Source organism: Enterococcus sp. E5-162 (assembly GCF_035725965.1).
Lineage (GTDB): Bacteria > Bacillota > Bacilli > Lactobacillales > Enterococcaceae > Enterococcus_B > Enterococcus_B lactis.
The window spans coordinates 1-56,470 of record NZ_JAPRFV010000015.1; the positions used below are offsets into that span (position 1 = coordinate 1).

A 56,470-nucleotide genomic window follows, 5' to 3' on the forward strand; every position below is an offset into this window, starting at 1 on the left:
GTGGCAAGTGATTGTCAACTCTTTTTTAAAAGTTTTTTTCGATTTCATTTTTTTGAAATCTTTCAGCAACTCATTTATCATAACTTGTCGTTTGTTATTTGTCAAGAACTTTTTTGAAGTTTTTTTCGATAGAATCAAGCTTCACAAGCTGTTCTTTTTTAACGACTCAGTTATCTTATCACGTCTAAAAACATGTGTCAACTCTTTTTTTGGAAATTTCACAAAATGTTTCAATCAGATGCGACAACGTTGTTTAATATATCATTAAAAAAAATAAAGGTCAAGCTAAAATAATATTTTAGCTTGACCTTATTATAATTTCAACGATTGTCAAAAGTATTGTTTGCAACTGTGTTCCCTGTTTCTATTGATAGAATACAGCTTTCGAAACATAAGTTTTGAACTGCTTCGATTCGTCCAAATTCTTTTGCAGTTATTGTACAATGAGTAAAGCAGACATCTTCTATAGTTTTTTCAGGAAATGCTACCAAGTCAAAAGCCCGGGAAGGAAGTGGATAGCCTGGAGAAAGACTTGCCTGTACATTTTTGACATGTATGTTTCTGACTTTTGTCATTTGTTTTGATTCAGGTATTTCTTCAGCCACTGCTTGCCAGCTTTCTGGCATTCGTTCAAGATCATTGCTATTTTTTCTATTATATTCATTATGCCAGTCCATTATCCAAGAAAACGGAAATTGTACATCCATCATATTCAGGTTTTCTACCCTGATATTTTCAATCACTCCCCCTCTTTCTCTTGAAGATTTCATTCGAATACCACAGTCTGACTGAAAAAAATCGATATCGTGAATATACACATCACTAACTCCAGCACTAACTTCGCTACCAATAGTTACACCGTAACCTGAACGAATGTTACATCTCGCAATCTCGATTCTTGATGATTTTCGATTGACTCTTGCACCGTTACCGTCCCTGCCAGATTTAATAGCGATACAATCATCACCACAGGCCAAATCACATTCATAGATACGCACATCTGTTGAAGAATCAATATCAATCCCATCTGTACTTGGCCCATCATTATGACGGATGATTATTTTTTCTACTAATACATCGTTAGAATAAGTGATTTGCAGGTTCCAAAAACCTGATTTTTGAAAAATCAAATCACGAATGACAACATGTTCTGCATGATACAGTAAACACGCCCGCGGACGCTTAATAGCATAATCTGCAATCCAACGCAGTCCCTTTCGATCATATTCAGCTCTTGTTCCGCTTTTTTGGTCTTTCCCCCAATATAGTTCCCACCAATGCTCTCCTTGACCGTCGATTATTCCTTTTCCTTCTATAAGAATATCTTTTGCTGAGAGAACATTCAAAATCGCTGCTGGCCATTTCATTTCTACTCCAGCAACTCGTGTATCAATCTCTGGAAATGCTTCGATCTCTGTTTTTCCCTTGAGAACAGCCCCTTCTTCGAAAATGAGATGGCTCTTATCTTTTAAAAAAAGTGCGCCGACTAAATAAATACCTTTTGGAATAAATACGGGCGAGTGTTCTTTTGCACCTTGATTGATTGCCTTTTGCAGCATTACTGTATCATCTTGTTGAATGTCGTTTGTTTTAAAGTCTAAAGCATTGATGAACTCTTTTTTTGTCTGCAATACTTTTCTCCTTATCTTTCATTGATTTTTTTTAATTCTTCACCAATAAACACAGTTTTCGAACGATTCAGCGGATACCCTACTAATAAAATGATTGCGGATACAAATAAACAGAATGCTGGTAGCAAGTTTGCCATCGTATAAATTCTTTCTTGTACTAAAACTGATTGGATGGCTCCACCTGTTGTAGACGATTGGTAACCAATGAGTGCTAGCATAAATCCTCCGACTGCTCCTGCGCATGCTTGTCCTACTTTTCTCGCAAAAGAATTCACTCCGTATACTGTTCCATCTTCTCTTAAGCCTGTCTTATATTGATGATAGTCAATCACGTCAGTAATGAATGCCCAGACCATCAAATTGAATAAACCAGATCCTAAAGTAGCAATAAATAAAAGAATCAGATATACCCATGCATTTGTTATATGAAGGAAATACATCAGCAAGTACATACATGAAGAAGCGAGTAACGCAAATACGCTTGCTTCCTTTTTACCAAATAATTTTGTCAGCTTTGTAGCAAATGGTGCTAAAACTACTACTGTTCCGTAAGTAAATAAAAGAGCGACAGACATTGCTTGTTTATTATGGAAGTAATCATTAAATAAATAAGTCATATTCGTCCCAGCTAAAATCTGATTGATCACAATGAAAATGTCAACAATGACTAAAATAATCAGTGCTCGGTTAGCTAACAAACCTTTTACCAACTGAGAAGCAGACACTTTTTCGTTTTTGACAACTCTTACTCGTTCAGTAGTCAATTTACAAGTCAGCATGTATGCGACAAATGCAATTGCCGCACATCCGATGGAAATCCAAAAGAAATGATTCCCCGAAACGACTTGCTGCCCACTCTTGTTATGGGTGTACATCAAAATCGGGATAAAGAACCCTGTAGTTGACCCGCCAATCGCAGAGCCAATGCTTCGGAATGTGGATAACGAGGTGCGGTCATTAGGATTTGAACTAATGGCTGCTGCCATTGCTCCGTAAGGGATATTGATTGTTGACAGAAAAATACCATAAACAATATATGAAACAAAAATATATGCAACCTTCACCGTCATTGGAAGATGTTGGACGAATGGCAAAAACAAAATGACTGTCACTAAGCAAAATGGATATTTCATTTTTCTGATCCAAGGAATAAATCGACCATTTTCTGTTAACTCTGAGACATCGCATAATCTTCCAACCATCACATCAGCAAACGCATCCAAAATTCTTGAAATCAAGAATAACGTACCTACGATTGCTCCTGAAACACCAAGAACATTCGTATAATAAATCATCAAGAAACTATTGACCAAACCTAAAATAAAACAGTTACCTAAATCACCGAACATGTAGCCTATCTTATCGGAAATCCCAAATTCCTTTTTTTCTTTTTTTACTGTATTTGCTGTAACAGCATTTTGTGAAAGCATTTGAATTCCTCCTACCTCTTCTAGTAAACGTTTTCAAAATTATAACTCTTTTTTTCTTGTTTTGATATTCACAATATTGACATTTTATTGCATTATCTTGACAGAGAAAAAACAAAAATAAGTTTAAAAATATTGGCAGAAAAAGGCATTAATATTATTTTCATAATATCATAGATAAACAAAAAGATTCACTAACTAGCAAAAACGAGTTAGTGAATCTCTATTTATTAGAGAGATAGATCATTCATGATCTTTTCCATCATACTTAAAAAATTCAAAGTCAGCATAACTTCCTCTTTTTCTATTTAAATCATGTACGACTATCCCGATAAAATTCCCCGTAAATCCACCTGAGAGTATACACATGTTTTTTTGTAGACCTACTTCCTTCCATTCTTCAGATGGTGTGTCTTTCAAATAAAACTGTGCTGTCTCTTTCTTTACGGCTACTTTCAAGAAAGTCTTCTTTTCTGTGAGTGGAATCCTCCACTCTTCTATTTGTGCAACTCCGTTTTCTGATTCTAACATACGAAGACATTTTCCCTTGTTTTCATCCCAAGTAACATAGCAATAAATATAATTGGATTCGTTTAGGTACAATACCAGTCCAGCCATCTGATTAAAATTATTAGGTGTATATTCAAATGCTGTCTCCGCATCAAAAGTAAAATCCGTTTGCCGAATAGCTAATAAGTGATGGTCAAAGGTAGATTGAAGAGATTCACCGGCAATCAGTCGTAAAAAACCAGGTCTAGTTTTTGTATCACACCAATCAGCCCTTGGCAAAATACGTCTGGCATTCCAGTTCTTTTTTAGCTCTCCTTCGAATGTATCCATAAACTGATACGCTCTTTCTTGTTGTACCTCTTCATTCGTCTCAATCATTATTTCTTCCATCGGAGCTGTCTGGCTATCTTTTAGTCTTAACCAATCGTCGGACGTCCAATACACTTCTTGGATAGCGGTTTCTCTTCCCAAAATAGCCGCACCGTTTAATGGTCTGGTACAAAGATATGTCATGTACCATTTTTCTGACGGGGTTTGTACTAAGCTCCCATGTCCTGTACACTGCAATGTAGAAGCAGGTTTGTCACTAGCTGTCAGCATAGGAAAACCAGGATCAAGCTCGTAAGGACCAATAATATTCTTTGCTCGGCAGACTGTGACTGAATGTCCTCTTCCTGTACCTCCTTCTGCCGTCATCAAATAATAATACCCGTTACGAAAATACAAATGCGGTGCCTCCGTTTTCGCTAATTCTGTACCTGCAAATATTTTATAGATGGGACCATCAAGCTTCTTCTTCTCTGCATCATACTCTTGCAATACGATACCGCTGGACTTATTCGGTGTGTCCAGACGATAATCCCATAATTCATTGACAAGCCATTTTTTTCCTGTTTCCAAATCATGAAACAAAGAAGGATCAAAGCCGTTACTATTTAAATAAATCGGTTCGGACCAAGGTCCTGTGATCTCAGATGCAGTAATCAAGTAATTGTGGACATCTTTAAACGGACGGCCTGCACTTTTGACATCTGTGTAAACAAGATAGAACAATCCATCAGCATAACTGATTTGCGGTGCCCATATGCTTCCGTTTGTAGGATTTCCTTGCAAAGATACTTGAGTGGTCAAAATATCCGATGTATGTGACCAATTGACTAAATTTTTCGACTCATATACTCGAATTCCTGGAAGCCATTCAAAAGAGGAGACAATAATGTAATATCGGTCTTTCGCTCTTAAAATATTAGGATCTGGATTGAACCCTCTCAAAATAGGATTTTTCACTTTGATAGTCTGCATGATTCAGGCTTCCTTTCTTATTCTTACTCGATACAAACTGAATGCCCCAGCGGCAAAATAAAAAAACGCAAAAGGAAACGCAATAAACTGAGTGCCGACCAACAATATAACCCCTGTTATAAAATACAAGCCAGTGGCAGTTGTTAAGTATTTTCCTTTAGCCGTCAAAAATAGTGCTACTGCTAAAAAAGCAAGTGAAATAAACAATACAACGGCAAACAGACCAGTCATGTCCTGTAATAGCTCAAATGTATTTTCTAAAGACAAAGCTGGATGATCGACAGCAAGCGACTGATAACTTTTTTTAAACTCTGACGCAGACATATTACTTAAAGTAACTGCTAACCCGCCAAAGAAAATCAGAGATAGGCTGCCACCGATCATTCCTAGCAATAGTTCCCATTTTCTTTTCATTTCAGAACCCCCTGCTTTTCTAAATGGATCCATTCAGGTCTTTTGATTGGTGTTTCATAATTGTTATTTCGTTCAGAGAATTTGGCAGTCTGTTCATTTTTCTTGTCATCCCAATTATCCCAACCAGTTGGGTGAACATGCCCACCTATCTTACATGCTTCAAACACGACATTTGCATACGGACGCCACGGTCTTCCTAAATAGACGTTTCTAGTATCAGGCTCTGCAGTCAAGGTACAGCTTTCAAAACGATACCCTGATTTTTGTTTTTTTGGCGTAGATGCTGCTGTGATATATCCAGGATTTTTACTGGCTAAGCTATGGATACGGCACTGGCGAAAAATTGCATCTGCCCCACCAAATATGAAATCCACCGTTCCTTCAATCCAGCAATATTCATAGGTCTGACGACAATAATCAGGATTGACAGAAGCCGGTGTACAAAAGGGTGTACCATCTTTTTGCAAGTCAGGCAACGGACCCGTGCATAAAGTATCCTGATAACCAGTTAGTCGACAGTTTTTTAACAACACGCGATCTCCTGAATTGAATAAAGCAACAGCTTGACCTACTTTTTCTCCTGGACCTGCTGTATTTTCGATGTGAAGATTTTCTAATACGACATTCGATCCTTCTAAGAAGAAAGTAGCACTTCGGAAAGTCCCTAACTGGCTACCGTCAAGATACTCCTGTTTTGCAAAACGATTACCGGAGATCACTACTGTTCCTGTTCCCACAAGTTTAAAATTGGATAATCTGCTTTCTATATATTCATCATATCTTCCTTCTTTTACTATCAAGACCTTTGGATGGCTATCCGGCAGGTCTGCCAAATAATCGATTCCTTCTTGGATAGTTTCAAAATCCGTCGGGGTATCTATAGAATTTTTTCCAATTATCAGTTTGTCTTTCATCCTCATAAATGCTCCTTTATGAATTGTTTCCAAATGTTTCTCATTTCTTGTGTTTCCATATGACCGCCTGTTAAAGAAAAAGAAGAAAAGTTTTCTGGACTACCCATTGATTGATACTTTTTGTCCAGCCCTTTTCTCAGCTTCAGTACGCCTTCGTCCAAGCACATCGTATCGTTTTTTCCAACTAAGCTAAGACGAGGGCGCGGAGCGATTTTTTCTTGGATTGCTAACGTTGTATAAGCTGTCAGTAGGTTTGGCACATAGTAATAAAACCCATGATGATCTAGGCGACGATGTAGCAAAAGTGTTTCGATGTCCACCTGTGCTGCTAGATCAATACAAACTTTGACACGAGAATCCAATGCCGCCACCCACCAGCTTAATAAGCCTCCCATAGAAAGACCAATCGTTGCAATCCGTTGAGTATCTGTGTCTTCCCTTGTCTCCAAATAATCGATCAAGCTGATCACATCATAAATACGCATTCCCCATAACGTTTTTCCTGTTAATAAAAATTGTTTGAACAACTCACTTTCGGAAATACCTCCGCGTTCTTCAAATCCCCAAGCATCAATCGACCAAACAGCATATCCCATTCCCGTCAGTACTTCTGCAAAAGATGGAGAAGCTAAGTAAGGAGCACCATGGATCAATTCACTTTTCCCGACTGAAAAATCTCCGCCGTGAGAATGCAGGTAAAGGACCGTCGGAAACGGTCCTTCTTTCTCCGGATAAGCATAAAGTGCTGGTACTGTTTCCAATTCATTTAAGTACAGTTGATAATATTCAAGCATAAACCCATTTTGTTTTTCTCTGTATAATCGCTTTCCACTAGGAGTAAGTCTGCTAGATGGATCACCTAAAAAGTCATTCAACTGCATAAGCAAAGTTTTTACGAACAACCAGCTCATCCATATTTTCCGATTGAGTTGACCGGAATTTCTCAATACTTATTTCTTTCGTATTTTCTAATAGAAATGCTGGTCCTTCATGATTCTCAATCGTCATTTGATTAAAGGTAACCTTATCCGCAAAACCAATGTAAAATCCTTGCTTGCTCATTTCCTCTATCCCTGTCATCATAGCAGGGACACCGGGAACTGCATCTTGGGCCATTGAAACATCAATATTATCAAATGTGATTTCTTGTATAAACTGTTCTGCTAATCCATAAATAAATCCTGCAGAAGCATGGACATTCCTTGCCGTGATATTCGAAAAATGGATCCTTCTGAATGCTGGTGTCCGCTCATCTATCGGATAAGCCGTTTTTTCCCATACATATGGTTCTTTTCCTCGCGGACCGCAGAAATAATAAAGATTCATTATAAATGGACACATAACATTATCCATGACTATATTGGATACTCGAATGTCTTCAACGATCCCGCCTCGACCTCGTCTAGATTTCAATCGTATTCCTCGATCAGTTTCTTGGAAGATACAATTTGAAATGGTAATATTACGTATACTACCACTCATTTCACTTCCTAACACGACCCCTCCGTGTCCATGGACCATCGTACAATTTGTGATCGTGATATTTTCACAAGCAATCCTTTCGTACGTATCTTCAGTCCCTGCTTTGATTGCGATACAGTCATCTCCCACGTCAATATGGCAATTACTAATACGCACATTTTTGCAGGATTCTGGATCGATTCCGTCTGTATTTGGTGAATCTGCTGGGTTCAAAATCGTCAAGTTGTCAAACGTCGCGTTGCTACAAAGAATTGGGTTGATCGTCCAGCTTGGTGACTGGATCAGTTTGATATCTTTCACAGTGATTCGATGGCAGTTATGGAAACTCATCAATTTAGGACGAGGATAAGCCAGATTATCTGGTTCGTTTCGGAAAGTATGCCACCATTTTTTTCCATTTCCATCTAATGTACCAAAACCAGTGACAGAGATGTTCTCTACATTTTGAGCATAGATACAGGAAGCATAGACTTTTCGATGGACTCCTTCCCAACGTGAATGAACAATAGGATAATCTTTTGGATCGTCAGAGAATTTCAAAACCGCCCCTGCGCTCAAATGAAGTTCTACATTGCTTTTTAAAAATAAAGCCCCTGTTAAAAATTCACCTGCTGGCACAACTACGGTCCCGCCTCCTGCGCTTGCTGCTGCATCAATCGCTTGTTGTATTGCTTCAGTATTCAATTCATCAATTGATGCGCCAAATGTCAAAATATCATACATATTTATAATGCCTCCACTTCGATTAATGCTTGCAAGAATGCACCGACACCTTTTTGATCATTACAAATAATCGGCTCACTGATGTAGTAAGCATATGAACCATCTCGTTGTTCTGCTCCGCCTAACCCTGCTACTTGACAGTTTTTGTTCAAGTTCAACCAGCCTTCTTTTGTTTCAAGAACAAATTCATCGAGTAGTCCTTGATGAGATTTTTTCACTTGCGGCAGCCACTCTTCTTTGTTCAGCAAGCCTAAGCATATCCCTTTAGCCATTGCGTAAACAAACATACTGCTGCCAGAAGCTTCCAGATAATTTCCTTTCCGTTTTGTTTCTGTTGTTACTTGATACCATGTCCCACTGTTTTCTTCTTGATACGGAAGTAGTGCGGTCAATGTCTTTTCTAAAATTTCCTTCAGCAAAGAACAATCCGTTTCCGCATGAAGCAATTCATAGGTATCTGCCGCAGCCATCAGATACCAGCCAATCGATCGACTCCAGAAATGATGAGATAAACCTGTTTCTGGGTCAGCCCATGGTTGGACTTTCTTTTCATCCCATGCATGGATTAATAAATTTGTTTTTGGATCGAATAAATGTTTATAGCTGATTTCAAACTGTCTCAAGACATCTTGGTAATCTTTTTCTTCACTAAAATTCTGGATAAATTCAGCATAAAATGGTGAGCCCATATATAATCCATCTAACCAAATTTGATAAGGATAAATTTCTTTATGCCAAAAAGCCCCTTCGGATGTACGCGGATGGTTTGCCAACTGCTGGGAAAGGAGTTCTGCTGCTTTTTTATATTTTTCTTCGCCTGTTTCTTTGTACAATAAAAAGAAAAGCTTTCCGGTATTTACATGGTCGATATTGTATTCTTCAACGCTGTAGCCACGGATTGTTCCATCTTCTTGCACGAAATAGTCGATATTGTCTTTTATGAAATCAAAATAAATTTTTTCTTGGGTTTGTTCCCAAAGTAATTGGAACCCTTTAAGTACGACGCCATAGTCATAAGACCATTTTCCTTTATACCACTTTTCTTCATATAAGCGAGGTGTTCTTTCCATGATGCTTTTTGCTAATTTCTTTGACCAGTTTTCCATTATTTACTCTCCTTTAAAAGTTAAAATAGGATTTGGGACAAATACCAAGAAGTATTTGTCCCAATCATCTATACTATTGTGCGGCTTTGTAAGCTTCCTCGTACTCTTGTGTGATTCGGTCGCCACCTTGTGCTTTCCAGTCTTCTACAGCTTTCTTGAATCCGTCTTCGTCAAGCTGTCCCATGATGTATTGCACTGTAGCATCAATAACGATTTTTTCGATTTCCGACCCTACTTCATTGTTCGTTGCAGAATCCAATGGTACAGAAGGATCCATTACAGCGAATTCTTCGTTTTCTTTGATCAATTGATTCGACAATTCTTTTTCAGGATCTGCATCTTTGAAAGAGAACGTCACTTCACTAGGGCGAGAACTTGATAGCGGTTGCACTTCTTGTTGCCAAAGATCCATATCGATAAATTCAATAGAACCATCATCATTCAATTCATAATGTGTTCCCTCAATACCACCAGTCATCAATTTATACATATCTTCTTCTAGAAGATCATCAACAAATTGCAGTAATTTCTTCAATTGTGCTTCGTCTTTTACTTGTGATTTAGGGAATGCTAACAAACCACCAATACCATTTCCTTCTGACCAAACATGATAACCGCCGCCTTCACCATCTGAAATCTTGTTTACAGGGACTAATTCCATATCATCTTGAATACCTTGTCCCATTGTCTTCAGGTTCTTGATATCCACCATCCCAGTGTAGATTCCTGTTTTTCCTTGTGCAAATTGTTCTTGCTGGTCAGTCTTTTGAGTAACCGCAAAATCTTGTGCCAAATAGCCATTCTCAAATAGATCTCTTGAGAAGTTCAACGCTTTCATGTATTCTTCTGTATCAAATTCTGGAGTAAATTTGCCATTATCATCTACAGCCCAGCCATTCGGTGCTCCAAAATAAGAAGTGAACAGCTTAAAGCTGGTATAACGAATATCACTAGGCGCACGATCACCAAAACCAACTGTATCATCCACACCATTTCCATCTGGATCGTTTTCTGTAAATTGTTTAGCTACTTCGTAAAGTTCATCCATCGTAGTTGGAACATCTAATCCAAGATTATCCAACCAGTCTTTTCGAATGACTAAACCAGCACGAGCATAGTCCTTTTGCATTGGCACACCATACAATGCTCCGTCGATACTTGCAGCTTCGATTCTATCCTCAGAGATTTGGCTTAAGTTTTTATAGTCTTTTAAATATTCCGATACATCCCAGAATACGCCTGATTTCAACGCACTTCGGACAGAAGAGTTTTTCAGCATAGCAATTTGAAGTGTAACGATATCTCCTAGTTCGTCAGAAGCCAATGCAGTTGTCAGTCTTTCTTCTTTTGAAGCATCAGGAATCCAATTGAATGTAAGTTCCGTATCGGTTTTTTCTTCTATTAGATTCACGATTGTGTCAGTTGGTGGGGAAGCATGGTGTAAAATATTCAACCAAGTGATTTTGGTTTTCCCATCTTCTGTTTCTGAAGAACTGTTGTTTGAACTGTTGCCACATGCGGCAAGTGCTAAAATTCCTGCAAAACTAAGACCTAATTTTACGAGCGTTGCTTTTTTCATAAATTTTCTCCTTCACTGTTTTAATGATATTTTTGTTTTCTTCTGTTTTTTCTGTATATGAGTTCTTCCATTCCAAATGGCAAAATATAGAATTTGCTGTCCACGTGACTGCGGAAAAGAAGAGACTGCCACCGATAAAGGTTAAAACACCTGGCATTGTTTGGATGATCATCAGGTAAATACCCACCAGACTTAGTATTAATACTAATGAATAATGAAGATGAGAGAATCCGAACAAAAATGCCATTTTCATTTTGAAAAAATATCCTTTCCAATCATAATGTGCCATAATTGGAAAAATATAGAGTGCTGAGAGCAAATACAAGAACGCAGCAATATACAAAGCGATTCTAAGATACCAATTGTGTATGAAAGAAAGATCCACAAGTAAAACAACTCCGATGACGCCGTATATCCAGCTCATCAGCAAGGTTTCACGATAGTTTTCTTTAAAATATGAGAAGTACGTTTTCGTCAAAGGAAATGTTTCTTTTGTGCGCAGCCATTTTCTAATCACTGCAACCATTGCATAAGATGCAGGACCAAAAGTAAAAACCCCCAGACCTGCAATGACTAAACCACCCCACAGAAAATTCAAATAAACCAACTGTAAAATACGATTTAGCCTTCCATTTATTTTATCTAATGACTGCAGCATGTCTTTTCCTCTCTTTCTAAATTAGTAAACGCCGTCTTCTCCTAGCTTTTTGGCGATCTTGTTAGCTAAAATTACCATGAATAATCCTACGACCCCTTTAAACAATCCCATTGCTGTACTGAAACTTAATTGTCCATTCTTCAATCCAGCTGTATAAATGTAGGTGTCGAAAATTTCTGCAACACTTCGATTCAATGAATTCAATAACAAGTACATATGCTCGAAACCTAAGTCCAGTGTCTGACCGATTTTTAGAATCAGCAAGGTAATGATTACTGGACGAATCGCCGGCAATGTAACATGCCATGTTTTTCTCAAGCGTCCTGCGCCATCCATTTCAGCTGCTTCATATAACTGTGTATCTACTGCAGTGATTGCTGAAAGGTAGATGATTGTAGACCAGCCCAACTCTTTCCAGATTACTTGTCCAATATAGACTGTTCGTGTCCACTCAGGAGATGTCAGAAAACTGATTTTTTCGAATCCCATCGTTGCAAGGAATTCATTCAATACCCCTCCGTCAACGTTCAAAAATACATAAGTAATCGAAACGATGATTACCCAAGACATGAAATGAGGGATATAAATGATCGTTTGAATCCCACTTTTCAGTCGCTTGTTCGTTACTTCGTTTAATAGTAGGGACAAAATAATTGGCATCGGAAAAAACACGAAGATATTTAACCCGAACAAGATCAAAGTATTCCTTAATAAAGTAAAGAAAGTCGGCTCTGTAAACAAACGAATGAAATGTTTGAATCCCACCCAAGGACTGCCCATTATCCCTAAAAATGGTTGATAATCTTGAAAAGCAATAACGAGCCCTCCCATAGGAAGATACCTAAAGATCAGGAAATAAAGGACCCCCGGCAGAATCATCACGTATAAAAATTTATTCGTTTTGATTCCTGCAATTATTTTTTTTCGTCTTCTGAGCTTTTCTTCTTTTTTCGATAGCGTCAGTTGAAATGGTTCTTGTTTCTTTACACTTTCCATAAGCCCCTCCTTAGTTTTATGAATGTTTGCTGCTTATGACTTTATGATAGATAACTATCCGAATTACGTATATAATCATTTTTATCGCACGTAAAAACGCTTACACGACAATGATTTTTATACTCGCAAAATATAAAAGTGTATTTCTTCACAAATAAGATACGCCTAGTAACTATTCTATTTTTTTCTATCTGGCACTTAACGTAGGAAATGATTATATACGTAATCTTTCACCGATGATAAATTGAATACATAGAAACAGAACATTTAATTTATTTTGAGGAGGAGCCTATCTATATGAAAAAGAGAGTCTCTATAGGAGAAAGAAGTTTTACATTTTTCAACAATACGTTTCTGATCTTGCTAGCTTTGATCTGTATCGTGCCTTTTTTAAATATCATCGCTACATCTTTCGCTTCTACACAAGAAGTCGTCGCGAAAAAATTTATCCTTTTCCCTACTACCTTTTCTCTAGACGCGTATCGCTATATTCTATCTACGCCAACTATTTTTAGAGCACTTGCTGTTTCGATTGGCGTTACCGGGGTTGGAACGATCGTCAGCATGTGCGCAACTTCACTGATGGCATACGGGCTTTCCAGAAAGTACTTGTTTGGTCGAGGATTCGTCAACTTTCTTGTTGTATTTTCTATGTTGTTCAGCGGGGGAATGATTCCCACATTCTTGGTTGTTCGTTCTCTGGGACTGGTCAATTCTTATTGGGCAATGATCTTACCTGTAGCTGTTAATGCAATGAACATGATCATTATGAGAAACTTTTTCCAAGCCTTGCCGGATAGTTTGGAAGAATCGGCAAAAATGGATGGTTGCACAGATTTTGGTGTATTTTTCAAAATCATGCTACCATTAGCGTTACCGTCTATTGCTACTATCTCACTTTTTTATGCTGTTACTTACTGGAACACTTATATGACCGCTATTTTGTATATCAACGATTCATCTAAATGGCCGATACAGATCCTTTTACGTCAGATCGTCATTGTATCAAGCGGGATGCAAGCAGAAAGTAGTGCCGTTGATGTGATTCCACCAGCACAAACAGTTAAAATGGCTGTTATCGTTATTGCCACAGTCCCTATGCTGATTGCTTATCCTTTTGTTCAGAAATACTTTGTCAAAGGCGCACTCGTAGGTTCTGTTAAAGGTTGATTGTGTATGGGACATAAAATGGAGGTTGTGAAAGAGACGTTCAGCCTTATTGTTTATAAGCTGTCTCTTGAACACCGTTTATTCGCAAAAAGGACTGTGACAAAGCTTTAGTCACAGTCCTTTTTGCGTGCTTAGCCTTGAAATTTAACTATCCATAAAGTCAAATACTAAGGTTATTCTCCTTTCTTTTATTGCTTGAATCAGACCACAAGAAAAACAGCCTCTTGATTAAACGGCGTTTATCTTGTTGATTCTGCGGCAATAAAATCAGCCAGCACAAAACATGAAATGCTGTTTTTCGCTGTCCTCTTTTATTGCTTGAATCAGATCACAAGAAAAACAGCCTCTTGATTCACAAATATTTTTTTCGATATTCTCCCGGAGTGATCGATTCTTTCTTTTTGAAGAAACGAATAAAATTTTGCGGATTTCGATATTGCAGTCTTTCTGCAATATCTTTTACAGAGAGATTTGTTTCTTTCAACCACTTTTTCGCTACCTCTAGACGATGATTTTGGACGAAATCACCAAATTTTTCTCCTGTTTCCTTTTTAAATACATTGCTTAAATAATTAGGGTTATAATGCAACCTATCAGCAATCACATCTAGAGATAGATCACGGTCATATTCTGTATAGACGATGTGCATGATATTCTCCGAAAGATTTTTAAATTCATGATCAGTGATTGCTTGAGAACATTCTGTGATTGGCAAGACTAATTGTTCTAAAACAAGTTTTTCTAGCTCTTTAGGATGATAATTATTCAATGCTTTTACATAGATTTGTTTCATGTTATCAAAATTTTTTGAATCTACTCCCAATAACTGCCCTAATTGAACGAGCTCATTGATCAAACGGACCGAAACTACTTCTCGGCTCAGAGGATTTTTATTTTGTGCGAACAATGCATTAATTAATTCATGTACCAGCTTCCTTACTTCCTGATTTCCGGAACGAATAGCTTCAAACAATCGATTCTGTTCTTCTACTGGATATCTAATAAGCGTTTTTTCATGCGCAGCAGGAACAATTTCCTGATAAAATATGATCGAACTCGGACCAGTATTTACACGATAATACAGGGCTTCTTTTGCTCGGTCAACCGATTGCTTGCTTTCATTCAGCGTTTCGAATCGGTTACTGATACCTATACTCACAGTTAATTTCAAGTATTCTTTTACACGTTTTTGAATGAGTCGGCAATACTCCATGACTTTTTTGCTTGCTTCTGCATCGTCTTTATCCATTCGATAAATAGTGGCTTGCATTTCTTCATTCAAAACGATCGGCAGCATTCGATTTTCCTTTGGCACAATTTCCGTGATCATGTTGTTGATTGCTAAAAGTAGCAAATCACGCTCCCCACCGTGACTATCTTCTAACAGATCGATTTGAACCAAGGCCGTATAATAGCAGTCATTTTGAGAACTATAACCAAATTGCTGCAACCGCTGGTCTAGTTCTCGCCTTTCTACTCGATTTCTAAATAAACTAAGTACAAATAACGTTTCTAGTTGTGGCTTTTGGGTAACTAAGTGTGCACTTAACGCTTCTTTTTCTCCTATGATCCGACTGACTGATTGAGCGACCAAATCTAGTTCTTTCCCACTGAATCCTTTTGATTTAAGATTCAAACGTTCCTGAATTTGAGAAATTGGACGGGCAAATCTGTCCGAAAATAAATAGGAAAGGAGACCGATCAGTCCTACCAGCGTCAAAGACACTGCAACTAACCCGATTCTCAGATTGCGAATCGTTGCTCCAATTGCACTAGAATCAACTTCTAATCTGTAAATCCAATTATTATAATCTGATTTCAGTACGATATAGGATGTCCCATTTTCTCTTATCACTTTCAACTGGTTGTACTCTAGATCCACATCCGCTAATGCTTCTGGCTGCTCTTCTTCTTTTACTTTCTGTGTAGAAAAAAGCTTTCCATCTTCGTTTTCGATAGAAAGTATATCTTCTCCACTTTCCCCAACAACTTGTTCTATTGTATGTTTCTCTATCGTAGCAATTCCCAATGCATATTTTTCTTTTTCAAACATTGGTAAAGGAATCACCATTTCGATTCCTTTATTTTTCTTTTGCCAAAATAAATTATCTTTGTTATTTATGTACTTTTGTTGATACCTTTCAACTTCCTCTTCAGTCAGTTGAGTCAACGATCCATTGATTACTCCCCATTTACCAGCTAAACTGAGTAAATCATAATTATTATCATCCATAACAATTGTTTCTATAAAGTTTAGCTCTTTCCTGATTTCAGAATAAGTGGAGTAATTTGTATATGTCAGCGGATGCTTGAATATATCCGAGAAATTTTTGGTCGAACCATACGTAGAAAACGAATATTCGATTGTTCTGATTTTCCATTCAACGTTCGTTTTGACTTGCCTGAGTAGGTTCTTTTTATCTGTTAAATAACTCGATTCGATCGACTCATAGGTATTCTGATAAATAAATAAACTAAATCCTATGACAAGTACGGCTCCTAATAAAAACATCGGTAAAAATATTTTATAAAACACTGTACTTTTCTTCATTTTCTTCCTCTCTTCCCTTTAAGTAAAAGGCTTTCATTTTTCTGTAAAATTGATACTCATCTAATTAAATGAGCATTCCCCGTTTTTAAGAATAGCATAATTAAAAATAAAAAGCCAAGTAATTTTTAACGTGTGCAATCTTTTCATACCAAAGATCTATTGACTTATCGTAGTTATCGTAATATGATGAATGCGTTAACAAAAAGTGAAAAAGTAAGGAAAATGATGGAATGGTAACGATCAAAGATATCGCTAAAGCAGCTGGTGTTTCTCATACGACAGTTTCTCGTGCTTTGAATAACAGCAGTTTAATCAAAAATGAAACAAAACAAAAAATACGGCAACTAGCTAAGGAAATGAATTATTTGCCGAACTATAGTGCAAAAGGTTTAGTAAATCAAAAAAAATATCTTATCGGACTGTTTTTCTCAAGTTTGCATAAAGGAACTTCATCAAATTTCCTAGCAGATTCCATTGCAGGTATCCATTCAGTGTTGGACACAAACTACAGCTTATCTGTCGAAAGTATCGATGCTGTTGATTTAACAGAAATCAATTTGCAACGTTATGATGGTCTAATCGTTATGAGTCAAAGTGATGAAGATCAGCCTTTTATCGATTATCTAAAAGAAAAAGAGTTTCCCTTCGTAGTTGTCAATCGTCACATCAATGATCCAGCGGTTATCAATGTTACTGCCGATGATGCGGCCGGTGTTATGCAGGCAGTAGATTACGGTATTGGGTGCGGACATACGAAGATCGCTTATATTGGTGGGAAAAAAAACTTTCGTTCGACAAAAGAACGGGAAAAAGGTGTATTGGACAGTCTAAAAAAAGCAAGCATCCCTGCCAATCCAGCCTATTTTTTAACAGGGGACTACAGCTTAGAAAGCGGCCTCCAAAACATGGAGTACCTATTATCGCTTTCTGACCTGCCTACTCTGGTTTTTTGTGGCAACGACGACATAGCGATTGGTGCATTGAGAGCTGTACATTCAGCTGGTCTTCGTGTTCCCCAGAACATTTCTCTGATTGGGTTCGATGATTCTCCAGTCGTCTCCTATCTTAATCCACCGCTTACTACAGTACACAAACCGTTGAAAGAAATGTGTCAAGTAGGAACAAAGCTTTTATTGGATTTGATTGAAGACAGGCCGATCGAACAATCTAAAATGGAGCTCTCCACCTTACTGATGCTTCGTGAGTCGATCAATTACTTGTAAACTGCAAGTAATTTTATATAAAAATGTTAACGTGTGCATAACACAGAAAGGAAGTAATCTATGAATAAACTGACAAAAGAATTAGTGAAAAAAAACGAGGCTCCCGTAAAAGTTCTTCAATTCGGCGAAGGCAATTTTATGCGCGGATTTGTTGATTGGCAGATTCAGCAACTGAATAACCAACAATTGTTTAAAGGAAATGTCGCCATCATTCAGCCTTTAGAACAAGGTCTTGGGAATATGATGAACCAGCAAGACAATTTATATACGGTCATTTTACAAGGACTCAGCAATGGCGAAATCGTTGATACTTCCGAGATTATCACCATAGTAGAACAGATGATCAATCCTTATCATGAATGGGATGCTTATCTTTCTCTAGCAGAAAATGACGACTTAGCCTATATCGTCTCCAATACAACAGAGGCAGGAATCCAATTTGTGGAGACTGATGAACGAACAGATACGCCACCACAGAGCTTCCCGAGCAAACTGACAGCCTTTTTATATCGACGTTTTGAATTAAACAAAGCTGGTTTTACCATTATTCCTTGTGAATTGATTGACAGAAACGGTGAACGTCTAAAAGAAATTATTTTACGCTATGCAGAAAAATGGGATTTAGAACCTGCTTTTATTGAGTGGTTAGAAAAAGAAAATGTTTTTTGTTGTAGTTTAGTTGATCGCATCGTACCAGGTTATCCTCGTGAGGATGCAGATGTTTTCAATCAACGACATAACTATGAAGATCAATTGATGGTCAAAGCGGAACCATTCATGCTTTGGGTGATCGAAGGACCTAAAGAGTTGGAAAATCAACTACGATTCAAACAGGCTGGCTTGAATGTCATCATCACAGATGATATGACTCCTTATCGTGAACGTAAGGTACATTTGCTTAATGGACCGCACACAGCGATGGTCCCTCTTGCTTTGTTGGCGGAATTGGAAACTGTAGAAGAAGTAATGAAAGATCCTTTATTCTCCGCTTATGTTGATCAGCTATTCGATCTAGAATTGATTCCTATGCTTTCTTTACCTAAAGATGAATTAGCCATTTATGCTGATCAAATCAAAGAACGTTTCTTGAATCCTTTTGCCCATCACAAATTAGAAGCGATTTCATTAAATAGTGTTTCAAAATTCAGCACCCGTCTGCTTCCGGTCTTCAAGAAGTATATCGAAGAAAAAAATCAAGTACCACCGCTAATCTCTGTTTCACTAGCTGCGTTACTTCTTATGTATCGAGGCGATCAAGTAAAGCCCCATGATGATGAAAAGACGATAAGCGAATTTGTTGATGCTTGGTCTGATAATGAAACAGCTATTCTTCGATTATTGCAAAACGCTGCGCTTTGGGGAGAAGATTTGTCTCAATTACCGAATGTGGCAGATACTGTTCAAGAAATGGCTACAAAAATCGATCAAAAAGGTGTCCGAGCAGTATTACAAGAAATGAAAGGAACGATGGTCCATGCTTGAAACCCTGCAACCAACAATGAAATTAAATCAACGAGACAGTGTTGTTGTCGCATTAACACCTATCCCAAAGCAAACACAACTGACGATTGATCAGCAAACGATCACCACTCTTGAAGATATCCCGCAAGGTCACAAGATTGCATTGAGTGATTTGAAAGCTGGAGACAACGTGATCAAATATGGCTATCCAATCGGGCACGTGACGACAGATGTAACTGCCGGTCAATGGCTGCACACTCATAATGTAAAAACCAACCTTTCTGGTGAATTGGATTATCGATATGAAAAAGATGTCCATCCAAGTCATTATCCTTTTGAGAACCGAACATTTCAAGGCTACTTACGAAAAAATGGAAAAGTAGGGATTCGTAATGACTTGTTCTTAGTCCCTACCGTTGGGTGTGTGAATGGAATTGCTGAACTGATCGTCAAACAGTTCAAAGAAAAACATCCGGATCTGGGACAGTTTGATCATATTACGATTTTAAAGCATCCCTACGGCTGTTCACAGCTTGGAAAAGATCATCAAAATACTCGAGAAATCTTAGCAGACGCGGTAAACCATCCAAATGCTGGCGGAGTTTTAGTGTTTGGATTAGGTTGCGAGAACAATACCGTTCCTGAATTCAAAAAAATTTTAGGTGAATATGATGAAGAACGAGTGAAATTTCTAGTGGCTCAAGATGTCTATGATGAGATCGAACAAGGCGTAGCTCTATTAGAAGAACTTTTAACCGCGGTCGAAAACGACCAGCGCATACCAGTCCCGCTCTCTAAGTTGAATGTCGGTTTGAAATGCGGCGGTTCTGATGGTCTATCGGGAATAACTGCCAATCCTTTGCTTGGTGCATTTTCTGATTACTTGATTGCTCAAGGAGGTAGCACGATCTTAACAGAAGTGCCAGAAATGTTTGGTGCAGAACAAGTATTGATGGCACGAGCGGAAAATGAAAAAGTTTTTGGTTCAATCGTTGACTTGATCAATGACTTCAAACAGTATTTCTTGTCTTACGGGGAACCAGTTTACGAAAACCCATCTCCTGGTAATAAAGCAGGTGGGATCACTACATTAGAAGATAAGTCTTTAGGCTGCACGCAAAAATCAGGAAGCTCTCCTGTCGTTGATGTACTGCAATATGGCGAAAAAATCAGAAAACCAGGACTTAGTTTATTGCAAGCTCCCGGGAATGATCTTGTAGCTGCCTCTGCTCTTGCTTCATCCGATTGCCAGTTGGTCTTGTTTACCACAGGAAGAGGGACTCCGTTTGGCTCATATGTCCCTACGGTCAAGGTATCTACGAACACGACTCTTTTTGAACGCAAAGGTCATTGGATGGACTTTAATGCAGGCGTCTTATTAGAACAACCAATGGAAGTGATCTTAGAATCATTTGTTCAAAAAATCATCGCTGTGGCTAGTGGAGAAGAAACGAAAAATGAACAAAATGACGTTAGAGAAATTGCCATTTTTAAAAACGGAGTAACACTTTGATTTTCATAAAACAGTATAAAAAGAAAGAAGGAAGATTTATGTTTTTATCTGATGATTTTTTATTAAAAGACGATTGGGCGAAAAATCTTTATCATTCCTACGCAAAAAATATGCCCATTATTGATTATCACTGTCACTTAGATCCAAAAGAAATTTACGAAAACAACAATTTCAGCAATCTGACAGAAGCTTGGTTAGGAGGCGATCATTACAAATGGCGCTTGATGCGAGCTTGCGGCGTGCCTGAAGAAAAAATCACAGGAAATGCTTCTGATTTTGAAAAATTTTTAGCTTGGTGTCAAACCGTACCAAAAATTATCGGCAATCCGCTTTACAGTTGGTCACATCTTGAATTGAAGCGTTTCTTCGATATTGACTTGTTGATAAATGAAGAAAACGCAGAGAAAATTTGGACACAAGCAAATGAAATTTTGGCATCTCCTGATTTCCGTCGGCGGGAAATCGCGAAAAAATCGAATGTAGAAGTGATTTGTACGACAGATGATCCAGCAGATGACTTACACTATCATCAATTGCTTGCTCATGAAGAACCAGATTTGAAAGTTCTCCCTTCATTCCGTCCAGACAAAGCACTCAATATTGAAAAAGAAGGATTTAATGTATGGATTACACTACTGGAAGAAGCAGCTGACCAAACGATTACCACCTATCAAGAACTGATCGAAGTTTTAGGGCAGCGGATAGAATACTTCCATCAACATGGATGTCGTGTTTCCGACCACGCTTTAGACACCTTACGCTATAAAGAAGCGGATGAAACAGTATTAGAAGAGATTTTTCAAAAAGCACGAGCTAACAAACTATTATCTTCAGATGAAATCGATGCTTATCGTACAGAAACACTGATACGTTTGACCCACTTCTATCATTCTCATAATTGGACAATGCAGCTGCATATTCATGCTTATCGTAATTGTAATACACAAATGTTGGAAAAATTAGGACCCGATACCGGTTATGATGGAATGAATGATCTTTCTTTGACTATTCCTCTGCAAAAATTATTGAATCGTGCAGAAGAAACGAATCAGTTGCCAAAGACGATCCTCTATTCACTGAATCCAAATGACTACCCTGCGATTTTAGCTTTGATGGGCTGTTTCCAAAAAGAACAGAATGGAAAACTGCAGTTAGGTTCTGGATGGTGGTACAACGATACTCGAGCTGGTATGCGCGATCAATTGACACAGTTTGCTGATGGTAGTGCTTTGGGGAATTTTGTCGGCATGCTGACAGATTCAAGAAGTTTCCTTTCCTACACTAGACATGAATATTTCCGTCGTGTTCTTTGTGAATTTTTAGGCGAAATGGTCATGCGAGGGGAAGCACCTGAGGATGAACAACTTTTAGGAAGTCTCGTTCAAGCGATTAGTTATACAAATGCTAAAAATTACTTTGGCTTTTTTGCCTAATTGATTAATAGTAACAGTAACGAATCAAAAACAGGATAGCGAAATAACGGAATCCGTTTATCCACGTTTTAGAGAAGAAGACGGACCAAATTTGCTCCGTCTTCTTCTCTTGCTGTTCTGCTTCATTGCCTATAAACCTTTATGAAAGAAGAGATAACATGCCTACTATCCATATTGCCGGTGATTCTACTGCGGCAGAAAAAGATGAAAACAAGCGTCCCGAGACAGGTTGGGGAGAAAAAATATCTGCTTATTTTTCACCTGAGATCCAGATTAATAACCAAGCAAAGAATGGACGCAGCACTAAAACATTTATCCAGGAAGGAAGGTTAGCCCGTTTAGCTTCACAGTTTCAGCCAAATGATTTCTTATTTGTACAATTTGGACATAACGACCAGAAAATCCAAGAAGAAAGAGGTACGCTTCCCTTCGGTAGCTATTTAAAAAATCTGCAGATATTTTTTGAATGCGCAAAAAAAGCGAATGTCCACATGGTCTTGCTGACATCTGTGACGCGACGAGATTACTTAGAAAATGGAACATTGAATCCAGATATACTTGGAGACTATCCAAAAGCGATGCGTGCATTTGCTGAGAAATATCATATTCCGCTTTTAGATGTTTTCTCACGATCACAAGAATATTTCCAGACCTTTTCAAAAGAAGAGACAAAAAAATTCTATCTGCATCTTATGCCTAATAGTTGTGAAAATTACCCAGAAGGACTAAAGGATAATACCCACTTTAGTCCAGAAGGCGCTGATAAAGTTGCCCGAATAATTGCTGAATTGATAAAAGAATCCCGTCTGCCTCTTGCTGATTATTTACAAAAAGGAGTTTGAAATGTTTCCATTAAATTTAGGCATTCGTGCCCATGATCTAGAGGTTCGAAATCGTGAAGAAATCGTTCAAAAAGTATCACAGCTTCACTTGTCCCATATCCAATTTGCACCGCAAAAAGCATTTCCTGAACAACTTAAATTAAATGCCATGACACTTGGAAGTGCTGCCTATTTTGGTGAATACTTCCAAAAAAACAATATCGAACTTTCCATTTTAGGATGCTATATCAACCTATCCAGCAAAAATCAAGAAGTTCGTGCACAAGCATTAGCAACTTTCAAACAGCAAATTGCTCTGTGCTCTGCCTATCAAGCCAAGATGATCGCTACAGAAACTGGTAGTGTCTCTGTCGGTTACACAAAAGAAAATTTTACTGAAGAAGCTTATCAGATCGCTAGAAATTCTGTCATTGAATTAGTCGCTCATGCAGAAAATTTTGGCGTAACTGTTGCTGTTGAAGCAGGGATCAATCATCCAATCTATAACTATCAGTTAGCCAAACGTTTAGTCGATGAAGTAGCTTCACCAAATTTAAAAATTATTTTAGATTGTGCGAATTTGATGCATAAAGAAAATCATACTGATCAGGAGAAAGTGATCCAAGGTGCCTTGGACAATTTACAGGGTTGTATTACAGCCCTTCATCTCAAAGACTACATCATGGAAAATGGAAAGATCCGCATGGTTCCTGTTGGCAAAGGCTGTTTAGATTTCCGACCGGTACTGCATTATATCAAATATGAGCGTCCTCTAATGTACGCCACTCTTGAAGCTACTCCTGAGATTTATGTTCCTGAAGCAATAGAACACTTGCAGTTTATTTACCAAGATTGTTAAGGAGAAGATTATGGAGGAACGAATACAGAAAAGTTATCAAAAATATCATGCAAATGCTTTTCAGACATTGCTGCATCTTTATCAGGGGAATTATTGGCGCTTTGCTATGTCAGGACTCTTTTTTATTATCAAACATCTTCCATCTTGGTTAATGCCGATCGCTATTGCCAATGTAATCAATGCAGCTTCATCAAAAGATTCCTCTCAATTGCAGGCGATTTATTTCAACGCTTTTTTGATGACTTGTCTGATCGGTCAAAATATATTGACGAATTATTTTCATGTAAAATACCATAGCACTTCGATCCGGCAAGTAGAAGCTGGACTAAGAGCGACCCTTATCAAGAAAATCCAAGAACTTTCTATTCCCTATCAAAAAGAATTGCAATCTGGCCGGATCCAATCAAAGATCATCCGTGATGTAGAAGCCATCCAAACATTGTCCTCTCAAGTATTTGTCAGCGGATTGAACATTGCTGTCAATTTATTCGTGGCTTTAGGTATCACGCTTTATAGAAGTCCTGTCGTTTTCTTGTTTTTCTTATTGACTGTCCCTCTCGCCGCGTTAGTTACTCTTTTTTTCCGGAAAAGGATCAGACAGTCCAATTCAGATTTCCGGCAAGAAATGGAAGAAACTTCTGCAAAAGTGATCGAAGTGATCGAATTAGCACCGATTGCTCGAGCTCATGGGTTAGAAAAACACGAAACCACTCGCTTAAATAAGCATTTTACCCAAATCTATGAAAAAGGATTCCACTTAGATATCCTGCAATCTGTTTTCGGATCAGTCAGCTGGGCTAGTTTTCAGATATTTCAGCTGATTTGTTTGATTTTCACTGGGATATTAGCTTTACAAGGGCGTATCCAACCAGGTGATGTCGTGATGTATCAGACATATTTCACAACGATCGTCAATTCCGTTTCTGGAATGATCACACTGATTCCTACGATTTCAAAAGGCATGGAATCTATTACTTCTATTGGTGAACTGTTGATTGCTGGCGATGTAGAAACTTATCACGGTAAGAAAAAAATCCAACATTTGGATGGAAATTTTCGTTTTGAGGATGTTTCTTTTCATTACCCGGACTCACTCAAGCCGATTATCGATCATTTTTCTCTAGAGGTGAAAGCTGGAGAAACAATTGCTTTTGTTGGGCCATCTGGTTCTGGAAAATCTACACTCCTTAACTTATTGATTGGATTTATCCAGCCGTCTTCAGGGAGGATTTTCTTGGATGATCAGCCTTTGGATGAATTGGATATGCGAAGTGTGCGTAATTATTTAGCCGTTGTTCCTCAAACCACTTTGTTGTTCTCCGCTTCGATCAAAGAGAACATCACTTATGGCTTGAAAAACGTATCAAAAGAACGTTTAGATGAAGTCATCGAAGCTGCGCAACTTTCTTCACTGATTGACCAGCTTCCTGATGGTCTGGATACCTTAGTAGGCGAACATGGCAACAAGCTGTCTGGTGGCCAAAAACAACGTATCTCTATTGCACGAGCATTGATACGTCAGCCGAAAATCATTTTGCTAGATGAAGCAACTTCAGCTTTAGATAACCAGTCAGAGAAAAAAATCCAGCAGGCCCTGAATTACCTGACAGAAACACCCACTACTTTTATTGTGGCTCATCGGCTTTCAACAATCAAAGAGGCAGATAAAATCGTCGTGATCGATGAAGGAAAAATCGTTGAGATGGGTACTTACGAAGAGCTGTTAGCTCAAGAGGGCTATTTTTACCGTTTGAAAAATGAATGACAAAAAAAGGAGAGACGACAAGAGTTTTGTCGTCTCTCCTTTTTCTGAATAAACGGTGTTCTCCTGCCAACTCCTCGGTCACAAATCACAATAGTCATCAAACATGAGAAGCTTTTTTTGAAATTGTTCCTTGTAACTCAGAGTTAAACGGTAGGCTCACGACCTCTTGGTAAATGGTGTTCAAGCGACAGTCTATCGGCAATAAGAAGCAATTTTGTCATCGCTCAAGGCTGAACAGCTCTTTCACAACCTCTGTTGTTTCATAAAATAGTTCTATTCGCTGTAAAGGTCGCGAACTGGCGTCATGATAATCCGGTTCAAGTCATTAATGATCGTACTGAACCCTTGTTCTTTTTGCATTAAATCATTGATTACTTCTTCTGATTGAATTTTTACAGCCATTTCTTGTGCTTTCATTGCATCTTCGTCGCTGAATTCTTGTCCGCTCATTTGTTTTTCTTGTAATTCGATTTGCATCGCTTGGAAGTCTTTGAATAGCTTGTGTGCTTCTTCGTTTGCTTGTACTTTCTCGTACGCTTCTTTCAACGCTTTGAATTCTGGTAATTCACGGATCTCACGTTCGATCTGATTTGCGCTATCGTAGATGTTTGACATGTTATGCCCTCTTTTCTTTTAGTAGTTACTCTCTATTGTAACATGGGGTTATTCGTTTTCAAAGGGTCTACTCTCCTTGATATTTCCGCCAGAGGTCTTTAGCCGCTTCACCAATTCCCTGAACGCCTTCTTTCACCATATCGCCGAAATTCTTCAATCCTTCTTTTGCTTGTTCACCGTATTGATTCAAGTTATCTTGCCAATTTCCAGACTCTCCATTAGAATTACCTGTGTTTCCAACTTGATCTGCTGCTACTACTTGCCCTCCTGTGGCATAGGCATCCGCTACACTAAATCCTGTTTTGGAAGTATAAGGAAGGATACCTTCTGCCGCTGATTTGAAGACTTTCCCGACAACATTTCCACTTGTCCCTTCCAAATAATGCAGCTTGCTGGATTCTTCATACCCCATCCATGTCGAAATCACTACGTCTGGCGTATACCCAATCATCCATTGGTCATTTGCTTTCGTGGCATCGAAATTAGTTTCTGTGGTTCCTGTTTTCCCTGCTATCGTATAACCTGCAGGATTCGCAGCAGCTGCTGTCCCATTTGAGAATGTACCAAGAAGCATGCTAGTCATTTCATCGGCTGTTTCCTTTGATATGACCTGTTTTGGCTTTTTGTTTGTATTATCGATGATCACCGCTCCAGTTGAATCAACGATTTTCGTGATGAGATGCGGCGTATACATCTGACCTTCATTGGCAAATGCACTGTAAGCACCCGCCATGATCATTGGAGATACTCCTTTTTCTAATCCGCCAAGAGCTAAGCCATAATACTTATCAGATTTTGCTAAAGGCAGGCCGAATTCTTCTGCTTTATCATATCCTTTTTGTAAACCGATCTCATGCAAAAGCCATACAGCAGGCAAGTTCAAACTTTGTGCAACAGCCTGATACATCGGTACTTCTCCTTGGTATGTCCCGTCAAAATTATGCGCATCGTAATAACTTTGCGGTTCATCTTTCAAGACACTAGAAGGCTTGTAGCCAGCTTCCAACGCTGGTGTATACACGCTTAATGGTTTGATCGTTGATCCTGGAGAACGGCGCATCTGTGTAGCAAAGCTGAATCCTCTAAAGACATGATCTCCTCTTCGTCCTACTAATGCTTGTACACCGCCTGTATTCGGATCTAAAGCTACTGAAGCAGATTGGACCATGGCACCATCTGAAGCATTTGCTGGGAATAATGCATTATTTTGATAAGTAGCTTCTAATTGCTTTTGGTAATCCTGATCTAAAGCTGTATAGATTTTATAGCCTTTATTCATGACATCTTCTTCATCAAGACCATACTCGTTAACTGCTTCATCGATCACTGCATCAAAATAATAAGGATAACGATAACCAGAATCTGAATTGTCGTATGTGTCATGAAGATAAGCACTGATGTCTGTCTGGCTTTCTGCTTGTTCTTGTTCTTTTGTGATTTTTCCGTTTTCTTCCATTACGCTTAATACTGTGTTTTTCCGATCATTCGCATTTGCTGGGTGATCAATCGGATTATAAATACCAGGACCTTTCAGCATTCCTGCCAAAGTAGCAGCCTCAGATAGCGTAACATTCGTTGCATCTACTCCAAAATACTTTCTGGAAGCGTCTTGGACACCCCATACCCCGTTGCCAAAATAGGCATTGTTAAGATACATGGTCAAGATTTCTTCTTTGCTGTACTTCTTTTCGATCTCGATTGCCAAAAATAATTCCTTCGCTTTTCGATCAAATGTTTGATCTAATGTCAGATAAGCATTTTTGGCAAGCTGCTGAGTGATCGTACTTCCTCCGCCCCCTGATGTTCCGCCAGACAAAACCATCCGAACAGCCGCACGGGCGATTCCTTTGATATCAAATCCGTGATGTTCGTAAAAATTCCTATCTTCTGTCGAGATCACCGCATCTTGGATATAGGGAGAAATCGCGTTTAATTCTACGTATGTCCCTTTTTGGGCGTACAGTGTGCCAGCTTCTTCATTTTTCTTGTCATAAATGACTGTCGATTGGCTTAATCCAGATTTTAACGTTTCGACATTTGCTTGTTTGGCTAAAATAAAAAGGTAGATACTTGTCACTAAGACACAGATCAAACCAATCAGCAAAATCAATTTGTTCACATGATATTTTTTCCAAATGCGCTTTCGCCATCGATGGAATTGTCCGAGATATGGTCTGATCCATCGCCAAAAACTGATCAAAGCAGCTTTTATCTTTCCTAAAATGCTTTGAAAATCCATTCGCTTCTTCTCCTGTCTATTCAATTCAATCGTCTTATTTTACCATAATGAAAGAGTGTTTTCTTCCTGCTTAAGTTGTAGTTCGATTTGTTTTTTTTCGCTAGTGCAAGTAGAGTAACATAAGAATGAACAGAAAAATGTAAGTTTTTTCTTAAATATGTTTTAAAAATGGTACAATTAGTCTGCAATTTTACCGAAAGGAGTACACTTGTGAAAATCACGATTACTTTACCTATGAACCACCCTGAAACAACGATTCGCGACTTGCTTGAAAAGGAATGGTTAGTTCCTAGAAAGGTTCGGCACTTTTTGCGTATACGTAAAAACGTTTGGATCAATCAACAACCTGCTTTGTTCCATCATGAAGTAAAAGGCAATGACCAGATCACATTGTTATTCGAAGAAACAGATTATAATTATCAAGAAGTCCAATTAGGAGATGCGAAGCACATCCGTGTTTTATATGAAGATGAACATTTGATTATAGTGGATAAGCCTGCAGGAATGAAGACTCATCCAAACGAACCAACAGAAAACAGTACCTTGCTCAATCACTTAGCTGCTTATCTCGATACGAAAAAACAACGACCTTATGTTGTCCACCGTTTGGACAAAGAAACAAGCGGCGCTGTTTTATTTGCAAAAAACCCATTTGTCTTGCCGATACTTGGAAGAATGTTGGAACAAAAAATGATCTATCGGAGATATCAAGCCATCGTATGGGGGAAAATCGCCAAAGATAGGACTATTACCAATAAAATCGGACGCGATCGCCATGATCGGAGAAAACGGGTCGTAGATGATAAAAATGGTCAGAACGCCTTGACACATGTCACTGTCGACAAAGTACTTTCTGGAAAAACACAAGTGTATTGTGTTTTGGAAACCGGTCGTACGCACCAGATCAGAGTTCACTTAGCTCATATAGGGCATCCAATCGTCGGAGACCCTCTTTACCAAAATAGACCAGCTGAACGGCTGATGCTCCATGCATTAGAACTGCACATGATTCATCCATTTACTCAAGAAAAAATAGTTGGTAAAGCTTTACCCGGATTGTGGAAATAGAAAGAAGATCGTAGTCCTATCATTATCTGCTGATAAGACTACGTTCTTTTTGTGTAACTTGTCTGCTTACTTTTGATGTTCGTGTTCTGCTAACAGCAAACTACCGATAATCCCACTTTCATTCGGCAGTCCCCAACGAACGATATATTCACTTACTTGAGGTGTTTCCATGTAGCCACCCATCAATTCAACAAATTGCTGACGAATTTTTTGAAGGAGATGATCCTGATTCATTACCCCGCCGCCTAAAATAATCTTTTCAGGTGCTAACGTCAACGTATAGTTGATCAGTGCTTGAGCAATATAGAAAGCTTGAATATCCCAAATCGGATGATCTTGTGGCAGATCTTGCCCTTTGATTCCTATACGTGCCTCAATAGACGGACCTGCTGCTAATCCTTCTAAACAGTCTTTATGATAAGGACAAGTGCCTTCATATTGATCATCTGGATGGCGTTTTACCCAAATATGTCCCATTTCAGGATGTGCGATTCCTGAAAAAATTTCCTCATTGATCACAACGCCTGCACCGATTCCTGTTCCCACGGTAAGGTAAATACAACTATTTTTTCCTTGTGCCGCCCCTTGCTTCAGCTCCCCGTATGCAGCCGCATTGACATCCGTCGTCCAAGCAACAGGAACATTGTAGCGTTTCCTGATTGTGCCGAGAAAATCAAATTGTGCCCATCCTTTTTTGGGAGTTGCCAAAACGTATCCGTAATTATCTTTTGTTTGGTCGATACCAATCGGGCCGAATGAGCCAATCCCGATTCCATTCAGTTCATAACGATCAAAAAATTCAAATACTTGATCCAATGTTTCTTCTGGTGTTGTGGTAGGAATACTTGTTTTTTCCAAAATCTCTCCATCTTCTGAAACCGCACACACAAATTTTGTTCCGCCTGCTTCTATTCCGCCATACATTTAGTTTTCCTCCTCGAATCCGATTGTCCGAATTTCATAAGGTTGGATTATCGGGACAACCGATTGCTGCGTTGGTTCTTCAAGCAGATTCAATATGACCGTTTTTCGATTGTCTTTAGTTATTTCTAATTTTTCTAAATGACTAGACATATTGAAACCTCTCACTACTACTTTATCACTAAACTTACTCCGTTTCAAAGCTGTAATTGCAAACGTTTCACTTTTTATCGTTAAATATTGTTGTTTTGATGCCAATGTTCCTTCATGATGTTTGATTTGTTGAGTGGAAAAAGGAATCTGTGCCGCGTATGCATGCAAATAAGTAGAGAATGTTTCTTCTGGTCCATGTAGTTCAACGCTGTAATTGAACTGATGCTTACCTAAACACTGTGCTTCTGGTGTTGGAAAATACCCCCAATCTCCTAGTTCTCCTACACAGCGAAGTAGCGTCACCGCGATTTGTCCATCTGCTGTTACTTCGTATTCATTCAAACCAAAGTTACCAACTGTTACACCGTTCTGTTCATCATGAATATTGACAAATGCTTGCTGATGTTGCGGATTCGTGGGATTTTCCCAGCTCCTAGATACATGGTTTGGGCGCTTTACTACTTCAAAAATACTATCTGCTTCGTGATGTTCCACATGTAACTTTGTAGGAAACAAGATACGCAATCGATGATCTTTCATTTGATTGTCAAGAGTCGTTTCAAAGTCGATTTTTTTACTATCTTTTCTGACTGTCATGATCGTTTCTATTTGAAGGATCCGTTTTTCTTTAGATCGTTCTGCTTTTCGATAACGAAATTCTACAACCATCCGTTGTTCTTTCTCTAAACGCTCGTCTGCAGAAACTGGGATCTCCATTTCCTGTAGAATACTTATTTTTGCTATTTCTGGTGTATCTACTAATACTTTTACTTCAGAGTCCTCTTGATTACTGGATAGGATTGGTTGATCATAGACAGGTTGCTTAAAGATATACTCGTTTCCTATATCACCGATATCTTCAAAAATATGCAGGTTATTCCATTTTCGTTTGTTTTTACGATCTTCCATTGTAATGGTACCGTTTTTTTTAATCGTCAAACGCAGGTGGGCGTTTTCGACGATTCGTCCACTCTGACGGATCATTGTTTCCTTTTCTTCTGCTTTCGCTTCCCCTTCTACAAGCGCGAATGTTTCCCAAGAAAAAGCTGGCATGTTTTTTATTGGTAAAGTTACCTTGATTGTCCTTGCCATATATGGCACACGGAAACGATCTTTCGGCAAATCATAACCAAATTGTACAGTTTCTTCAGATAAAATAGCTGGTATAGTGGCCCCGCTTTTTGTTTCTACGTGATACTTCCGTCTAGGCAACTGTTCTAACTCTTGATACAGATGTTCCGGTATTCCCTCAGCGAATCTTTTTCTTTCTAATTCGATGGTTATTTCTGCTTCGCCAGTTTTATCCATTCCTGCAGTATTTACAACGACAAATGGAAAGCTGTCTTTTGGAAATCCAGTTGTATCGATTGCTGTGGCCAGTTGTTCTAAAGAATCTTGTGCAAGATACTTTCCGACTTCATCTGCTTTTTCAAAACGAGGAATCATTTCCCGATGGACAGAATCGACTGAACAACCGCAAATACTGTCATGAGGATGATTTTGCATTAATGTCTTCCAAGCATAATCTAATTGATCGTGGGGATAAATCCCTGTAACTTCGTAAGCCATCGTCGCAAGTGGTTCTGTGATGTTTTCTAGCTGCCGTTGGACCTTGGTATTCCATTGTTTCAAATAAACGCGAGCAGATGCTGTATTGGCTAAAGTATACCAGCCATCCGTTTCTTGACTTGTCAATTCTCCTTCTACTGAACCTAAGTCTTCTGGCAACTCTTGTCGAACTGCTTCCAGATAGTCAGTAAAATTAGAATGGATGAACTCGTAATCTGGAAACAGCTCATTTGCGAGATGAATTGCTTTTGATATATCTTTTTGTACTGGTTGATGATCAACACCATTCATCATTAATAGATGATCAGTAGATGCATATTGTTCTGCATCTGCTAATTTCTGCTTCCAAAAGACACGAGCAGCTTCTTTTTCTACGGGAATCTCGTTCCCATTGCTATACCAATTGGCAAATAACAGACCAAAAATTTCTGTTTGATCAGGTCCTTTCCACCACATCTCTGAGTATTGAGAAGAATAGTTTTCTGCTTCCAGAACTTGATTGTCAAAGCCAATTGGTTTTACCCCACGGCCAAACGCCGCTGCTGAAATACCAGCTTGTTTCATTAATTGAGGCGTCTGTCCCATATTTCCAAATGTATCAGGAAAATAACCTAACATGACGGGGGTTCCCCATTTACGGCTTTCTTCCATACCAATCAGCATATTTCTCACGTTTGATTCCGAACTGATCAGAAAATCATCTTGCAAGATATAAAATGGTCCGATTCTCAATTTTCCTTCATTGATTGCTTGTTGGAGCGCCTGTCTTTTTTCTGGTCTTACTTGAAGATAGTCATCTAAAATAATCGTTTGCCCATCCAAATGAAAACTGTTGAAGGACGGATCAACTTCAAATAGCTCTAATAAATCGTCTATCAATTCAATCAACCGCATGTGATGCTGTTCGTAAGCCATGTACCATTCACGATCCCAGTGACTATGAGAAATGATATATACTTTCTTTTTCATTTACAGTACCTCCTATTTTTCTACTCGAATATCAAAGTAATCCATGACTAATTCGCAAAACATCATGTTTGCCCAAGAAAACCATTCTCTTGTATAATTTTCAGGATTGTTCACATCAAATCCTTCGTGCATAAGATGTGTTCCTGCATCAGTTGCTACAAGCAAATTCAATAGCCGTTCTTTTTCAGATTTATCTGGTGTTGTCATTCCTTCCATAGCTAGTGCAATTGGCCAAACATACTCTTTTGGCGTATGGGAAGAACCAATTCCTTTTGCATACTTTCCTTCATAAAAATATGGATTCTCTTTACTCAACAATGTTCTTCTTGTTTGAAGATAATCTTCCTCTTTTTCCGAACAGTAACCCAAATAAGGTGCCGCGATCAAATTGGGCACATTGCTGTCATCCATGACCGTCGCGTGCCCCATTCCATCTACTTCGTATGCATAAATCGTTTGCCCTTTTTGATTAACCGTCCGTCCGTGATTTTGGATACCTTCTTGAATCTCTTTCTTCAATATTTGTGCTTTCTGTACAATTTCTTTATCATCGAGTATCGTTTGGAAAATTTCTTCCACATAACCTAACACGACCACCGCAAACATATTGGATGGTACCAGATATCCGTAACGGCAAGCATCATCGCTAGGACGGAACCCAGACCATGTCATACCTGTAAAAGTTGTTTTGGCTCCTCGTCCGTCATTGATCAGCGTATCTTCTTTTCTTGTCGTATCTCGTATAAATGTATAAGGAGAGTGTTCATGATCCTGCTCTGTTTCGAACACGCCTAAGATTTTTTTGATCCCTTCAATAAAAGTTGGGTTGAATTGGTCCGTTTTTCCTGTATTTTTATAAAGAAGATAGGCCAACTGTATCGGGTAGCATAAAGAATCAATTTCATATTTTCTTTCCCAGATCCAATCGTTCATTTTTGTGTGATCTGTTTGGTGTCCCGCACCGTTCGCTTCTTCATTGAAGGCATTCGCATATGGATCGATGTTGATATAAAAAAATTGCTTTTTGACCAACCCACTAATCATGTCAGCTAGTTCCTCATCTTCTTTTGCAATCACTAAATAAGGACGAACTTGTGCAGTAGAATCTCGCAACCACATTGCAGGAATGTCTCCTGTCAATAAAAAAGTAGTACCGTCATTTTGCTTTTTGACTGTTGTCAATAATGTGTTGGCAAATGCTGCTGTAAAATTCGTTGCCCAGTCCGCATGGTTTTTCCCGCATTTTTGTGTGATATCATTCATAAATTTTTGTACTGACTTTGGTATATCTTTATAAACCATATAAATTTCCTCTTTTCATTTGATATATCTTTAAAGATTATACCTCTTGTGTCATTTTATGTCTACGCTTTCAAAAAAATAAATTTTTATTTACTTTTTCATCTATTATGGTATTGTTTAAATATGATATATCATTAAGAGGTGTTTATATGAATCAACCATTGTACCAGACAATATTTAATGATTTGCAAATGGCTATTTTAACTGGTGAATTACCTGTAGATAGCCAACTACCAACTGAAAAGGAACTTTCCCATACTTATAAAGTAAGCAGAATCACTTCAAAACGTGCATTGACTGAATTAGAGCAATTAGGGCTGATTTATCGCGTTCGTGGGAAAGGCAGTTTTGTTAAATCAGCTTCTCCGGAGCAGATGCTTCCTTCACCTACAAAAACACGGCGGATTCTGTTTCTTCTTCCATATGTCGCTGATTTGTCTGTTGGTGATTTTACCAAGGGATTGAATCCTGTGATGCAGGATAAACAGATGGATGTCATGATGACGACACATGATTTTTTACAAAATAAAACGGCAAAAGAACTCATCCATGAATTTGATGGATTGATTTATTATGCCTTTGATACAGAACAGCATCTTGACTTGCTTTTTGAGCTTTCATTAAAGGAATTCCCTGTTATCATATTGGATAAAAAAATCTATGAATTGCCTTTTCCTACCGTGCTTTCCGACAACTTCCAAGGTGGTGTGCTCGCTACTTCTCATTTGATCGAACAGGGACATTCAAAAATCGCTTATTTATTTGGTGCACAGACTCATCCACAATCCGTACGTCAGCGTTACCTTGGTTACCTTGAAGCATTAGACAAAGCTGGTTTGGCTTTCCACACTTCGCTGGATGACAAAAGCGCGACATTCGATGAATTGCTTTCTTATATCACTAAGTATGAAGTGACCGCTTTTGTTTGCGAAAACGATGTTGTTGCTATCCAGACGATGAATTTCTTGAGACAGCATGATTATCATGTTCCTGAAGATTTTTCAATCATCGGATTTGATGATATCCAAGCAGCCGCTCTTGTTGATCCACCGCTGACAACCATTGCACAAGATTTTGAACAGTTAGGCAAGCTTGCCGGAGAGGCTTTGATCACTTGGTTAGAGACAAACGAACGTCCTTCCGACAGCAAATTTCCAGTTTCATTTATCAAAAGACAATCAACAAAGGAGAAATAAAATGAATATCGGTCAAATAGATACTAGACATGGCACAGCTAATCAGCCAAATTTCTCTAACGGGAACTGCCAGCCTTACACTGGCGTTCCTTTTGGGATGAATTATTTTGCACCGCAAACGACCGATCAAAACGGCAGCTGGTGGTTTCATCCTGAGGATCGTGTTTTTCAAGGTTATCGACTTACCCACCAACCAAGTCCTTGGATGGGCGATTTTAGTCATATGCTGCTCACGCCAATCAATGGTAAATTACAGGAAAATACCCTTTTTCATGCTCAAAGTTCTTACCGCCCAGAAGAAAGTATATTTTGCCCGACTCATCTGTCGATCCGTCAATTGCGTTATGGCATCCGCTCTACATTGATACCCAGTATGTATGGCGGAATCTTATCTATTGATTACAGCAGAAATGATAGCGGTTTACTTTTATCCTTTCCGGGACGTCATCAGCTCTTTGTTATAGATCCTTACACAGTGGAAGGAAAAATCACACATTTTGCTGGTTCAGAAGATCCTGATTTTTCTTTTTATTTTATATTGAGATTTGAATATCCTTTAACAATTGATGAGTTAGCTGTTTCCAACAAAAATAGCGATTCGACCCCGTTGTATTTTGAACAGACAAAAAAACAAATCATCCGATTCGGGACATCTTTTATCAGCTCGGAACAAGCAGCTTATAACCTAGAACTAGAACAAAACCAAAGCAAAGAGACTTACCTTGCTAACAGCCAGAAACAATGGCAATCCTATTTTGATCGTATACAGCTCACACACCATGATCAACAACAATTGCGGACGTTTTATCATAACTTCTATCGAGTGTTTTTATTTCCGCAGACATTTTATGAAATGGATCCTAGTGGGCAAAAAATCCACTATGATACGACTAGTCGATCTGTGAAACCTGGTGTTCTCTATACAAATAATGGGTTTTGGGATACGTATAAAACGGTTTATCCTCTTTATTCTTTGATTGCTGTAGAAAAGTACGAAGAAATGCTGGAAGGTTTTTTGAATAGCTATAGAGAAAGTGGCTATTTGCCAAAATGGCTGTCTCCTGACGAACGTGGACTAATGCCTGGGACATTAATTGATGCAGTCATTGCAGATGCTGCTGTAAAAGATATTCGGCCAGACTTGATGCAGGAATTTCTAACAGCAATGAAGAAAGGCGCTACAGTTCAAAGTAATCATCCAAATTATGGACGACAAGGGACAGAGGATTACTTGACATACGGCTATGTTCCTAATCACTACCATGAATCGGTCAATCATACGCTAGACTATGCTTACAGCGACTTTTGTATTAGTCAAGTTGCCAAAGTACTAGCAGAGGACGAAACGGTGAAAAAATATCAGCAACGATCATTGAACTATCAAAATATTTTTGACTATGAGACAGGATGGATGCGTTCCAAAGATAAAAATGGCAAATTCAGAGAACCATTTTCTGCTCATCGTTGGGGACAAGATTATGCAGAAGGCAGTGCTTGGCAAAGCAGCTTTGCTGTTTATCATGATTTTGCAGGGTTGATCGAAAAATATGGCGGCAGTGAGAGATTCAAAGAAAAACTCATTGATTTGTGCAATCAATCTCCGACATTTGAAACAGGAGGATATGGTTTTGAGATTCATGAAATGAGCGAGATGGCTGCGATAGAATTTGGGCAGTTAGCTATCTCCAATCAGCCAAGTTTTCATTACCCATACTTGTTCAGCTATATTGGACAACCCGAAATGGCACAGCCATTGCTTAAACAATTGATGACTCAAACTTTCAACGATTCTTCAACGGGTTACCCTGGAGATGAGGACAACGGAAGTATGGCTGCTTGGTATATCTTCAATAGTCTGGGATTCTATCCTGTCACACCAGGAACCGGTGAATATGTTATCGGTATGCCTTTAATGGACAAGGCTGTTGTGCTTTTGTCAAATGGAAAGGAATTGACGATTGAAGCCACTCCTAATCGGCCGCAACAGCAATTTATCCATAAAATCAATCGGATGGACAAAGAATATACGAAATTATATTTTACCCATCAAGATTTGCTGAAAGGCGGCAAGATTTCTTACCAATTAGGTATCGTCCCTCATCCTAAGAAGTATCGATCAAAAGATTTGCCTTTTTCTTTATCAAACGATAACTAACAAAAGGTTGTGAAAAAGCTGTCCTGCATCAAGTAATAAGAACAGCCAAACAAAAATAGCTCCTCCTATTTTCGTTTGGTTGGGCTTATTACCGCAGATGCAAACTTTTGAACATTGATTCATTCCATACGCTTCTTTTTTTAGGATTCTCCTCTTTTTTCCCGATACTCCTTAGGGGATCTGCCGACAATCTTCTTGAATAATTTAGAGAAATACGTGGTATTGTTGTAGCCAATCTCACTTGCTATTTCATTGACGTTTTGATTACTGTGCAAAAGCAGCTGCTTTGCTTTTTCCATACGCAAATGGTTCAAATAAGCTGAAAAACTTTTTTTCGTTTCTTTTTTGAACAACTGCCCTAAATACATGACATTTAAATGCAAACTTTCTGACACTTCTTTGAGTGTAAGTGGTTCTTGATAATGCTGATGCAGGATTTCGATTACTTTTTCTACATTGCCACTGTATTTTTTCTGTCTCTGGTGCTTTTGGACGAACGACAGAAGAAGCTGATGGAGTTCTTGCACCGTTTTTGCCTGATGAATTTTTTCGATTCCTTGTAAATATTCCTCATCTTCTAGATCAATCAATTCCCGTTGAATCTCCATAAACAGTAAAAAGCTGGAGTACCGGATGTCTTCCGGCATCATGGCTGCTAACTGAAATTGCTCGAAAAAATCAGTGATCATTTTTTGGGCATCATCTAATCGTTTATTTTGCAACACACGTCTGAAACTTGAAAAATCGATGGTTTGCTCTTTTATTGTTGCTTGTATTGCGTAAAAAACATGCTCGTCTTTATCTCCATAAAATTGATGTAATTGTAGATTGTCTTTCGCTTGTTGAAATGTTTCAGGGATCTTGTCCAATGAATCTGTCTCTTCCCCGATACTGATCAGCCATTCCTGATCAGGGATGTTTTCTTGGACAAAACAGCAAAATCCATCAACTTCATCTGCCTCCAACAACAGCGTAATCAATATACGGTCTCCATAATTTCTTTGATAATAAAAGATTTGCTGGTGTTCTTTCAACCATGTATTGATAAGAGGATCATGAATTCTTGATAATTGGATCAATACTATTCTATGCTGTTTCTCACTGATTTGTCCTATTATTTCTTCTTCACTTGCTTCATCTAACTCTTCATTCAACCATTGACTGAATAATAGTTCCTGATAGATTTCTTGCTGATTTTTTTGTTCATTTTGCTGGTCTAACCGTGTTTTGATTTTCTTGAGGCTTTCAATCAATTCGAACTTATTCACGGGTTTCATCAAATAATTCACTGCGCCTAATTGCATGCCTTCTTTCAAATAATCAAATTCTTGGTACCCGGACAAAATCATAAATTCAAAATTATGATGTTCTTTTTGAGCCGCTTCAATAAATTCCAGTCCGTTTATTTCTGGCATCGTCACATCCGTTACCACTAGATCAATCCGCTGTTGCTCAAGGACAGATAGTCCTTCTTTGGCATTCTCCGCTGTTGCTACTATTTGGAACCCTAAACTTTTCCAATCAATTATCTTTTTTAACCCATTCAAAATCATGTATTCATCATCTACCAATAACACCTGGTACATGTTCACCCCTCCTTGAATGTAATAGAAACAGTCAGTCCACCTGTCTCATTATTCTCAAGCGACATGTAATAACTGCTGCCGAAGTTGGCACGTAAACGTTCATTCACGTTTTGCAGACCGATTGATTCGTGAAGTTCCACTTTGGGATGAGACAGTTTTTCTTCCACCTGTTTTAGCCGTTTTTCAGTCATCCCTCTTCCATTATCTTTGACGATGATTCTTACCCGCTTGTCTTCCTGTAAGACTTTGACACTTAGGGCATTATCAAATCGAGTAAAATCAATACCATGTTTAAAATAATTTTCAACTAATGGTTGAATCACAAATTTAGGTACTTCGATCTTTTCCAAATCAGGATCGATCATAAAATGATAGGCCACTCGATTAGGATAACGCATTTGATATAAATAGACATATTTTTCGCAAAAGTCCAGTTCTTCTTTCAAAGTGATCGTCTTCTCTTGATTTGTGTTGTTTCGGAGCAAGGCAGAAAAAGCATATACAACATCTGCTAATTCTTCGCTTCCTTCGCTGATTGCATACATTCGGATATATTCTAATGTATTGTATAAAAAATGCGGATTGATCTGTGCTTGAAGCGCCCGCATATGTGCATCTTGCTGTTTGATTTCTAGTTTGTAGATGTCTTCGACAAATTGATTGATGCTATCCAACATTTCGTTGATACCGATTGAAAGTTCCTTTAGTTCATATTCCGTTTTTGTTGTATCAATCCGGGTTTCTAAATTCCCTGCTGCTGTTTGCTCCATTGCCTGCATGACGATGGATATTTGCTGTGAATATCGTTTGAATGTTTTATAAAGAAAGATAAGCAATATACTGTCTAAAACAATGATACCGACAATCAGCGGGGCAAGGTTTTTTCCCGTTTCGATTTTTACGCTTTTTTTATCTAATACAGCTAATATTCGGTAATCATCCGACAGTTCTTGATGTTGGATAAAATTATTTTTTCTCAGATTAGCAATTGGCAATTGTGAATTTTTCTGAAGACTCTCTGAGATAATCGTTTCTTGTCTTCCAAACGTTTCTTTAGCTATTTTATTATCATGGAACGTATACAAGCGATTTGTCGTGCCAGAAATCATGTATAAAGAGAGTCCATTGAATGACGTTAGATTCTCTAAAATCGTATCTAGCTCTTTCTTTTGGAAACCGATAAAAATACTGCCTGACTCAGCTCCTCCTTGTGTGATAGGCAACTTGATATAAAAGGCGTCTAGTAATTTTGGCGTTCCTGCTTTTACTTCTCCGCCTTTGTTTTCTCTAGAGGATTCATAATACTCCGGTAGCTGATTCAGTACGATATATACCGCACTTAGTTCTTCATAATTTATATAAAGATCTTTGATTTGATTTGGGAAAGAAACTAATTCGTCGGTACTGTTTTGCTGCTCATATACATACATCAAATACTGATCTATGGGTTTTGTTAAGTAGGTAGTGACATTTTCGATTTTTTCGGAATCACCGACGAGTTGGTTTTTAATGATCCTACTCAAAGTTGTTTTGTCATTCAGCATTCTGCTTGTACTTTGAACGGCATCACTTGTCATGTTTTCTGCCTGCTTTTGGTTTTGATCCCACGTATGGACACTAAAAATAATAGTAGCAGTCATCGTTACACCAATCATGATAACCGCATATTTCCGCAACAGCCGATTCAGTAACGTTCCTTTTGAAAATAGAATCCGGATCCTATTCATAACTTTCCAACTGTTTATCTAACTCTTCACGCCACTGTTTCGTCGTCGTACCATTCCAAACCGTCAAAAGACCAATGACACCAAATAAGATCAATCCTTTGAATTGCCAAGTCACAGCTATAATTATACCGCTACCAATAATTGTTTTTAGAAAAGACGAAAAGCTGGAAAAAACCGAAATAAAACTCAGCTTTAGTAGATTAGGAACAGAGATCGTATATTCACTGTCTAAAATCATACTGTATTGATAAGTAGCAAATAGACAAAATAAGGCAAAAAGCAAAATAAAATCAATAGCTAAAAAAATGAGTCCTTTGATTTGAACAGATAGATATAGATTGTAGCTCAATAAAGCAGTACTAGATAAAAATAAACCAAATAGCAGATTTCCTCTTAAAAAATTTCTTTTATATATATTCCAGCCTCTTTTTAACGTGATTTCTTTATACTCGAATCCATATAAATAAAATAACTCATTGACTGTTTTCCATGCCGTACCTAATCCAAAGATGATTCCGCCGACAAACGTGTATATCCAGAAATATAAGGTTAGTTTTATAACGACCCAGATTCGGATAAACAACTCTTCCAAAACCTTCCCTAACATATCTTCTCCTCCAAACATTAAGTTTATACTTTCTCATTATACAAAAAGGTTGGGCAATCAGCACCATGGCCTGAGTATTAAAGGTTGTAAAAGAGCTGCCCTGCATCAAGTAATAAGAATAGCCGAACAAAAATAGCTCTCTACGTTTTTCGTTCGGTTGGGCTGATTGCCGCAGATGCAAGGTTTTGAACACCGTTTATTCGGAACAAGAGGTTGCGACACGTTTTTGTCACAACCTCTTTGTCTTTATTCATTATTGTTCTTGTCGAAACTCGTCATATTGTTTTTGCATTTCTTTCAATACCTTGTCATAACCAGCTTTATCTAAAGCTTCTTTTAATTTCGGCAATGTTTCATCTGGATCAACAGTTCCTGTATTCAATCCATCCAAATACTGGTTCATGACATTTGAAATATTACTTAATTCTGTTTTCACACTGTCCGTGTTGAAGCTGAATCCTAAAATCGGTGAAGTTTCTGCTTCAGCAATCGATTGGTCGCGTTTGGCAATCATGTCATCCGTAATGGACTCTTGTGTATATAGAATCTTGTTGTTTCCTGTATTCCAAGCAGACATATGTGTGTTTGGCTGATAACCATCTAGCAATTTGATTTTATCCTCTGAACCATCGACTTTTTCCCATGCTTCTCCTTCGATTCCCCAAACAAGTCCATTCAATAATTCTGGATCACTGTTAAGCAGCCCTAGAAGTTCTACTGATTTTTCTTTATTTTTTGAAGTATTGGATACGACAAAATTTGCCATTTGTGCTTGAGCTGTAGATTTCAATGGAACAGTAATTGCTTTTGAAACTAGTTCTTGTTTTGCTGCATTTGTCAAAATCGTATCGCCGTAATCATAGGGTCCTTGTGTTTCTCCACGCATCAGCCAAGTATTTCCTTCTAGTGGATAGTCCTTATTGCTCGTTGCAGCGTCACTTGGAATGAGTCCTTGTTTGTACCAGCTATGCATCGTACGCAACAGGCCGATATACGTTTCATTGTCGTATTGATTGATGATTTTTGAATCATCTCCATCCAGATCAATAGCAAATGGTAAAGTGTTCCCTAAAGGATAGTCAAAGTTTCCTTGGACTTTGAATCCTTGTCCAATGGCAAAAGCGGCCGTGTTTGGTTCTTTTTCATGGAATTCTTTCAAAACTTTTTCTGCATCAGCGTAAGATTGGATTCCATCAATTGAAAGATCATATTTATCTAGTAAAGCTTTGTTAAAAGTAAGTACTTGTTGAGCAAAGACATTTCCATTTACTGGAAAGGCATATAATTTCCCATTCACCAAATTTCCTTTGATATAAGCTTCATCTAAATCATTATACGCTTTTTCAGCGTACTTAGGCGCTAATTCAGTCAAATCAGCAAAGGCTCCTTTTTGAGCATTGGAAACATAGTTGTTCGCAAAGGCGATATCGTAATTTTCTCCGGAAGAAATGATGACGTTCATTTTCTTTTCGTAATCGCCCCAACCAATGTAATTGATATTGACTTTTGCACCGATCTCTTTTTCGATTCGTTTGTTTGCCACTTCCATCAATTGATCGAAATTATCCGGTTTATCGCCGATTTGATACATCTGCAAAGTGTCCGAATCACTAGCTTCTGCTTGCTCTTTAGAACCAGAACCTCCGCATGCCGCTAATGTACCTACCAATAATGCTGAAACACCTGTAAAGGCTAGTTTCTTCCATAACTTCATTTTTCTTCCTCCTAATTTTATGATTTATATTTTTTTATTCTTTTACTCCACCGATCGTTAGACCTTTGACAAAATGTTTCTGGAAAAATGGATAGCTGATCGCAATAGGCAACGTAGAGATAACTACGATCGCCATTCTGGCGGATTCTCCTGGAACTGAAGCTAGCCCACCTGTCAATTGGCTTCCTGCTCCTGAATTTTGCGTCAGATATTGAATATTACTTTGGATTTTCATCAAAAGATACTGTAGTGGAACTAGCTTATCATCTTGAATGTATAGTAAAGCATTGAACCAGTCATTCCAGTAACCCAATGCGGCAAATAAGCTGATTGTTGCGATACCAGGAACAGCTAACGGTAAAACGATTTGAACGAATATTCGAAGTTCGCTAGCTCCGTCGATCCGCGCCGATTCAATAATCGAATCAGAGACCGAACGTTTAAAGAATGTGCGCATCACAATAATATTGAAGGGGCTGACAGCCATTGGCAAGATCAATGCCCAAATCGTATCTTTTAACTGGAGAAGATTTGTCATAACAAGATAATTAGCTACCATACCGGGTGAGAACAACATCGTAATCAAACAAAAAACGGTAAAAAAACGACGGAATGGAAAATTTGACCGCGAAATCGCATAAGCATATAAAGAAGTAGCCGTGCTATTGATCAGTGTACCTAAAACAGTGACAAGCATAGTAACATAAAGCGCTTGGAAAATTTTATCCTGCATCTGGTCGAACAAATACGTATAACCAAATAGACTGAATTTTTCTGGCCAAAAACTGTACCCGTGCGTCGACAATACGGACTCATCGGTAACAGAGATGGCAATAACAAATATAAATGGCAAAATACAGGAAATAGCAAAGAGTGCAATCATTATATTAGAGAAAAAATTGGTCGTCTTATTGAAAGAACGGACTTGGACTCTCTCCACTTTCTTTTTTTTCATTTTTTTCCTCCTTAGAATAATGCAGAATCGCTATCAAAACGACGGGCGACCGTATTTGTGATCATCAATAAGACAAAACCAACAACTGATTGATAAAGTCCTGCAGCAGCCGTCATACCAAAATCTCCTGTGGATGTCAGCCCATTGTAGATATACGTATCCAAAACTTGAGTCACATCGTACAATGCACCGGAATTCCTAGGAATGTTATAAAACAGGCCAAAATCAGCTCGAAAAATGTTTCCTACGGCTAAAATCGTTAAAATCGTCATCAATGGAATCAGTTGTGGTATCGTCACATGTTTGATTTGCTGCCATTTGCTAGCTCCATCAACCATAGCAGCTTCATAATAAGTCGGATCGATTCCCATAACAGATGCAAAGTAAATGATGCTGTTATAACCAATCCCTTTCCATGTACCGATGAACACTAAGATAAATGGCCAATATTTCGGTTCATTATACCAATTGACAGCTTCTCCTCCGTGTCCAGTAATCCACTGGTTGAATATTCCTTTGTCGGGACTTAAAAAGGCGTAAACGAAGTAACTGATAATGACCCAAGATAGAAAATAAGGGAGCAAGGACATCGTTTGATAAACTTTAACAAGTCGTTTATTTCTCAACTCGCTCATAATGATTGCAAATACGACTGAAATGAGCAGATTTAAAAGGATAAATGTCACATTATATAAAATTGTATTTTTAGTGATGAGAAATGCTTGGTCCGAAGAAAATAAAAATTTGAAATTTTCCCAACCCACCCAAGGACTTTCCCTCAGGCTAGCCAGGAACCCATCTGCTGAAATATGAAAATTTTTGAATGCTACGACATTCGCCATTACAGGTATGTAAAAGAAAAAAATCATCCAAAGCATACCCGGTACAGCCATCAGGACAAGTGCTTTATAACGCCATAGATTCATAAAAAAATGATTGAACCCCTTTCGTTTTTTCATCTAAAAACCCCTTTCGATTCATTCCCAACGCAATTATAGCGCTTTCAATAATGAGAATAAATAAACAAAGTATAGGGAAAATGAAACAAAGTATAGGAGAGGTTGTGAAATCAGCGTTTTGTCCTGAGTATTAGAGAAAAGAACGGAAAAATAGTTTCTCATATTTTGCCGTTTTTTGAGCTAATACCGAGGGTCAGCTGATTGCACACCGTTTATCAGAGGTTGTGAAATCAGCGTTTTGTCCTGAATATTAGGGAGATCGTGACCTTACTATCTAACTCCGAGTCACAAGGAGCAATGGGGACTGTGACAAAAGTCTTGTCACAGTCCCTTATTCTGAACAAACAATGTTCCAGAAGTAGCTTCTACGGAAATAAGTCGAAATTTCACAAAAAGGCCATCCAAAAGTCAGACGGATAAGTCTACTTTTCAGATGGCGCTACAACTACGCTACTTATTCTTTTAACTGTCCATTCACTTATTTTTCTCTCACTTGTTCTAGCTCTTCTTTGGTCATGGGGCGATACTGCCCTTTATTCAAATCTTTAGGCAGCCAAAAATTCCCCATACGGATTCTTTTTAAATATAAGACTTCTTTTCCTACTGCTTTGACCATTCGCTTGACTTGGTGAAACTTCCCTTCATGCAAAATCAGTCGGATAATTGAAGTTTCTGACTCTTGATCTACTTGATCAATTTGGAGTTTTGCCGGCAATGTCTGCTCATCGCCATCAATAATTAATCCTTCTGCAAATAAACGGATATCTTCTTCTGTCATTATACCGCTAACCTCAGCTAGATATTCTTTCTCCACGTGTTTTTTTGGTGATAATAACTGATGAGCAAATATCCCATCATTCGTTAAAATCAGGAGGCCTTCCGTGTCTTTATCCAATCGGCCAACTGGAAAAAGATCTTCCCGATAATCTTGATCTTTCAACAAATCGATTACGGTTTGGTCATGATTATCCTGAGTAGCAGAAATGACTCCTGCAGGTTTATGCAAAATATAATAAAAATCTTTTTGATACGCAATGATTTCTCCTAAATAAGTAACCGTATCTTCAAACTCGTTTACTTGCGTTTTATCGCTTTTGACCACTTGCCCATTGACTTCAATCGTTCCTTTTTTGATCAATCCTTTGACTTCTTTGCGGCTACCAAGTCCCATATCTGCTAAAAATTTATCTAAACGCATGCGTTTCCCCCATTTCAAAAGAGCATTGATTCTGCTCTTCCCATTCACTTATTTTATTTTTAATTTGTGTCGTAAACGCGCTATTCCTGGTCCTAGTAGTCTTTCTGCCAAACGGATTTTCAAAGCTAAATAACCGTACACCAATGCCCCTATACCTGCTACTGCAAGAATCAATAATAGAGACTGGAATTTGCTATCTTCATTTAAGAAAGTCCCAAAAATTATCTTTGTGATCCACGAAGCAAAAAGCATAATCAAGGTAAGAATAAAGATCAGTAATGTCCTACGCCAGACAAAACTTGGTTTAAAGCGGGCTACTTCATGGATCCTCTTTAAGATTAAGGTACAAGACACAGCAAACCCGAGCATTGTCGCTAATAAAGGGCCATACACTTCAAATAAACGAATGGCTGGATATTGAAGAAGTAGTTTCACCAGAAACCCAACAACCAAATAACTGATTGCTGCCCTGTTTTCAAACATTCCTTGCAGCATGTTGGAAACTAGCATATATAACCCTAAGAAGAGTCCTACAAAACTTGCTTGGATCAGTACATTGCTTCCTAGAGAATCTGGTGTATAAAATAATGTGTTTAGCGGATAGGCGAGTAACATGACACCGAATGTCGCTGGAAACATAAAAAATGAAAACAGTTGTAAATTTCCGCTCGTCAATTTTGCCAGCCCTACTCGATCTTTCAACGTAACAGCTTCTGTAATCAACGGTAACCCGGTAGACGCGATCGATGTTGCCAATGCGATAACTACCATCGTCAACTTATCTGGATTGGCACTGAAAATCGAAAAAAGATCTAACAACTGTGCGTTGGAATATTCAGTGGATGCGGACATGATCCTCATAAAAGTGAATTGATCGACTAATTTGAAGATTGTTACCCCTGAACCAACGATAATAAACGGTATTGCTTCTTTAATGGTATCTAACAACAATTCCTTCGTTGCAATATTTACTTTGTTTTCGCTGTAGTGGATAAATGCAGATGTATACGCTTGATGTTTCTTCAAAAAATACAAAAGGACAAGGATACTTGCTAGCATACCGATAAATGCCGCGAAAGTTGATTGCGTGACCGCTGTCACATAATCGCCATTCATGACTTTCATGATGATGAATGTAGCCAATAGCATATAAAAAATACGTGCCACTTGTTCAACGATCTGCGACAGCGCATAAGGCATCATCTCTTGATTCCCTTGAAAATACCCTCGTATCACACTCATACAAGGAAAAACCAATACAGCGATACTCAAAGAGCGCATCGTTGGAATCAGTTTTTCTCCGCCACCAGAAGCATGAGCTAGCCAAGGAGAGGCGATGTACATGAACAAAGCGAACAACAGACCTAACCCGCCCATCATCTGTAATGCCCGGATGAATAATCGTCGTGAAGTGCCATATTCATTCAACGAATTATATCGCGCGGTTTGTTTTGCGATCGCCGCGGGTATTCCTGCTGTAGAGATCAGTAGAAACAATGCATATATATTGTACCCCATATTGAATAATCCATTGGCAGCCTTAGCATTTTCGCCCATCCAAGCATACCAAGGAATGATATAGACAGCTCCTAGCAACCTTGAAATGATATTACTGGCGGTCATCCAGGCAGAGCCTCGTGCCATTTTTTCTTGCGGTGATAATTGATCTAATGCTGGTTTTCTTTGATTATCCATCGGTCAGATTCCAACTTTCTACAAAACATTACTATCATTTTAATTGGTAAAACAGAAACTGGCAATCGATTTTATATAACTTTTATAAGAACGATTGTTTTTTTGAATTCGATTTCGTTTTTTTGGTAAAGTAAAGAAATATACAGCCTTTTATGGCTAACATTTATAGGAGATATCAATGACACAAGAAATAAAAAAACTACCCGTTATATTTTTAGGTCTTTTCTTTATCACAGTTGGATTGAATTGGTTCTTGCTCCCTCATGATATAGCTTCCGCCGGAGTGGGCGCAATCGGACATTTAGTTGAAACGGCCTTTTCTATCCAGCGCTCAGTTACTGTTTGGATCATCAACCTTATGATGCTGCTTCTAGCCGCTGTTCTATTAGGAAAATCAGTATTTTTTAAAACTGTAGCGGGAAGTCTGCTTTTTCCTGTTGTTTTAGAGATTGTTCCAAAAGTGGAAATGCTCTCCTCACATTTCTTTTCACTGATTTCAGGAAGTCTTTTGTTCAGTCTTGGGGTTTACACATTGTACACCGTTGGAGCCTCAAATGGCGGGATAACGATACCGCCGATTATTTTCCACAAATTTTTTCGGCTTCCAATGCCGCAAGGACTGTTACTTACGAATAGCCTTATCGTCTTTTTGAATTATTATGTATTTGGATGGTTAGAGACACTGTTCGTTCTCCTATCTATTACAGTCAGTTCATTGTTTATGAAAATACTCATCCGCTTGTCCCCTGTGTCAAGAAAATTTGAATAAAGCTGGATTTTGTCATAGCGGAATCAAACGATATATTGAAAAGAGTGTGCTATAATAAATCAAGAAATTGAATGAAGCGAGGGATCAATCAATGAGCTTCTCTTTAGAAGACATCCGTCATTTACTATTAAAAGAACATCTATTAAAAGAATTTGTTTCAACAAAAGGCTGGCATCTTGATGTACCAGAAAAAGCTGAATTTCTTCAGTTAAGTTATGATTCAAGAAAAGCTGATGCTTCTACTCTGTTTTTCTGTAAAGGAATGAATTTCAAAGAAGAATATTTGGATTCAGCGATCGAACAAGGTATCCAATATTACGTATCAGAGCAGCCATACGAAAATTCAGCAGTAGGAATCATTGTGACGGATATCCGTAAAGCAATGGCACTTCTTGCTATGGCCTTTTACGACTATCCACAAAATAAATTGAAAGTGATTGGATTCACTGGAACAAAAGGTAAAACAACTGCTGCGTACTTTACTAAAGCAATCTTGGATCACACAACGAATAAAAAAACTGCATTGCTTTCTACGATGAATACAACGCTAGATGGCAAAACGTATTTCAAATCCCATTTAACAACGCCTGAGTCATTAGATTTATATCGTATGATGGCAGAAGCAGTTGAAAATGGTATGACTCATCTAGTGATGGAAGTTTCTTCTCAAGCTTACAAAACACAACGTGTGTACGGGTTGACTTTAGATGTAGGAATCTTCTTGAATATCTCGCCTGACCATATCAGTCCGATCGAACATCCAACATTCGATGATTATTTCTATTGCAAGCGTCAATTGATCTTAAACTCAAAAACAGTTGTTTTGAATCACGAAAGTGACTATTTTGATTTGCTTAAAGAAACCGCCGATCTATTCCAGATCCCAACGATCACTTATGGCCGTTCGGAAGAAAGCAATTATCAAGTGATCTATTCAGACAAAGGTACCCACGGGTTTACTTTATCTTCTCGTCAAGATCACTTAGCTATCTGCGATACTGCTTATGATATTTTGCTGGCCGGAGGATTCAATCAAGAAAATGCAGCCAGTGCGATCATTGCCGCAGCACTAACCGGTGCTTCCAGTCAAGATGCACAAGCCGGATTAAAAGAAGCTCGTGTACCAGGTCGAATGGATCAATTGATCCAAACAAATGGGGCGCATGTCTATGTGGACTACGCACATAATTATCTAAGTTTGAAAACATTGCTGGAATTTGCCAAAAATGAACATCCAGATGGTCGTGTAATTGTTGTATTAGGCAGCCCAGGAAACAAAGCAATCTCCCGTCGACATGATTTTGGAAAAGTGCTATCAGAAACAGCTGACGTTGCCTTTTTGACGGCAGATGACCCAGCATTTGAAGATCCGCAAAAAATCGCGGAAGAAATCAATGAAGCAATTACTAATCCAGAATTGATCGTTCATTATGAAATGGACCGTCCTGAAGCGATTCGACGTGCTTTAGCAGAAAGTACTCCGCAGGATTCAGTCGTCATTGCGGGAAAAGGGGTTGATCCCTATCAAAAAATCAATGGTGTAGATGAACCTTATGAAGGGGATTATGCAATCGTGAAGCGGTTGATTGAAGAGTAATGTTATTTATGTTCTAGTGGACGGGACGCTATGAAAAGAAAACTTTTCATAGCGTCCCGTCTATGGAATTATCAAGAAAAGTTGCCGGAACTGCGTTAATTTTTATTGTTTCTTTATCATGCCTCTTAAAGATAGCGCTATCATTCGTTTTGCTTACTGGTTCTTCTATCGTTGCTTTTAGTTTGTTATTCCTGTTTTTTCAATAATATAAAGGTGGTTATTATGAAAAAAATTTTCAACTTAGCAAACGGTATCTTTTTTCTTTCTCTTTTTTCTGTCATTTTTCTAACTTTGAATTTGCAAAGTGGCAAAATGGGGGTCGTTATTTTTAGAAATCTCCATTTGCCAGTTGATGCATCGATTGTTGGATGGTTACTGCTACTTTTTTCTTACTTGATGAGTCGGAAGCATCAGACTAAGTTTTTCGCGCGCTTAGGCGGAAGGGTTGCTCTATTTTTTCTAGTCGTTTATCTGATATTCACATGTCTAGGTTTGTTTTAGTCGCTCGGTATTCTGCCTTGATACTTCGTTCGAATCATATTGACTATAATAAATAGAGGCTGGGACAGAAGCGTTTAATTCCAAGAAATAAGAAGGAATTCACGAAAATTACTTTTCAAATTTTTGTGAATTCCATCTTATTTCCGAAGGAGTTGCTTCTGATTCCGCCGTTTATACGTGTTTAGAGCGTGAGACAAAAGTGTTCTTTACTTTTGTCCCACGCTCTATTTTCTTAGAAATCAGTTAGCTGACTTTTCACTAGCTAATTCTGCTGCCTTTTCTCTTTCTTCATTCAATAATTTATTATCATAGAATTTAATAAATGGGAACCAGATAATGAATGCGATGATTGCACAAAAGACAGCTAGCACAGCCGCTTTCCAATCACCCCCACTGCCGACAAATGCGCCAATTCCAACTGGCGAAGGCCACGGCATCTGTGCAAGCATCGGTTTAACGATTTCCAGCCGAATGGCAAAATAAGCGAGTGTAGCAGAAGCCATCGGTGCTAAGAAAAACGGAACCGCTAAATAGGGATTGTAAACGATTGGCATCCCGAAAATAATTGGTTCGTTGATATTGAATAGTCCTGGTACAAGAGAGGCTTTTCCTAACACTTTCAGCTGATCAGATTTCGCGAGGAATGCAATAAAGATGATCAATCCTAAGGTCGCACCTGATCCACCAACGGTTACATAAGAATTGTTGAATTCTCCTGCCAACGGATAATTTGCGCCTTGTGCGTTAGCTGCCATATTAGCTAATACGATTGGGGTCAAGAAAGAAGTGATGATATTCGCTCCATGGATTCCTACGATCCACAATGCATGGATCAAGAAATAAATTACCATGACACCAAGCCACGTATTTGTCAGCTGCGTAACAAACCCAAATGGGATAGCAATCATTTTGAAGATATCCGTTCCTAGCGCAACTAATAATCCATTGATGATCATCACCACAAACGCAATGACAAATGTTGGGATCAGAGCAGTGAAAGAACGAGAAACTCCTGGCGGAACAACATCTGGCATTTTTATGACCCAATTTCTTTTGACACACATACAATACAATTCGACCGCAATAATCGACATAATAATAGCTGTAAAGATTCCTGAAGTTCCTAAACGTTCGACAAAAGAGCCCATCCGTATCCCATTTACTACAGTTTCTGTTTCATTGATAGAAGCAATCAAGCTGATTTTACCATCAGTCATGATCAATTCAGGGATACACATAAAGAATGCAAAAACAGATAGTAATGCCCCCGTGAGCGGATTGACGTTCAACTTTTGTTCATCTCGTTCAATTGACGTTAATTCATAAGCAAACACAATGGCAAAGTAAATAGATAAAATCCCCATCGTCATTGTATTGACGATCATGTACAAGTCACTAACTTTGAAAAAAGTTGCATTAAAAAATCCTTCTAAAAATGGGAACGGTAATGGCAAAATATTCAAAACCAAAAACATCGAACCTACAATCGTGAAAGGAATAGAAGCCATCCCCGCTGCCATGACAGCCCGAACGATTTTAAGTTGCGCAATTTTCCCCATAGGTCCCATCAGGTATTTCTGCAAAAAATCAAACATTAATTATTCTCCTTTCCTAAATACAACGCTTTTTCATATTGTTTTATACGGATATACTGCTGATCTTGATTGAGCGAAATTTTCTTTAAACGATACTGGATAAATACACTGACAAAAATACCGCTTACAATAAGAATGAAAACAAATAGCTGTCCTCTATTGTTATTTGCCATAAAAGGATACAAGAGTGTAAATCCTGAGGTGAACAACACTGGAATCAATAATATATTGCAGACACCCTGAAACAAAAAATACCGCTTTGTCCATGGAACATTTGTTTGGTGCTTTCGATAAAGCTTTACTTGTTCTCCTACTGCAGGCAAAATAGCTAAAAGTAGAACCATTGGTAAACTGCTTCCTAAACTTTTAGCTGATAGAAGCAGAATCATCCATTGCATGTTCATGAAAAAGAAAAAGGCAGTCAGATAGCGTACGAACAGATAACGATTGAAATACATGTTTTTCAAACTAAGTTGCTTTTTTTCTAATTCGTTTTTCTTTTTTACTGTATCCTGCACAATAAATCTTCCTTTCTATTTATTTTTTTGATACAAATAATTCATTTCCTGTGCAACTTCCAATAATGTCATCGTCGTCATCAGATGATCTTGTGCATGGACCATGATAATTTCCATTTCTATTTTTGTCCCACTAGCATATTCTTTCAGAAGTTGAGTTTGTGATTGATGCGCATGAAGAATCTCTTCATTTGCTTGTCGCAACTTCTCTTCTACTTCTTCAAACATCTCCTTACGCATCGAGCGAAATGCTTCATGTATCAGTGTTCGTGCATTTCCGCTATGAAAAATGATATCAAAAGACGTCACTTGTAGCGTTTCACTGTTTATTTTTTCAGCCACCTGTTATCCTCCTTATTCGATCAGTTTGATAAATTTACTGCTGAAATTCTCAAAAATAGGTTCAGCTAAGATTTCCTGTTGCACGTTTAGCTGGTCAACTAACCTAACGATTGCTTTGGTCACGACCGTAATTCCTTCATTTTCGATATAAGAAGGCGAAACTAGAAAAACAAAATGGATTCCTTGATACTGATTCCATTGCATCCCTGAAGGAATCAATGCAACGGCTACCTTTGTTTCGATTCCAACTGGAACAGCGGGATGTGGGACTGCCACTGTATCACTGAATATGATTTGTCCCATACTTTCACGTTGCTGGATCTGCTTTCGCATTTCTCTTATATATCCTTCTTCTTCATTTATGCTCAGCTTTTGCAACAAATCATGAAGAACTTCTTCTTTTTTTGGTTCGTACGTATAAGTCTTGAAAAATTTTTCAGACAGCTGCTCGGTGTAAATCTGCTTTTTTTGCTGTAGAGAAAATACTGGTATCGGTCGATCTGAGGAATGATAAGGTATGGATTCACCAATTACCTTTCGTATTTTATGAACATCATCTTCATTCAAAAAAATACTGACATGTAAAACTGGAATTTTAAAAAACATTGTCGAAAGATCAATAGAAGAAATAATCAGGTCGATTCCTTTTAAAGTTGTTTCATTGATCTCATAATAGCCTTTTACATTTACCACTGTAATATTCTTTCCAAATTCGCTGATCACACGATTCTTTAATAATTGAGCACTGCCATAACCTATTGCGCAGATGATCAACGCATGTAACTTATGCGTAGCTCTTTCTTTTTCCAAAGCCGGCATGTTGCTGAAATGTGTTTTTACTGCTTCAAAAACTTTGGGATTTTCTTTCTTTATCTCTTCAGTCAGAGGGTTCTCAATGCGAATGCCTCGGCTCAATCGAATCATCATTGGTGACAAATGATCAAGCAGTCCATTGAAAAGCTGGTGATCCTCTATTAATGAAAAACGAAATTCCTGAGACAATCGCTTCAAAACTTTCACTACTTCCTTTGATAGTTCCTGATCATTTTTATTTTCTCTATGATTTGACTTAGCCATAAGGTGTAAAGTCAAATAAGCAATTTCTTCTTGGGGAAACGATACATCCGCGATTACCTCAATACGTTGAACAATGCGTTGCGCCACTTGGTACTCTACTCGATCAGAAACTTCTTGTTCGATACCTAGTTCCTTGATTTCAAACCCTTCTCGTAGACGTTTGATTCCCAAAGCCAAGTGTAAGGACAAATTCTGTATGATAAAATCAGAAACTTTTAACTTAGCTTCTCTTGTTTCATCGAGAATGATGATCACTAGCTCTTCAAAACTGATGTCTGTGAAAAAGCGACTTTGTCCTAAATATTCTTTCAATGAATTTCCACAATGGTTCCCGAAAAAAGTATCCATGATAAAATGCCGTCGATTTCTTTCTTCCCCTTCGATCCATATCCCTTGACCATGCTTAGAAACAATTTTTAGTGAATAAGGAATCAACCGCTCTTTGATTGCTTGCATGTCCTTTGTCAAACTAGAACGACTGATATAAAGCTCTTCTGCCAAATCATCCATAAAAAGAATGGCATCTTCCAAAAGCAGTTGATTCAATATATACTTTTGTCGGTCTTCCGACTCACAAAATCCTTGAGGTTCTCTAGCATATCCCGGTACTATTTCTTGCCGACTCAAAAACAGATCAAATGTCAATCTCTGCAAGATGTGCAGTTGGTAGCCATAACCTGGTTTAGCAAGGATCTTACCTCCGTTTTCTTCTACTAACTCTTTGATCCGCTGCAAGTAATTACGGATTGTCCGATCAGATAATAACAATTCAGAAGCTAAACGTTGACTGGTGACATACTCCTTCCTGTGATCAATCAAATATCTCAACAGCAATTTTTCCTTCTGTTTCATTATCATCCACTCCTATTCCATCATATGTTCTCTTCGATCACCTCTGCTAACTTCTGGATGCCTGTAGGGATTGGGACATACGCTTGGAAAGGGATACTAACAACAGGCTTTCCAACAGATTCTCCTAATTTTTTGAATTTATCCAAAAACATCGTCGTTTGCGGGCTGATCAGAAATAAATCAAAATCACTATTCTTAATCATATTATCGCCTTCTGTAGCTGAAACTGCATCTACGAGTACCTCTTCTCCTTTTTGCTTAAACAAATCCGTTGTCTTTGAGGCCATCATCGATGATGACATTCCTGCGGCACAAATAATCAATGCTTTTTTCATAAATCAATCACTCCTTTTATTTTTATAAATCAAGCATAACTTGTAAGCGTTTTCTATTCAAAATATATATTTCCGTAGCATTACGGAAAAAATGTGTATCATATCTTGAATAATAATTTCTGGCACCGTGATATACTAGTGATAGAATTTTTTCAGGAGGGGATTTAGTGAGTATCACAGTGAATATTTTGTATACAAGTACAAATGGACAAGCCAGAAAATTTGCAGAAGAAATGGTCGAAAGAAACATTGTCAAAGCGATTCGCGCAGAAGAAGGAAACGAGAAATATGACTATTACTTTCCACTAGAAGATCCAGAATCTCTTTTACTGATCGACCGTTGGAAAGATGAAGAAGCAATCGAAAAGCATCACAAATCCGAAATGATGGCCCAAATAAACGAACTCCGTAAAAAGTATAAATTAAAAATGAAAGTCGAACGTTTCACTGATCTACCTTAAAACAATGAAGTTGTGACAGACATGGTCAGTTTCAAGAAACAAGAAGGAATTTACGAAAATTGCTACTCAAATTTTTGTAAAATTTGGGCTCATTTTTCGAAGAAGATACTTCTGGAACACCGTTTATTCGTAAAAACATACTAAGATTAGAGGGGAACATCATTGACGAATGATGTTCTCCTCTATTTTCTATTTTTAGATTATAGTGAAGAGTGAAAGAAAGTTCGAACAAAGCCTTGAGGACTACGAGTCCCTAT

General features: G+C 38.2%; 45 protein-coding genes. 15 read left to right on the forward strand and 30 right to left on the reverse strand.

Going from position 1 to position 56,470, the window contains the following annotated elements; translation table 11 throughout:
• Nucleotides 1–320 precede the first annotated feature (320 nt).
• From OZZ83_RS12790 to OZZ83_RS12840, 11 genes are all read right to left on the reverse strand, one after another.
• On the reverse strand, nucleotides 321–1,631 hold the full coding sequence (locus tag OZZ83_RS12790) for a glycoside hydrolase family 28 protein (RefSeq protein WP_002335426.1): 1,311 nt from the start codon (nucleotides 1,629–1,631) through the stop codon (nucleotides 321–323).
• A gap of 11 nt (nucleotides 1,632–1,642) precedes the next feature.
• Nucleotides 1,643–3,061 carry an MFS transporter gene (locus OZZ83_RS12795; protein WP_002314478.1) on the reverse strand — a complete coding sequence of 473 codons (1,419 nt, stop codon included), beginning with the start codon at nucleotides 3,059–3,061 and terminating at the stop codon, nucleotides 1,643–1,645.
• Nucleotides 3,062–3,301: 240 nt separating this feature from the next.
• Nucleotides 3,302–4,870, reverse strand: coding sequence for a glycoside hydrolase family 43 protein (locus OZZ83_RS12800; protein ID WP_278023827.1), 1,569 nt, complete (start codon nucleotides 4,868–4,870; stop codon nucleotides 3,302–3,304).
• Nucleotides 4,871–4,873: 3 nt separating this feature from the next.
• Nucleotides 4,874–5,284 (reverse strand): DUF4064 domain-containing protein, encoded by a 411-nt coding sequence (locus OZZ83_RS12805; protein ID WP_002314476.1) that lies wholly within the window; start codon nucleotides 5,282–5,284, stop codon nucleotides 4,874–4,876.
• Nucleotides 5,281–6,204, reverse strand: a complete 924-nt coding sequence (locus OZZ83_RS12810) for a pectinesterase family protein (protein WP_002310860.1) — start codon at nucleotides 6,202–6,204, stop codon at nucleotides 5,281–5,283. Before OZZ83_RS12810 ends, OZZ83_RS12805 begins: the two co-directional genes overlap by 4 nt.
• On the reverse strand, nucleotides 6,201–7,079 hold the full coding sequence (locus tag OZZ83_RS12815; protein ID WP_002316991.1) for a dienelactone hydrolase family protein: 879 nt from the start codon (nucleotides 7,077–7,079) through the stop codon (nucleotides 6,201–6,203). Before OZZ83_RS12815 ends, OZZ83_RS12810 begins: the two co-directional genes overlap by 4 nt.
• A complete protein-coding gene (locus OZZ83_RS12820; protein WP_278023825.1) occupies nucleotides 7,066–8,403 on the reverse strand; it encodes a glycoside hydrolase family 28 protein in 1,338 nt (445 codons plus the stop codon). The genes OZZ83_RS12815 and OZZ83_RS12820 overlap by 14 nt, the downstream gene beginning before the upstream one ends.
• A gap of 2 nt (nucleotides 8,404–8,405) precedes the next feature.
• On the reverse strand, nucleotides 8,406–9,509 hold the full coding sequence (locus tag OZZ83_RS12825; protein ID WP_278023823.1) for a glycoside hydrolase family 88/105 protein: 1,104 nt from the start codon (nucleotides 9,507–9,509) through the stop codon (nucleotides 8,406–8,408).
• Between the two features lie 73 nt (nucleotides 9,510–9,582).
• On the reverse strand, nucleotides 9,583–11,088 hold the full coding sequence (locus tag OZZ83_RS12830; RefSeq protein ID WP_002310856.1) for an extracellular solute-binding protein: 1,506 nt from the start codon (nucleotides 11,086–11,088) through the stop codon (nucleotides 9,583–9,585).
• Nucleotides 11,054–11,746: a YesL family protein gene (locus OZZ83_RS12835; RefSeq protein WP_002316990.1), complete on the reverse strand. Its 693-nt coding sequence runs from the start codon at nucleotides 11,744–11,746 to the stop codon at nucleotides 11,054–11,056. Before OZZ83_RS12835 ends, OZZ83_RS12830 begins: the two co-directional genes overlap by 35 nt.
• 21 nt (nucleotides 11,747–11,767) lie before the next feature.
• Nucleotides 11,768–12,742, reverse strand: coding sequence for an ABC transporter permease (locus OZZ83_RS12840; protein ID WP_002320509.1), 975 nt, complete (start codon nucleotides 12,740–12,742; stop codon nucleotides 11,768–11,770).
• 297 nt (nucleotides 12,743–13,039) lie between these two features.
• Between OZZ83_RS12840 and OZZ83_RS12845 the strand changes: the two genes are divergently transcribed.
• Nucleotides 13,040–13,912 carry a carbohydrate ABC transporter permease gene (locus OZZ83_RS12845; protein ID WP_002310853.1) on the forward strand — a complete coding sequence of 291 codons (873 nt, stop codon included), beginning with the start codon at nucleotides 13,040–13,042 and terminating at the stop codon, nucleotides 13,910–13,912.
• A 352-nt stretch (nucleotides 13,913–14,264) separates the two neighbouring features.
• Here OZZ83_RS12845 and OZZ83_RS12850 read toward each other — a convergent pair whose 3' ends face one another.
• Nucleotides 14,265–16,463, reverse strand: coding sequence for a helix-turn-helix domain-containing protein (locus tag OZZ83_RS12850; protein ID WP_002314471.1), 2,199 nt, complete (start codon nucleotides 16,461–16,463; stop codon nucleotides 14,265–14,267).
• 230 nt (nucleotides 16,464–16,693) lie between these two features.
• Between OZZ83_RS12850 and OZZ83_RS12855 the strand changes: the two genes are divergently transcribed.
• The 7 genes from OZZ83_RS12855 (at nucleotide 16,694) to OZZ83_RS12885 (ending at nucleotide 25,538) form a co-directional block, all read left to right on the forward strand.
• Nucleotides 16,694–17,686 (forward strand): LacI family DNA-binding transcriptional regulator, encoded by a 993-nt coding sequence (locus OZZ83_RS12855; RefSeq protein WP_002310850.1) that lies wholly within the window; start codon nucleotides 16,694–16,696, stop codon nucleotides 17,684–17,686.
• A 60-nt stretch (nucleotides 17,687–17,746) separates the two neighbouring features.
• Nucleotides 17,747–19,168, forward strand: coding sequence for a tagaturonate reductase (locus OZZ83_RS12860; RefSeq protein ID WP_002335434.1), 1,422 nt, complete (start codon nucleotides 17,747–17,749; stop codon nucleotides 19,166–19,168).
• Nucleotides 19,161–20,660 (forward strand): UxaA family hydrolase, encoded by a 1,500-nt coding sequence (locus OZZ83_RS12865; protein WP_002310848.1) that lies wholly within the window; start codon nucleotides 19,161–19,163, stop codon nucleotides 20,658–20,660. Before OZZ83_RS12860 ends, OZZ83_RS12865 begins: the two co-directional genes overlap by 8 nt.
• Nucleotides 20,661–20,698: 38 nt before the next feature.
• Nucleotides 20,699–22,093, forward strand: coding sequence for a glucuronate isomerase (gene uxaC, locus OZZ83_RS12870; RefSeq protein WP_002310847.1), 1,395 nt, complete (start codon nucleotides 20,699–20,701; stop codon nucleotides 22,091–22,093).
• Nucleotides 22,094–22,251: 158 nt separating this feature from the next.
• Nucleotides 22,252–22,935: a rhamnogalacturonan acetylesterase gene (locus OZZ83_RS12875; protein ID WP_002335436.1), complete on the forward strand. Its 684-nt coding sequence runs from the start codon at nucleotides 22,252–22,254 to the stop codon at nucleotides 22,933–22,935.
• Nucleotide 22,936: 1 nt separating this feature from the next.
• A complete protein-coding gene (locus tag OZZ83_RS12880; RefSeq protein ID WP_002314466.1) occupies nucleotides 22,937–23,773 on the forward strand; it encodes a sugar phosphate isomerase/epimerase family protein in 837 nt (278 codons plus the stop codon).
• A 10-nt stretch (nucleotides 23,774–23,783) separates the two neighbouring features.
• On the forward strand, nucleotides 23,784–25,538 hold the full coding sequence (locus OZZ83_RS12885; protein WP_002345670.1) for an ABC transporter ATP-binding protein: 1,755 nt from the start codon (nucleotides 23,784–23,786) through the stop codon (nucleotides 25,536–25,538).
• A gap of 273 nt (nucleotides 25,539–25,811) precedes the next feature.
• On the opposite strand, the gene OZZ83_RS12890 is transcribed toward OZZ83_RS12885, so the two are convergent.
• Nucleotides 25,812–26,153 carry a YlbF family regulator gene (locus OZZ83_RS12890; protein WP_002285994.1) on the reverse strand — a complete coding sequence of 114 codons (342 nt, stop codon included), beginning with the start codon at nucleotides 26,151–26,153 and terminating at the stop codon, nucleotides 25,812–25,814.
• 67 nt (nucleotides 26,154–26,220) lie between these two features.
• Nucleotides 26,221–28,392 (reverse strand): PBP1A family penicillin-binding protein, encoded by a 2,172-nt coding sequence (locus OZZ83_RS12895; RefSeq protein ID WP_002310843.1) that lies wholly within the window; start codon nucleotides 28,390–28,392, stop codon nucleotides 26,221–26,223.
• Between the two features lie 210 nt (nucleotides 28,393–28,602).
• Between OZZ83_RS12895 and OZZ83_RS12900 the strand changes: the two genes are divergently transcribed.
• Nucleotides 28,603–29,460 (forward strand): RluA family pseudouridine synthase, encoded by an 858-nt coding sequence (locus OZZ83_RS12900; protein WP_002310841.1) that lies wholly within the window; start codon nucleotides 28,603–28,605, stop codon nucleotides 29,458–29,460.
• 66 nt (nucleotides 29,461–29,526) lie between these two features.
• Here the strand turns inward: OZZ83_RS12900 and OZZ83_RS12905 are convergent, their stop codons facing one another.
• The 3 genes from OZZ83_RS12905 to OZZ83_RS12915 are packed head-to-tail and all read right to left on the reverse strand — an operon-like array spanning nucleotide 29,527 to nucleotide 34,374.
• Nucleotides 29,527–30,384, reverse strand: a complete 858-nt coding sequence (locus OZZ83_RS12905) for an ROK family protein (protein WP_002310840.1) — start codon at nucleotides 30,382–30,384, stop codon at nucleotides 29,527–29,529.
• Nucleotides 30,385–33,072, reverse strand: a complete 2,688-nt coding sequence (locus tag OZZ83_RS12910) for an alpha-mannosidase (RefSeq protein WP_002348181.1) — start codon at nucleotides 33,070–33,072, stop codon at nucleotides 30,385–30,387. It abuts the gene before it with no gap.
• Nucleotides 33,073–33,084: 12 nt separating this feature from the next.
• Nucleotides 33,085–34,374 (reverse strand): glycoside hydrolase family 125 protein, encoded by a 1,290-nt coding sequence (locus OZZ83_RS12915; protein WP_002310838.1) that lies wholly within the window; start codon nucleotides 34,372–34,374, stop codon nucleotides 33,085–33,087.
• 149 nt (nucleotides 34,375–34,523) lie between these two features.
• On the opposite strand from OZZ83_RS12915, the gene OZZ83_RS12920 reads away from it, so the two are divergent.
• Together OZZ83_RS12920 and OZZ83_RS12925 are read left to right on the forward strand one after the other, a co-directional pair.
• The gene (locus OZZ83_RS12920; protein ID WP_002310837.1) at nucleotides 34,524–35,570 is read left to right on the forward strand and encodes a GntR family transcriptional regulator; all 1,047 of its coding nucleotides are present in this window, start codon (nucleotides 34,524–34,526) and stop codon (nucleotides 35,568–35,570) included.
• A gap of 1 nt (nucleotide 35,571) precedes the next feature.
• Complete coding sequence (locus OZZ83_RS12925) at nucleotides 35,572–37,725, forward strand: GH92 family glycosyl hydrolase (RefSeq protein WP_002314460.1); 2,154 nt, start codon at nucleotides 35,572–35,574, stop codon at nucleotides 37,723–37,725.
• A gap of 140 nt (nucleotides 37,726–37,865) precedes the next feature.
• On the opposite strand, the gene OZZ83_RS12930 is transcribed toward OZZ83_RS12925, so the two are convergent.
• The 8 genes from OZZ83_RS12930 to OZZ83_RS12965 form a co-directional block, all read right to left on the reverse strand.
• The gene (locus OZZ83_RS12930; RefSeq protein ID WP_002310835.1) at nucleotides 37,866–39,311 is read right to left on the reverse strand and encodes a response regulator transcription factor; all 1,446 of its coding nucleotides are present in this window, start codon (nucleotides 39,309–39,311) and stop codon (nucleotides 37,866–37,868) included.
• 2 nt (nucleotides 39,312–39,313) lie between these two features.
• Complete coding sequence (locus OZZ83_RS12935) at nucleotides 39,314–41,038, reverse strand: sensor histidine kinase (protein ID WP_002310834.1); 1,725 nt, start codon at nucleotides 41,036–41,038, stop codon at nucleotides 39,314–39,316.
• Nucleotides 41,031–41,645, reverse strand: coding sequence for a YesL family protein (locus OZZ83_RS12940; protein ID WP_002314457.1), 615 nt, complete (start codon nucleotides 41,643–41,645; stop codon nucleotides 41,031–41,033). Before OZZ83_RS12940 ends, OZZ83_RS12935 begins: the two co-directional genes overlap by 8 nt.
• Before the next feature lie 253 nt (nucleotides 41,646–41,898).
• The gene (locus tag OZZ83_RS12945) at nucleotides 41,899–43,359 is read right to left on the reverse strand and encodes an ABC transporter substrate-binding protein (protein ID WP_002320518.1); all 1,461 of its coding nucleotides are present in this window, start codon (nucleotides 43,357–43,359) and stop codon (nucleotides 41,899–41,901) included.
• 34 nt (nucleotides 43,360–43,393) lie between these two features.
• A complete protein-coding gene (locus OZZ83_RS12950; RefSeq protein WP_002310830.1) occupies nucleotides 43,394–44,314 on the reverse strand; it encodes a carbohydrate ABC transporter permease in 921 nt (306 codons plus the stop codon).
• A gap of 11 nt (nucleotides 44,315–44,325) precedes the next feature.
• A complete protein-coding gene (locus OZZ83_RS12955) occupies nucleotides 44,326–45,273 on the reverse strand; it encodes an ABC transporter permease (RefSeq protein WP_002310829.1) in 948 nt (315 codons plus the stop codon).
• A 478-nt stretch (nucleotides 45,274–45,751) separates the two neighbouring features.
• Nucleotides 45,752–46,471: a pseudouridine synthase gene (locus tag OZZ83_RS12960; RefSeq protein ID WP_002320519.1), complete on the reverse strand. Its 720-nt coding sequence runs from the start codon at nucleotides 46,469–46,471 to the stop codon at nucleotides 45,752–45,754.
• 48 nt (nucleotides 46,472–46,519) lie between these two features.
• Nucleotides 46,520–48,166 (reverse strand): putative polysaccharide biosynthesis protein, encoded by a 1,647-nt coding sequence (locus OZZ83_RS12965; RefSeq protein ID WP_278023818.1) that lies wholly within the window; start codon nucleotides 48,164–48,166, stop codon nucleotides 46,520–46,522.
• 178 nt (nucleotides 48,167–48,344) lie between these two features.
• On the opposite strand from OZZ83_RS12965, the gene OZZ83_RS12970 reads away from it, so the two are divergent.
• From OZZ83_RS12970 to OZZ83_RS12980, 3 genes are all read left to right on the forward strand, one after another.
• Nucleotides 48,345–48,935 (forward strand): YitT family protein, encoded by a 591-nt coding sequence (locus OZZ83_RS12970; RefSeq protein ID WP_002310826.1) that lies wholly within the window; start codon nucleotides 48,345–48,347, stop codon nucleotides 48,933–48,935.
• A 91-nt stretch (nucleotides 48,936–49,026) separates the two neighbouring features.
• Complete coding sequence (locus OZZ83_RS12975; protein WP_104835567.1) at nucleotides 49,027–50,532, forward strand: UDP-N-acetylmuramoyl-L-alanyl-D-glutamate--L-lysine ligase; 1,506 nt, start codon at nucleotides 49,027–49,029, stop codon at nucleotides 50,530–50,532.
• 222 nt (nucleotides 50,533–50,754) lie between these two features.
• Complete coding sequence (locus OZZ83_RS12980) at nucleotides 50,755–51,033, forward strand: hypothetical protein (RefSeq protein ID WP_252706890.1); 279 nt, start codon at nucleotides 50,755–50,757, stop codon at nucleotides 51,031–51,033.
• 239 nt (nucleotides 51,034–51,272) lie between these two features.
• On the opposite strand, the gene celB is transcribed toward OZZ83_RS12980, so the two are convergent.
• Genes celB through OZZ83_RS13005 form a run of 5 tightly spaced genes read right to left on the reverse strand, consistent with a single transcriptional unit; the run spans nucleotide 51,273 to nucleotide 55,752 of the window.
• The gene (celB, locus tag OZZ83_RS12985) at nucleotides 51,273–52,628 is read right to left on the reverse strand and encodes a PTS cellobiose transporter subunit IIC (protein WP_002310822.1); all 1,356 of its coding nucleotides are present in this window, start codon (nucleotides 52,626–52,628) and stop codon (nucleotides 51,273–51,275) included.
• The gene (locus OZZ83_RS12990; RefSeq protein ID WP_002310821.1) at nucleotides 52,628–53,146 is read right to left on the reverse strand and encodes a hypothetical protein; all 519 of its coding nucleotides are present in this window, start codon (nucleotides 53,144–53,146) and stop codon (nucleotides 52,628–52,630) included. Before OZZ83_RS12990 ends, celB begins: the two co-directional genes overlap by 1 nt.
• A gap of 15 nt (nucleotides 53,147–53,161) precedes the next feature.
• Entirely contained in the window at nucleotides 53,162–53,488 is a 327-nt protein-coding gene (locus OZZ83_RS12995; protein ID WP_002285954.1) for a PTS cellobiose transporter subunit IIA, read from the reverse strand.
• A 12-nt stretch (nucleotides 53,489–53,500) separates the two neighbouring features.
• Nucleotides 53,501–55,417, reverse strand: coding sequence for a BglG family transcription antiterminator (locus OZZ83_RS13000; protein WP_325066086.1), 1,917 nt, complete (start codon nucleotides 55,415–55,417; stop codon nucleotides 53,501–53,503).
• A 20-nt stretch (nucleotides 55,418–55,437) separates the two neighbouring features.
• Nucleotides 55,438–55,752: a PTS cellobiose transporter subunit IIB gene (locus tag OZZ83_RS13005; RefSeq protein ID WP_002310819.1), complete on the reverse strand. Its 315-nt coding sequence runs from the start codon at nucleotides 55,750–55,752 to the stop codon at nucleotides 55,438–55,440.
• A gap of 167 nt (nucleotides 55,753–55,919) precedes the next feature.
• Between OZZ83_RS13005 and OZZ83_RS13010 the strand changes: the two genes are divergently transcribed.
• Nucleotides 55,920–56,213 (forward strand): antibiotic biosynthesis monooxygenase family protein, encoded by a 294-nt coding sequence (locus OZZ83_RS13010; protein WP_002285944.1) that lies wholly within the window; start codon nucleotides 55,920–55,922, stop codon nucleotides 56,211–56,213.
• Nucleotides 56,214–56,470 lie beyond the last annotated feature (257 nt).

Excerpts from the sequence above, each read along its gene's own strand:
- OZZ83_RS12795 (WP_002314478.1), bottom strand. The coding sequence starts at position 3,061 with ATGCTTTCACAAAATGCTGTTACAGCAAATACAGTAAAAAAAGAAAAA.
- OZZ83_RS12800 (WP_278023827.1), bottom strand. The coding sequence starts at position 4,870 with ATGCAGACTATCAAAGTGAAAAATCCTATTTTGAGAGGGTTCAATCCA.
- OZZ83_RS12805 (WP_002314476.1), bottom strand. The coding sequence starts at position 5,284 with ATGAAAAGAAAATGGGAACTATTGCTAGGAATGATCGGTGGCAGCCTA.
- OZZ83_RS12810 (WP_002310860.1), bottom strand. The coding sequence starts at position 6,204 with ATGAGGATGAAAGACAAACTGATAATTGGAAAAAATTCTATAGATACC.
- OZZ83_RS12815 (WP_002316991.1), bottom strand. The coding sequence starts at position 7,079 with ATGCAGTTGAATGACTTTTTAGGTGATCCATCTAGCAGACTTACTCCT.
- OZZ83_RS12820 (WP_278023825.1), bottom strand. The coding sequence starts at position 8,403 with ATGTATGATATTTTGACATTTGGCGCATCAATTGATGAATTGAATACT.
- OZZ83_RS12825 (WP_278023823.1), bottom strand. The coding sequence starts at position 9,509 with ATGGAAAACTGGTCAAAGAAATTAGCAAAAAGCATCATGGAAAGAACA.
- OZZ83_RS12830 (WP_002310856.1), bottom strand. The coding sequence starts at position 11,088 with ATGAAAAAAGCAACGCTCGTAAAATTAGGTCTTAGTTTTGCAGGAATT.
- OZZ83_RS12835 (WP_002316990.1), bottom strand. The coding sequence starts at position 11,746 with ATGCTGCAGTCATTAGATAAAATAAATGGAAGGCTAAATCGTATTTTA.
- OZZ83_RS12840 (WP_002320509.1), bottom strand. The coding sequence starts at position 12,742 with ATGGAAAGTGTAAAGAAACAAGAACCATTTCAACTGACGCTATCGAAA.
- OZZ83_RS12845 (WP_002310853.1), top strand. The coding sequence starts at position 13,040 with ATGAAAAAGAGAGTCTCTATAGGAGAAAGAAGTTTTACATTTTTCAAC.
- OZZ83_RS12850 (WP_002314471.1), bottom strand. The coding sequence starts at position 16,463 with ATGAAGAAAAGTACAGTGTTTTATAAAATATTTTTACCGATGTTTTTA.
- OZZ83_RS12855 (WP_002310850.1), top strand. The coding sequence starts at position 16,694 with ATGGTAACGATCAAAGATATCGCTAAAGCAGCTGGTGTTTCTCATACG.
- OZZ83_RS12860 (WP_002335434.1), top strand. The coding sequence starts at position 17,747 with ATGAATAAACTGACAAAAGAATTAGTGAAAAAAAACGAGGCTCCCGTA.
- OZZ83_RS12865 (WP_002310848.1), top strand. The coding sequence starts at position 19,161 with ATGCTTGAAACCCTGCAACCAACAATGAAATTAAATCAACGAGACAGT.
- uxaC (WP_002310847.1), top strand. The coding sequence starts at position 20,699 with ATGTTTTTATCTGATGATTTTTTATTAAAAGACGATTGGGCGAAAAAT.
- OZZ83_RS12875 (WP_002335436.1), top strand. The coding sequence starts at position 22,252 with ATGCCTACTATCCATATTGCCGGTGATTCTACTGCGGCAGAAAAAGAT.
- OZZ83_RS12880 (WP_002314466.1), top strand. The coding sequence starts at position 22,937 with ATGTTTCCATTAAATTTAGGCATTCGTGCCCATGATCTAGAGGTTCGA.
- OZZ83_RS12885 (WP_002345670.1), top strand. The coding sequence starts at position 23,784 with ATGGAGGAACGAATACAGAAAAGTTATCAAAAATATCATGCAAATGCT.
- OZZ83_RS12890 (WP_002285994.1), bottom strand. The coding sequence starts at position 26,153 with ATGTCAAACATCTACGATAGCGCAAATCAGATCGAACGTGAGATCCGT.
- OZZ83_RS12895 (WP_002310843.1), bottom strand. The coding sequence starts at position 28,392 with ATGGATTTTCAAAGCATTTTAGGAAAGATAAAAGCTGCTTTGATCAGT.
- OZZ83_RS12905 (WP_002310840.1), bottom strand. The coding sequence starts at position 30,384 with ATGTATGGCGGAATAGAAGCAGGCGGAACAAAATTTGTGTGTGCGGTT.
- OZZ83_RS12910 (WP_002348181.1), bottom strand. The coding sequence starts at position 33,072 with ATGAAAAAGAAAGTATATATCATTTCTCATAGTCACTGGGATCGTGAA.
- OZZ83_RS12915 (WP_002310838.1), bottom strand. The coding sequence starts at position 34,374 with ATGGTTTATAAAGATATACCAAAGTCAGTACAAAAATTTATGAATGAT.
- OZZ83_RS12920 (WP_002310837.1), top strand. The coding sequence starts at position 34,524 with ATGAATCAACCATTGTACCAGACAATATTTAATGATTTGCAAATGGCT.
- OZZ83_RS12925 (WP_002314460.1), top strand. The coding sequence starts at position 35,572 with ATGAATATCGGTCAAATAGATACTAGACATGGCACAGCTAATCAGCCA.
- OZZ83_RS12930 (WP_002310835.1), bottom strand. The coding sequence starts at position 39,311 with ATGTACCAGGTGTTATTGGTAGATGATGAATACATGATTTTGAATGGG.
- OZZ83_RS12935 (WP_002310834.1), bottom strand. The coding sequence starts at position 41,038 with ATGAATAGGATCCGGATTCTATTTTCAAAAGGAACGTTACTGAATCGG.
- OZZ83_RS12940 (WP_002314457.1), bottom strand. The coding sequence starts at position 41,645 with ATGTTAGGGAAGGTTTTGGAAGAGTTGTTTATCCGAATCTGGGTCGTT.
- OZZ83_RS12945 (WP_002320518.1), bottom strand. The coding sequence starts at position 43,359 with ATGAAGTTATGGAAGAAACTAGCCTTTACAGGTGTTTCAGCATTATTG.
- OZZ83_RS12950 (WP_002310830.1), bottom strand. The coding sequence starts at position 44,314 with ATGAAAAAAAAGAAAGTGGAGAGAGTCCAAGTCCGTTCTTTCAATAAG.
- OZZ83_RS12955 (WP_002310829.1), bottom strand. The coding sequence starts at position 45,273 with ATGAAAAAACGAAAGGGGTTCAATCATTTTTTTATGAATCTATGGCGT.
- OZZ83_RS12960 (WP_002320519.1), bottom strand. The coding sequence starts at position 46,471 with ATGCGTTTAGATAAATTTTTAGCAGATATGGGACTTGGTAGCCGCAAA.
- OZZ83_RS12965 (WP_278023818.1), bottom strand. The coding sequence starts at position 48,166 with ATGGATAATCAAAGAAAACCAGCATTAGATCAATTATCACCGCAAGAA.
- OZZ83_RS12970 (WP_002310826.1), top strand. The coding sequence starts at position 48,345 with ATGACACAAGAAATAAAAAAACTACCCGTTATATTTTTAGGTCTTTTC.
- OZZ83_RS12975 (WP_104835567.1), top strand. The coding sequence starts at position 49,027 with ATGAGCTTCTCTTTAGAAGACATCCGTCATTTACTATTAAAAGAACAT.
- OZZ83_RS12980 (WP_252706890.1), top strand. The coding sequence starts at position 50,755 with ATGAAAAAAATTTTCAACTTAGCAAACGGTATCTTTTTTCTTTCTCTT.
- celB (WP_002310822.1), bottom strand. The coding sequence starts at position 52,628 with ATGTTTGATTTTTTGCAGAAATACCTGATGGGACCTATGGGGAAAATT.
- OZZ83_RS13000 (WP_325066086.1), bottom strand. The coding sequence starts at position 55,417 with ATGAAACAGAAGGAAAAATTGCTGTTGAGATATTTGATTGATCACAGG.
- OZZ83_RS13005 (WP_002310819.1), bottom strand. The coding sequence starts at position 55,752 with ATGAAAAAAGCATTGATTATTTGTGCCGCAGGAATGTCATCATCGATG.